55 protein-coding genes and 1 pseudogene are annotated in these 55880 nt (G+C 53.5%); 24 read left to right on the top strand and 32 right to left on the bottom strand.

Going from position 1 to position 55880, the window contains the following annotated elements:
* Positions 1–304: 304 nt before the first annotated feature.
* From FCN80_RS19625 to FCN80_RS19615, 3 genes are all read right to left on the bottom strand, one after another.
* Positions 305–1549: a GIY-YIG nuclease family protein gene (locus FCN80_RS19625; protein ID WP_136991962.1), complete on the bottom strand. Its 1245-nt coding sequence runs from the start codon at positions 1547–1549 to the stop codon at positions 305–307.
* Position 1550: 1 nt separating this feature from the next.
* Positions 1551–3584: a DEAD/DEAH box helicase gene (locus FCN80_RS19620; protein WP_136991960.1), complete on the bottom strand. Its 2034-nt coding sequence runs from the start codon at positions 3582–3584 to the stop codon at positions 1551–1553.
* Positions 3585–3659: 75 nt separating this feature from the next.
* Positions 3660–5987 carry a DNA methyltransferase gene (locus FCN80_RS19615; RefSeq protein ID WP_306767904.1) on the bottom strand — a complete coding sequence of 776 codons (2328 nt, stop codon included), beginning with the start codon at positions 5985–5987 and terminating at the stop codon, positions 3660–3662.
* 67 nt (positions 5988–6054) lie between these two features.
* On the opposite strand from FCN80_RS19615, the gene istA reads away from it, so the two are divergent.
* Together istA and istB are read left to right on the top strand one after the other, a co-directional pair.
* Positions 6055–7191: an IS21 family transposase gene (gene istA, locus FCN80_RS19610; RefSeq protein WP_136991957.1), complete on the top strand. Its 1137-nt coding sequence runs from the start codon at positions 6055–6057 to the stop codon at positions 7189–7191.
* On the top strand, positions 7191–7964 hold the full coding sequence (gene istB, locus FCN80_RS19605) for an IS21-like element helper ATPase IstB (RefSeq protein ID WP_136991956.1): 774 nt from the start codon (positions 7191–7193) through the stop codon (positions 7962–7964). Before istA ends, istB begins: the two co-directional genes overlap by 1 nt.
* Before the next feature lie 3 nt (positions 7965–7967).
* Here the strand turns inward: istB and FCN80_RS19600 are convergent, their stop codons facing one another.
* From FCN80_RS19600 to FCN80_RS19590, 3 genes are all read right to left on the bottom strand, one after another.
* The gene (locus FCN80_RS19600) at positions 7968–8246 is read right to left on the bottom strand and encodes an H-NS family histone-like protein (RefSeq protein ID WP_373880350.1); all 279 of its coding nucleotides are present in this window, start codon (positions 8244–8246) and stop codon (positions 7968–7970) included.
* Between the two features lie 214 nt (positions 8247–8460).
* Positions 8461–9672 carry a tyrosine-type recombinase/integrase gene (locus tag FCN80_RS19595; RefSeq protein ID WP_136991954.1) on the bottom strand — a complete coding sequence of 404 codons (1212 nt, stop codon included), beginning with the start codon at positions 9670–9672 and terminating at the stop codon, positions 8461–8463.
* A 234-nt stretch (positions 9673–9906) separates the two neighbouring features.
* Entirely contained in the window at positions 9907–10776 is an 870-nt protein-coding gene (locus FCN80_RS19590) for a YicC/YloC family endoribonuclease (protein ID WP_230492791.1), read from the bottom strand.
* 131 nt (positions 10777–10907) lie between these two features.
* Here FCN80_RS19590 and rph point away from each other — a divergent pair, with 131 nt between their 5' ends.
* The gene (gene rph / locus FCN80_RS19585) at positions 10908–11624 is read left to right on the top strand and encodes a ribonuclease PH (protein ID WP_136991953.1); all 717 of its coding nucleotides are present in this window, start codon (positions 10908–10910) and stop codon (positions 11622–11624) included.
* A gap of 44 nt (positions 11625–11668) precedes the next feature.
* Complete coding sequence (gene pyrE / locus FCN80_RS19580; protein WP_136991951.1) at positions 11669–12310, top strand: orotate phosphoribosyltransferase; 642 nt, start codon at positions 11669–11671, stop codon at positions 12308–12310.
* Between the two features lie 127 nt (positions 12311–12437).
* Here pyrE and slmA read toward each other — a convergent pair whose 3' ends face one another.
* The 3 genes from slmA to coaBC all read right to left on the bottom strand — a co-directional run bounded on the left by slmA (position 12438) and on the right by coaBC (position 14809).
* Entirely contained in the window at positions 12438–13034 is a 597-nt protein-coding gene (slmA, locus tag FCN80_RS19575) for a nucleoid occlusion factor SlmA (protein ID WP_136991950.1), read from the bottom strand.
* Positions 13035–13158: 124 nt separating this feature from the next.
* Positions 13159–13617 carry a dUTP diphosphatase gene (dut, locus tag FCN80_RS19570; protein ID WP_136991948.1) on the bottom strand — a complete coding sequence of 153 codons (459 nt, stop codon included), beginning with the start codon at positions 13615–13617 and terminating at the stop codon, positions 13159–13161.
* Positions 13595–14809 (bottom strand): bifunctional phosphopantothenoylcysteine decarboxylase/phosphopantothenate--cysteine ligase CoaBC, encoded by a 1215-nt coding sequence (gene coaBC / locus FCN80_RS19565; RefSeq protein WP_136991946.1) that lies wholly within the window; start codon positions 14807–14809, stop codon positions 13595–13597. The genes dut and coaBC overlap by 23 nt, the downstream gene beginning before the upstream one ends.
* 187 nt (positions 14810–14996) lie before the next feature.
* Here coaBC and radC point away from each other — a divergent pair, with 187 nt between their 5' ends.
* The 4 genes from radC (at position 14997) to mutM (ending at position 17367) form a co-directional block, all read left to right on the top strand.
* Positions 14997–15674, top strand: coding sequence for a RadC family protein (radC, locus tag FCN80_RS19560; RefSeq protein WP_136991945.1), 678 nt, complete (start codon positions 14997–14999; stop codon positions 15672–15674).
* A 242-nt stretch (positions 15675–15916) separates the two neighbouring features.
* Complete coding sequence (rpmB, locus tag FCN80_RS19555) at positions 15917–16153, top strand: 50S ribosomal protein L28 (RefSeq protein WP_136991943.1); 237 nt, start codon at positions 15917–15919, stop codon at positions 16151–16153.
* A gap of 11 nt (positions 16154–16164) precedes the next feature.
* A complete protein-coding gene (gene rpmG, locus FCN80_RS19550) occupies positions 16165–16332 on the top strand; it encodes a 50S ribosomal protein L33 (RefSeq protein ID WP_026738454.1) in 168 nt (55 codons plus the stop codon).
* A gap of 225 nt (positions 16333–16557) precedes the next feature.
* Entirely contained in the window at positions 16558–17367 is an 810-nt protein-coding gene (gene mutM, locus FCN80_RS19545) for a bifunctional DNA-formamidopyrimidine glycosylase/DNA-(apurinic or apyrimidinic site) lyase (RefSeq protein ID WP_136991941.1), read from the top strand.
* Position 17368: 1 nt separating this feature from the next.
* On the opposite strand, the gene coaD is transcribed toward mutM, so the two are convergent.
* The 7 genes from coaD to FCN80_RS19510 all read right to left on the bottom strand — a co-directional run bounded on the left by coaD (position 17369) and on the right by FCN80_RS19510 (position 24764).
* Positions 17369–17851, bottom strand: a complete 483-nt coding sequence (gene coaD / locus FCN80_RS19540; protein ID WP_136991940.1) for a pantetheine-phosphate adenylyltransferase — start codon at positions 17849–17851, stop codon at positions 17369–17371.
* Positions 17848–18627 (bottom strand): glycosyltransferase family 2 protein, encoded by a 780-nt coding sequence (locus FCN80_RS19535; protein ID WP_136991938.1) that lies wholly within the window; start codon positions 18625–18627, stop codon positions 17848–17850. The genes coaD and FCN80_RS19535 overlap by 4 nt, the downstream gene beginning before the upstream one ends.
* Complete coding sequence (gene waaA, locus FCN80_RS19530) at positions 18628–19896, bottom strand: lipid IV(A) 3-deoxy-D-manno-octulosonic acid transferase (RefSeq protein ID WP_136991936.1); 1269 nt, start codon at positions 19894–19896, stop codon at positions 18628–18630.
* Positions 19897–20024: 128 nt separating this feature from the next.
* The gene (locus FCN80_RS19525) at positions 20025–21155 is read right to left on the bottom strand and encodes a glycosyltransferase family 4 protein (protein ID WP_136991935.1); all 1131 of its coding nucleotides are present in this window, start codon (positions 21153–21155) and stop codon (positions 20025–20027) included.
* Positions 21152–22228 carry a putative lipopolysaccharide heptosyltransferase III gene (gene rfaQ, locus FCN80_RS19520; protein WP_136991933.1) on the bottom strand — a complete coding sequence of 359 codons (1077 nt, stop codon included), beginning with the start codon at positions 22226–22228 and terminating at the stop codon, positions 21152–21154. The genes FCN80_RS19525 and rfaQ overlap by 4 nt, the downstream gene beginning before the upstream one ends.
* 207 nt (positions 22229–22435) lie before the next feature.
* Entirely contained in the window at positions 22436–23440 is a 1005-nt protein-coding gene (locus FCN80_RS19515) for a glycosyltransferase (RefSeq protein WP_136991931.1), read from the bottom strand.
* Between the two features lie 226 nt (positions 23441–23666).
* On the bottom strand, positions 23667–24764 hold the full coding sequence (locus FCN80_RS19510; protein ID WP_136991930.1) for a glycosyltransferase: 1098 nt from the start codon (positions 24762–24764) through the stop codon (positions 23667–23669).
* A gap of 165 nt (positions 24765–24929) precedes the next feature.
* Here FCN80_RS19510 and FCN80_RS19505 point away from each other — a divergent pair, with 165 nt between their 5' ends.
* Together FCN80_RS19505 and FCN80_RS19500 are read left to right on the top strand one after the other, a co-directional pair.
* Positions 24930–25886, top strand: coding sequence for a polysaccharide deacetylase family protein (locus tag FCN80_RS19505; protein ID WP_136991928.1), 957 nt, complete (start codon positions 24930–24932; stop codon positions 25884–25886).
* A 10-nt stretch (positions 25887–25896) separates the two neighbouring features.
* Positions 25897–27039 carry a glycosyltransferase family 9 protein gene (locus FCN80_RS19500; RefSeq protein ID WP_136991927.1) on the top strand — a complete coding sequence of 381 codons (1143 nt, stop codon included), beginning with the start codon at positions 25897–25899 and terminating at the stop codon, positions 27037–27039.
* A gap of 12 nt (positions 27040–27051) precedes the next feature.
* Here FCN80_RS19500 and FCN80_RS19495 read toward each other — a convergent pair whose 3' ends face one another.
* The 7 genes from FCN80_RS19495 to envC form a co-directional block, all read right to left on the bottom strand.
* Entirely contained in the window at positions 27052–28236 is a 1185-nt protein-coding gene (locus FCN80_RS19495; protein WP_170975461.1) for an O-antigen ligase family protein, read from the bottom strand.
* Positions 28223–29122 (bottom strand): sugar glycosyltransferase, encoded by a 900-nt coding sequence (locus FCN80_RS19490; protein ID WP_136991924.1) that lies wholly within the window; start codon positions 29120–29122, stop codon positions 28223–28225. The genes FCN80_RS19495 and FCN80_RS19490 overlap by 14 nt, the downstream gene beginning before the upstream one ends.
* 3 nt (positions 29123–29125) lie before the next feature.
* The gene (gene rfaC, locus FCN80_RS19485; protein ID WP_136991922.1) at positions 29126–30100 is read right to left on the bottom strand and encodes a lipopolysaccharide heptosyltransferase RfaC; all 975 of its coding nucleotides are present in this window, start codon (positions 30098–30100) and stop codon (positions 29126–29128) included.
* Positions 30088–31149, bottom strand: coding sequence for an ADP-heptose--LPS heptosyltransferase RfaF (gene rfaF / locus FCN80_RS19480; RefSeq protein ID WP_136991921.1), 1062 nt, complete (start codon positions 31147–31149; stop codon positions 30088–30090). The genes rfaC and rfaF overlap by 13 nt, the downstream gene beginning before the upstream one ends.
* Before the next feature lie 28 nt (positions 31150–31177).
* On the bottom strand, positions 31178–32110 hold the full coding sequence (rfaD, locus tag FCN80_RS19475) for an ADP-glyceromanno-heptose 6-epimerase (protein ID WP_136991919.1): 933 nt from the start codon (positions 32108–32110) through the stop codon (positions 31178–31180).
* Positions 32111–32259: 149 nt separating this feature from the next.
* Entirely contained in the window at positions 32260–33183 is a 924-nt protein-coding gene (locus tag FCN80_RS19470) for a divergent polysaccharide deacetylase family protein (protein ID WP_136991917.1), read from the bottom strand.
* A gap of 1 nt (position 33184) precedes the next feature.
* A complete protein-coding gene (gene envC, locus FCN80_RS19465; RefSeq protein WP_230492790.1) occupies positions 33185–34531 on the bottom strand; it encodes a murein hydrolase activator EnvC in 1347 nt (448 codons plus the stop codon).
* Positions 34532–34678: 147 nt separating this feature from the next.
* Here envC and FCN80_RS19460 point away from each other — a divergent pair, with 147 nt between their 5' ends.
* The 5 genes from FCN80_RS19460 (at position 34679) to cysE (ending at position 37807) form a co-directional block, all read left to right on the top strand.
* Positions 34679–35110, top strand: a complete 432-nt coding sequence (locus FCN80_RS19460) for a rhodanese-like domain-containing protein (protein ID WP_136991915.1) — start codon at positions 34679–34681, stop codon at positions 35108–35110.
* Between the two features lie 23 nt (positions 35111–35133).
* Positions 35134–35385: a glutaredoxin 3 gene (gene grxC, locus FCN80_RS19455; protein ID WP_136991913.1), complete on the top strand. Its 252-nt coding sequence runs from the start codon at positions 35134–35136 to the stop codon at positions 35383–35385.
* A 65-nt stretch (positions 35386–35450) separates the two neighbouring features.
* Positions 35451–35921: a protein-export chaperone SecB gene (gene secB / locus FCN80_RS19450; protein WP_136991912.1), complete on the top strand. Its 471-nt coding sequence runs from the start codon at positions 35451–35453 to the stop codon at positions 35919–35921.
* Positions 35922–35923: 2 nt separating this feature from the next.
* Entirely contained in the window at positions 35924–36940 is a 1017-nt protein-coding gene (gpsA, locus tag FCN80_RS19445) for an NAD(P)H-dependent glycerol-3-phosphate dehydrogenase (RefSeq protein ID WP_136991910.1), read from the top strand.
* Between the two features lie 51 nt (positions 36941–36991).
* A complete protein-coding gene (gene cysE / locus FCN80_RS19440; protein WP_136991908.1) occupies positions 36992–37807 on the top strand; it encodes a serine O-acetyltransferase in 816 nt (271 codons plus the stop codon).
* 5 nt (positions 37808–37812) lie between these two features.
* Here cysE and trmL read toward each other — a convergent pair whose 3' ends face one another.
* The 3 genes from trmL to cpxR all read right to left on the bottom strand — a co-directional run bounded on the left by trmL (position 37813) and on the right by cpxR (position 40425).
* Entirely contained in the window at positions 37813–38280 is a 468-nt protein-coding gene (gene trmL, locus FCN80_RS19435; protein WP_136991907.1) for a tRNA (uridine(34)/cytosine(34)/5-carboxymethylaminomethyluridine(34)-2'-O)-methyltransferase TrmL, read from the bottom strand.
* Between the two features lie 79 nt (positions 38281–38359).
* The gene (cpxA, locus tag FCN80_RS19430; protein WP_136991905.1) at positions 38360–39730 is read right to left on the bottom strand and encodes an envelope stress sensor histidine kinase CpxA; all 1371 of its coding nucleotides are present in this window, start codon (positions 39728–39730) and stop codon (positions 38360–38362) included.
* Entirely contained in the window at positions 39727–40425 is a 699-nt protein-coding gene (gene cpxR, locus FCN80_RS19425; protein ID WP_136991904.1) for an envelope stress response regulator transcription factor CpxR, read from the bottom strand. The genes cpxA and cpxR overlap by 4 nt, the downstream gene beginning before the upstream one ends.
* A 148-nt stretch (positions 40426–40573) precedes the next feature.
* Here cpxR and cpxP point away from each other — a divergent pair, with 148 nt between their 5' ends.
* The 3 genes from cpxP (at position 40574) to FCN80_RS19405 (ending at position 43963) form a co-directional block, all read left to right on the top strand.
* Entirely contained in the window at positions 40574–41065 is a 492-nt protein-coding gene (gene cpxP, locus FCN80_RS19420) for a cell-envelope stress modulator CpxP (protein ID WP_136991902.1), read from the top strand.
* Between the two features lie 793 nt (positions 41066–41858).
* Positions 41859–42821 carry a 6-phosphofructokinase gene (gene pfkA / locus FCN80_RS19410; protein ID WP_136991900.1) on the top strand — a complete coding sequence of 321 codons (963 nt, stop codon included), beginning with the start codon at positions 41859–41861 and terminating at the stop codon, positions 42819–42821.
* A 152-nt stretch (positions 42822–42973) separates the two neighbouring features.
* Entirely contained in the window at positions 42974–43963 is a 990-nt protein-coding gene (locus FCN80_RS19405) for a sulfate ABC transporter substrate-binding protein (protein WP_136991898.1), read from the top strand.
* A 422-nt stretch (positions 43964–44385) separates the two neighbouring features.
* On the opposite strand, the gene FCN80_RS19400 is transcribed toward FCN80_RS19405, so the two are convergent.
* The gene (locus FCN80_RS19400; protein ID WP_136991896.1) at positions 44386–45594 is read right to left on the bottom strand and encodes an IS256 family transposase; all 1209 of its coding nucleotides are present in this window, start codon (positions 45592–45594) and stop codon (positions 44386–44388) included.
* Between the two features lie 440 nt (positions 45595–46034).
* Between FCN80_RS19400 and rbsD the strand changes: the two genes are divergently transcribed.
* The 6 genes from rbsD (at position 46035) to rbsR (ending at position 51866) form a co-directional block, all read left to right on the top strand.
* Positions 46035–46454 carry a D-ribose pyranase gene (gene rbsD / locus FCN80_RS19395; protein WP_136991894.1) on the top strand — a complete coding sequence of 140 codons (420 nt, stop codon included), beginning with the start codon at positions 46035–46037 and terminating at the stop codon, positions 46452–46454.
* Positions 46455–46461: 7 nt separating this feature from the next.
* Complete coding sequence (gene rbsA, locus FCN80_RS19390) at positions 46462–47973, top strand: ribose ABC transporter ATP-binding protein RbsA (RefSeq protein WP_136991893.1); 1512 nt, start codon at positions 46462–46464, stop codon at positions 47971–47973.
* The gene (gene rbsC, locus FCN80_RS19385) at positions 47973–48941 is read left to right on the top strand and encodes a ribose ABC transporter permease (protein ID WP_136991891.1); all 969 of its coding nucleotides are present in this window, start codon (positions 47973–47975) and stop codon (positions 48939–48941) included. Before rbsA ends, rbsC begins: the two co-directional genes overlap by 1 nt.
* A 24-nt stretch (positions 48942–48965) precedes the next feature.
* Positions 48966–49853 carry a ribose ABC transporter substrate-binding protein RbsB gene (gene rbsB, locus FCN80_RS19380; protein ID WP_136991890.1) on the top strand — a complete coding sequence of 296 codons (888 nt, stop codon included), beginning with the start codon at positions 48966–48968 and terminating at the stop codon, positions 49851–49853.
* Positions 49854–49928: 75 nt separating this feature from the next.
* A complete protein-coding gene (rbsK, locus tag FCN80_RS19375; RefSeq protein WP_136991888.1) occupies positions 49929–50858 on the top strand; it encodes a ribokinase in 930 nt (309 codons plus the stop codon).
* A gap of 15 nt (positions 50859–50873) precedes the next feature.
* Positions 50874–51866: a ribose operon transcriptional repressor RbsR gene (rbsR, locus tag FCN80_RS19370; protein ID WP_230492793.1), complete on the top strand. Its 993-nt coding sequence runs from the start codon at positions 50874–50876 to the stop codon at positions 51864–51866.
* Between the two features lie 199 nt (positions 51867–52065).
* Here the strand turns inward: rbsR and tpiA are convergent, their stop codons facing one another.
* The 5 genes and pseudogenes from tpiA to FCN80_RS19345 form a co-directional block, all read right to left on the bottom strand.
* Positions 52066–52833, bottom strand: a complete 768-nt coding sequence (gene tpiA / locus FCN80_RS19365) for a triose-phosphate isomerase (RefSeq protein ID WP_136991885.1) — start codon at positions 52831–52833, stop codon at positions 52066–52068.
* A 122-nt stretch (positions 52834–52955) separates the two neighbouring features.
* Positions 52956–53555 carry a DUF1454 family protein gene (locus FCN80_RS19360; RefSeq protein ID WP_136991883.1) on the bottom strand — a complete coding sequence of 200 codons (600 nt, stop codon included), beginning with the start codon at positions 53553–53555 and terminating at the stop codon, positions 52956–52958.
* Positions 53556–53602: 47 nt separating this feature from the next.
* Positions 53603–54352, bottom strand: coding sequence for a ferredoxin--NADP(+) reductase (fpr, locus tag FCN80_RS19355; protein ID WP_136991881.1), 750 nt, complete (start codon positions 54350–54352; stop codon positions 53603–53605).
* 177 nt (positions 54353–54529) lie between these two features.
* On the bottom strand, positions 54530–55540 hold the full coding sequence (glpX, locus tag FCN80_RS19350; protein ID WP_136991879.1) for a class II fructose-bisphosphatase: 1011 nt from the start codon (positions 55538–55540) through the stop codon (positions 54530–54532).
* 142 nt (positions 55541–55682) lie between these two features.
* A pseudogene (locus tag FCN80_RS19345) lies at positions 55683–55880 on the bottom strand (glycerol kinase); the annotation flags it as partial.

Raw genomic sequence — 55880 nt, 5'->3', positions numbered from 1 at the left:
TTCACACCAATGCAGCATATTCAGCGCATGACCTGATTCTACTTATCACCTCCGTTAAAAATGGGGGGATTACCCTGGAAAGATCGTTGAGTTGAATACTGCAAGTAATTGGTCCGAATACAAAGCAACATCAGGGGATTCTATCGTCGTAAAACTGACAGGTTCCATTTCTAAATAATAACCAATATAAGAAGTCCAATCTACATGATTGGACTTTGACTTATATTATTATTTTTGAGTTTTTTGGTGAGCTTACTAAACATATTATTAAATTTTCGATTAAAAATTAGAGGAGGTAAATATCTCATTTTTTAGAGATGATTCTACCTGTTGTGTTATCAATTCTATATTGAGATATTGAACCATCTACAACATACTCAATCACCGCTAAAACCGTTGATAGTGGGACATAAAACCATTCCCTCGGTGTATAAGTTTGTCCTGAAGTACTTTTTAGAGTAATATTCAAACGGCGAGTAGCAAGGAACCCATGCACAAGAGTCTCAAGTTTATGAGCATTTAAATTGAAACACTGACTTGTAGATACAATTCTCACTGGTGCTTCAAGGTAGGTCCGGTCTGTTTCTGCATTCTTGATTCGTTTTTCAACAGTGGTTTCAGTGAATCCAATCTTATAGAGGTTCTGTTTATAAGGAGTGAGGGCGGGGTCTGTGCTCTTAGTCGCAAGGACATAAATAATACCTGTAGGAATTGGTTCCTGAGAAGGTTTTAATAACTGCCCATGTAGCTGTAACTTTCTTCCTTCATTATCCCTTACAAGTCCATGAGTCAGAGACTGGTATAGCATATGCATTTCCGTGCCATTCTCAAAGATTAGGTGTGCTCTGGCATTATAGCTACTGTATTGTTCAAGTCGTTCACCAATGCTTGCAACATATCCCAACAGTCCATTCAGAATGAAAAAATCGCCAGCATTAATTTTCAGCTTATGGGTGAAACGCTCGAGGCTGAAAACCGCATTCTTAAGTCCATTTTGCACTGTTGTAAAGAGTGGAGCATAACGAGGAAAGTCAGTGCAAGGTTGTCGTTGTGCCACCTCATCTGGTTGTTCTTTCTTCTCCGCAGGAACATGTTTTAGATTGAAGAGGTCGGGAGTTTCAAAGTCTAATAAGCCATCATCATCCGCAAAAATATCATCCAGTGAGGTTACCGATTCAGCACGAATTAAGTAATCCGTAGATGAATCGGCACATTTTAATGTTTCTTGTGACTGAATATTATTACTGGATAAAAGTCCATATTCATCTACCCCTCGCAAATGCTGATATTGCTCGGGATTAGCTTTGAAACTTTGCAGTCTGCGGGCTAGTACTTTCTCATTAGTTGAAGCTGAACTATTTTCGTCAGGAAGTCGGCCATGCTGGGCATAAAAGGCAGTGATCTCAGAAAATTGAGAACCGACTATATCTGTAGGTCCCTTAGATGCTTTCAAAGGTTGAATATTTAATAACCCTAAGTCGTCACTTTCACCTAAGATATCATCAAGGGTAGATTTTGACGACAAACCTTTTGTTGAGAAACGAATCATACTATTGGTCCTGTTGTGCTAACTTTTGTTGTTTCTGTTGACGAAGGAAAGCAAGGGCTTCCGCATAGCGAACTTCAATAGGATTGCCGGAGTTCAGAGATGGAGGGCGTTGATGGTCATGAGTAAATTGTTTGATTCGCGGCCATAGAATAATGGCTTCTTCTTCAGATACTTTCGATTTAGTCACACTGATAGCCTGTTGAATGGTTTTCAACATTTCTGCATCAACTTGTTTGGATAGTATTTCATAAGCCCCTTTGAAAGGGTTGATCGAATCGATGAGATCGATATCCAGATTATCAATAGAAATGAACTTATCGCCCATTTTCAGGAACTGCTTCCCAGCCATGTTGCTGTCACTACCATCACTCAGATCACTTGCCCCTCCATTATCCGTACTTGGACCTCCGTCAATTACAGCATCTGGGGGTAAATCTTCTCCTTTAATCAATCCGCCATTAGAGCTAATCAGCATACTCTGTAACATACCCTGGCGAATTTGCTCGTGTTCTTCTTCCGTCAGATCTGGGTAGAGGCTTTGTATGACAGAAGGTAACTCAACCTGAGTGATAGTTTCAGGAGGAACAGTTTCCCCGATAGCTTCTTTGATCACCTGCTGTTTCGCCGTTAAAGCAGCAAGGATCTCGTTGCGATCCCCATTCAGAATATCAATAACTTTCTGTGATACAGGCGTAGTGCTGGTATCGTCAATCAGTAAAGTGTTATCAGGAAGGTCTTCGCCATTCCACTGAAAACGAGGTTTGAACTGAATAGTTGGAGCTAAGATTTGTTCCATTAGCAATGATGTAGTAATGGCTTTAAGCATATTATTAACAGAAACTTGGACATCTTTATCTTCAGCATCTGGTTGAGCAATTAAATTTGTAAATTGAGCATGTTTCTTCCCTTCGCAATCACGAGTTGCCCGGCCGATGATTTGGACAATTTCTGTGAGTGAGCTGCGATATCCAATAGTTAAAACATGTTCACAGAAAGGCCAGTCAAAGCCTTCTTTTGCCATGCCTAATGCGATAATAATGTCCATGTCATCTGGACTTGTAATATTACGCAAATAGTTTTGAACTTTAGGTCGTTCTAATGAGCTATCATCAACGAGGTTGGCAACCTTAAGGATACGACCATCTTTAGATTTGACATATAATATGCCGGTATTCGGATCACGAAGTTCCACATCGCCCAGTATATCGACAATAGCATCGACTTCGCTGTGTTTATCTTTCGTTGATTCACCAGAATTTACATTAGGAATGTGAATGATAGTTTTCTTATTCGGATCGAGTACTTCAGGTAATGCATCAATATAACGACCTTGGTAAAAATGATAACCAATACCGAGAGATTTTAGATATTTATATCCATTAAGCTGTTCGTAATAGGTGTAAGTCACCTTGGTGAACTTTTCCTCATCCTCAGGCAATAGAATCGGGACTGTATCACCACGAAAATAAGAACCAGTCATTGCAACGATGTGTGCCGTTGATTTAGACATTAGTTCATCAATCAGGCCACCAAGGCGGTTATCACCATCAGCAGAGACATGGTGGAATTCGTCAATCGCTACAAGGCAATCATTAAATTCACTAACTTCTACCTGATCAAAAGCAAAACGAAGTGTGGCATGAGTGCACACTAAAATGCGATCAGCACCTTCCATAAAGCGTTTGAAGGCTGAAACCTTGCTTCTATCGCTACCATCTACACACAAGTTATTCTGAGGAGCAACTTCCCAGTCACTGAAGAAACCAAAGTCAGTGAGTTTGGTTTCCTTAAAGGAACCACCTATGGATTTTTCAGGAACTGTGACGATTACTTTGCGAATCCCCTGATTTTGCAGCTTATCCAGCCCCAGGAACATCAAGGCTCGTGACTTACCTGAAGCTGGAGGGGCTTTGATCACCAGATACTGGCTTGCTCGTTCAGCAAAAGCACGAGCTTGCATTTCTCTCATACCCATAGGATTCTGGCTTGTGCTGTTTCCTGTTTGCTTATACTCAACATGCAGTAGATTTTTCATTTTATTTTTCCTGTGTGTAGAATTTAGCTCCAGCAATTTTTACTTACTCAAAGCCGTTTAAGCTAACATTTATCACTATGCGATACTTTCATAGCGAGCTAAAAGAAAGCTTAAACGATCTTCAGTATCCTTAAATGGACGGTCACGGTAAAGTCTCTCCACAGCCCTATCCAACACTTGATGTGCTCTAAGTAAGTCTTCAGGCATCTTGTTGGGATCATAAAGCTCAGCAAGTGTTTTGCCCGGATGCCCTGCACGAGTCAGAAGGATCTCTTCCGCCAGGTTCTCGATCAAAGACCTTTGTGATTCATCCACTTTAGGCCAAGGGAAGGGATTATATACAACCGATGATGAATAGCGGTAATCGCTTTTTAATCGACCAGCTACTAACCGCATCCAGTCATTATGCATCAGGGAATTTAGTATGCCGAATTCATATAAAGTGCCATTGGGAATGATGTAGTTTGCATTCGTTGAAATAACATCACTACCAAAAAAACCCATAGGAACATAGGTTCTACGTTCAGAAGATACACTCGGAATTAGTATATATTCTCCAGATGTAGGATGTCTATTTTCATCAAATAAATGTGCATTTTTGGCTTTTTTACGAGTGGATTCTTTTGAGCTTTTTAGTCTGAAATCTCGTACTGCCAATACTCTTTCATTTACGAATGGAAGAGATTCTAATTGTTGAGTGGTTATACCGTTTAGCCAGAGACACCAACGTTCTTCTCCATTAATAAATTCTGTTGCCCCCAAAACCTTTTTAAGCCATATGTTACTATTAGGCTCTTTTTTCAGTAATTCCTCCATCTCATTACGATTTAAAAGAAGTGATCCACCATCTGTAGGTTTGTTACCGAACAACAATGATGGAATACCATTGATGATTGGCTTGCTTGATGCTATTACTGCAAGGTTACTGCCTTCCACAAGGTAAGGTCCAATATTTTTAACAACCCTACTATGCCATTCCTTACCAACTTGTTGATAAATATGACGAGTGCTCTCTCTTGAAGAAAGGCCAACAATAATGACATGAACCGCCGCTTTGTCTCTGGCATTATTAGCCCATGCGAAAGTTGGATAGGCGAAATTAATATGTAATCCTAATTCAAAAATAGGAAGCCAAAGAGTAGCAACTTGTTCACCTTGACAGATAGAGTTTGTAGCCACAAGAGCTAATTCAGCCCTCGAATTTTTGATATACTTAGCACCTTTCCAGAACCAACATGCTACAAAATCAAGCGAACCTAATGATTTGAAATCGTTGAAAACAGCTTGCATCTCTTTTCGTTGCTGTTCACTTCGACCTAATGTACCTAAAAACGGTGGATTACCAATTATATAGACTTCATCATCAGTTCTTTTTGGACAGACTTTGTTCCAGTCCAATTGCAAACTGTTGTCATGCCATATATGGCCGCTTTCTTTAAGTGGTAATGCTGATGGGGCATCACCAAACAACTGTTTCCATTGATTATTTACTTGATGTTCAACTAACCATAACGATAAACGGGCTACCTCGCATGCGAAATCATCAATTTCTATGCCATAAAACTGGGACAGGTGTAATCCGCTCATAACTATAGATTGGGGTTCAACTGCAACCAGAGCAAGAAGTACTTCCATTTCGAGCTGACGCAATTCTTTATAGGCAATAATTAAAAAATTACCTGAACCACAGGCGGGATCAAAAATTTTAATTTTACCTAATCTAACCAGTAATTGTTTAAGACCTCTTACATTATTTTTTTGTTTCTCAAGCTCCGTTCGAAGGGGATCAAGGAAAAGCGGTTGAATGACCTTCATGATATTGCTGTAAGATGTATAATGTTGACCTAAGCGACTTCTCTGCTCTACATCAATTACAGCCTGGAACATACTACCGAAGATATCTGGATTAATTTCACTCCAGTCCATCGTTCCGCATTCAAGCAGTATTCTCCGACCTTTCTTGCCTAATGATGGAATAGGTTCATCGGAAGCAAACAATCCTCCATTTACATAGCGGAATGCGGAAATATGCTTAGGAAGATTGTCTCTCTTTTCATCATCCTCAGGAGTATTCAGAACCGTAAATAATTTATATAGAAACTCATCTAAATCATTTCCGCTCTCATCTGTATAACTTTTTATTGCGGTTGTGAACTGAGTTTCCTCAAAAATACCTGTATCTTCAGCAAAGAAACAGAATAGCAAACGAGTCAAGAAGACATTCAAAGCATGAATATCTTCTGGTTTTTTTAAGTCGTTATTCACACGGATGAGATCGAACAGCTTTCCCATTTTTTCAGCAGCTTTGACATCTGCTGGATTTTCACTACTGGTGATTGCTTTTTCGAGACCAACTAATGGCAAGAAGAAAGCATAATGACTATGCAACTCATCAAGGTTAATATCAAGTCGTTCCCGAGTTAACGTATCCCAGGTGAGAAAGTGCGAATAATCAGTAACAATAAAGCAGATGCGTATTCACGGCGCGCACATCATCGACATTGCCCACCACATCGGATGTTCTGAGCGCACGGTTCGACGGCATCTCACTGAAAAAACCGTTAACGTCCGACGGCGTGAACCCATGAAAAAACTTCGTCCGTTCATGGACTATGTTGATCTGCGATTGCGCGAGCATGTCTGGAACACTGAGGTCATTTATCAGGAGATAAAACAACAGGGTTATGACGGTTGCCGCTCCACGTTGCGTCAGTATGTGCATCCCAAGCGCACCCTGCGTGCGTCCAAACAGACCGTACGCTTCGAGACGCAGCCTGGTCAGCAACTCCAACACGACTGGGGTGAAATCGAGACTGTTGTCGACAACCAGCGCTGTAAAGTGAGCTTCGCCGTTAACACCCTCGGTTACTCCCGACGCTTTCATACATGGGCGACCGATAGCCAGGATGCCGAGCATACTTATGAATCACTGGTCAAAGCCTTTGCCTACTTTGGCGGCAGCGTCAAAACGGTACTGGTTGATAACCAGAAAGCAGCCGTTCTCAGGCATGACAACAGTGGCGAGGTTATCTTCAACAACGGCTTCCTCCAGTTGGCAAAACACTATGGCTTCATGCCACGAGCCTGCCGTCCTCGCCTGGCACGAACCAAAGGCAAGGTTGAGCGTATGGTGAAATACCTCAAGGAGAACTTCTTCGTTCGTTACCGGCAGTTCGACAGTCTGGCACATCTCAATCAGTTGCTGATGCAGTGGATAAATACGGAAACTGACCACCGTACGCTTCGCCAGTTCAGCCAGACACCGGCAGAACGCTTTACCCAGGAGCACTCCCATCTGCTGGCATTACCGGCGGGTGACTTTGACACCAGCTATCACGACATCCGGCAGGTTGCCTGGGATGGATATATCGAGGTTCGTGGTAATCGATATAGCGTGCCGGAAAGCTGGTGCGGGAAAGCGGTCAGTATCCGAATCTCACTGGATGATGAGCTCAGGGTGTATGGAGATGACGTCCTCATCGCCACCCACCTTCTGGCAGAAAAACCGGCGGGCTGGCAGACCGTAGCCGCGCATCATCGACCTCTGTGGCAGCAAGCCTGCCGGGTGGCACAGCGTGCGTTGAGCGATTATGAGGAGTTGCTGTGATGAGCGAACTGACAGAACTGATGGCGCGACTGAAGATGGAGCATCTGACAGATGCGGTAGACAATCTGCTCGAGCAGGCCGTAAAGGAAGAACTTAACGCACGAGAAACACTGGTTCGCGTGCTGAACCATGAATGGAATGGTCGGCGACATAAGGGGCTGGAATCCCGGCTGAAACAGGCCCGACTGCCCTGGGTGAAAACGCTGGAGCAGTTCGACTTCAGCTTCCAGCCAGGAATCGACCAGAGGGTTATCCGGGAACTGGCCGGGCTGGTGTTCATCGAACGTAATGAGAATGTCATCCTGTTAGGACCTCCGGGCGTGGGGAAAACGCATCTGGCGGTGGCGTTGGGGGTAAAGGCCGCAGATGCGGGTCATCGGGTGCTGTTCATGCCACTGGATAAACTGATGGCAACACTGGTGAAAGCCAGACAGGAAAACAGGCTGGAACGCCAGTTGCAGCAACTGAGCTACGTGCGGGTGCTTATCCTGGATGAGATCGGTTATCTGCCGATGACGCGTGATGAAGCCAATCTGTTCTTCCGACTGCTGAACCGGCGTTACGAAAAAGCGAACATCATCCTGACCTCAAACAAGAGCTTCACCGACTGGGGTGAAGTGTTCGGTGATCATGTACTGGCAACGGCGATCCTCGACAGGTTGCTGCATCACTCGACAACAGTAAACATTAAGGGAGAAAGCTACCGACTGAAAGATAAGCGGAAAGCGGGCACGTTCCCCAAAACCATAGAGGAGAAAAACACCGAAAACTGAATGCTACAAGCGGACATCAGAAATGATGAAAACCGGACAAAATAAATGTTGAAAAGCGGTCATTAGGCAGTGTTGTTGACAAGCAAGGAGCTGGGCACGGATAGCTTCCAGTTTAGCCTGTCGTTGTTCCTGCTCCTGACGAACGGAAGATTCCTCTTCACGACGATCTTCTACAACCGTGGTCAGCTTCTCCAGGATCTCTTCCAGGGTTTCCAAAGCGACTTCACGAGATTGTGCCCGAAGTGTGCGAATATTGTTCAAAACCTTGAAAGCTTCACTCATCTTGTATATCACCCCAATAGTTAGATGAAAGGCATATCTTTAGCATTCCGGTCGATTTAATATTCTTTGCTCCAAAAAATCAATTAATTTTCTATGCTAACAATATCATTTAACGATAAACAGGCTTCTATGATGTAGTTTTGATGAACAATGATTTTCATCCTCATAGGGATAACTTGAAGAACAGCCCCTCAAAGAACTGTTCTTCTAACCATTAAATGATTTGCTCAAGCAATTCAGCCATTTTCAAATGAGCATCTTTCCGCTCTTCGAAATAGTCATATCGGTCATAGATTCCTTCAACCCCTTTGAGCTTGTGGTTGAGGCATCGTTCTGCGACATGAGGCAGAATTGAAAGAGAAGCAAACAGACTACGAGCCGTTCTTCTTAAATCATGAACTGTAAAATATTCAATATTTCCCATGACATTAGGTGGCTTTTTTTCCCTTCCTGGCTCAATTCCAAACAATTTAGCAATTGCATGGTTAAGAGTATCGCTTCCCATATATGGTTTTTTGCTTGCCCGGCGATTAGGGAATACATAGGGTGAACCACAACCTCTAACTTTTAGCTCATTTAAAATGGTAAGAGCTAATGGTGGTAACGGAATCACAATACCGACTCCAGATTTACTTCTCTCTGCGGCTAATTCCCATTTCGCATCATCTAAATTAAACTCACTCCACGGTGCTTCTGTAAGCTCACTTTTACGAACAGCCAGCAGAATGAGTAATATACAAGCAAGATAATTCTCACGACTAAAGCTATTATTATGAGTTCTGAAAATCTGAAAGACACTCTCAAGTTCGTCTTGGCTCAATGCTCGTGATCTGCTTTTCTCTACACCACCAGCATCAGTGACTTTAAATGCTGAAGCTGGATTATAAAGGGTTAATCCAAGCTTGATGGCATGGTCGAATAATTGTTTCATGTAAAGCAAAGCATCATTAGAAACCGTCGGTCTACCGCTGTCAGTAATGGCTTCCAGAATAGCCCGAACATCCAATGGGGTGACTTTCCCAATAGTCAGTTGACCAATAGAAGGGGCGATATCTTTCTTATAAACCCTTTCAGGGATATTGGGATGATCCAACCGTTTAACCAATCCTTTATGCCAGTCTGTGAAGAGGTCATCAATCAAAGTGATTTTTGCCGGACGGCTTAATTTTCTCTCAACGATGGGGTCATCGCCAACGATGACTTTCCTTCGAGCATTTTCAGCTTCACGGCGAGCATCAGACAGAGAAAGGACAGAGACTTTCCCCAAGGTGATTTCTCGTCTCTTGGAGAACACGGTGTATCTCAACATCCAATATGGCTCACCTTCCTTGGGAACCTTCAGATACAAGCCGTTACCATCACCATATTTACCTGGTTGCCCTGCCTTCACAAGAGCTTGAATCGTCTTAACCGTTAGTGAACCCATGCACACATCCTTCAAAAGTGAGGTAATCCCTGCGGGATAAGGAGTTACAATCGAAGTGGGGAGTGGGATGGTTATAATCTAAGATTTTTGACTTGAAAATAGAAACTACTCCCCAATCCACCCCCCGATTGGCAGTGGTTTTGGGTGTTTTTAGACGGACTGGAATGGACTGTCGTTTTAAATTAAAAGCCCTAAAAACAGGGCTTTATGTTCTTCAATGGGGTTAAGTGGAAATTATTCGATATTTTGGATCTGTTCCCGCATCTGTTCTATCAGCACTTTCAGTTCCACGGCTGAGGCGGTAACGCCGGCGTTGATGGATTTCGAACCCAGGGTGTTCGACTCGCGATTAAATTCCTGCATCATAAAATCCAGGCGGCGGCCGACGGCTTCCTTTTTGGTCAGGATGTTATAGGTCTCTTTAATGTGGGCTTCGAGTCGGTCCAGCTCTTCGGCCACATCAATTCGCTGAGCCATCAAAACCAGTTCCTGCTCCACACGATTGTTATCCAGTTGGACTTGGGCTTCTTCCAGCCTGGTCAGCAGCCGTTCCCGCTGCCATACCATAATATCCGGCATCTGTTGGCGTACTTTCGCCACCTCGCCGCTGATAAGCGCCAACCGTTGCTCGATCATCAGCTTAAGGGCGGCGCCTTCGGTTTCGCGCACCTTGATAAAATCATCCAGGGCCTGATCCAGTCCCGCCAGCAATTCCGCGCTGATAGTATCAAGATCCTGTTCCGGCGCGGCCATGACGCCGGGCCAGCGGAGAATATCCAGCGGATTGATTTCTCCTTCGTCGCTTTGCAATTTGACCCATTGCGCGGCTTCCACCAGTTGTTTGGCCAGCGCTTCGTTGAGAACCAGCGCGTTTTGCAGATGGGGATTGGCCTCGAAACGCAAATTGCATTCGACTTTGCCGCGTGAAAGACGCTGGCGGATTCGCTCGCGGATGGCGCCTTCCAGCCCGCGAAATTGCTCCGGCATGCGGATATAGGTTTCTAGATAGCGTTGGTTGACAGAGCGCAATTCCCAGGCGGCGCTGCCCCAGTTACCCTTTACTTCCCGCCGGGAGAAAGCGGTCATACTCCGAATCATAGACATCTCGCAACCATCAAAAGATAGGGGGATTATAGCTTCCAGGCGGCGCGCATGATAGGCATAAGGCGCCGAAGACCGTATAATGCGCAGCCATATCCGCAACTCATCACAAATTTCAAGCCCGGAGAGAGCCGATGCGTCCAGCAGGCAGAGACGAAAAGCAAGTCCGTCCTATTACCATCACCCGACATTACACTAGACATGCCGAAGGTTCGGTATTGATTGAATTCGGCGACACGCGGGTACTTTGTACCGCCTCGGTGGAGGAAGGCGTACCGCGATTTCTCAAAGGCCAGGGGCAGGGCTGGATCACCGCCGAATACGGCATGCTGCCGCGTTCGACGCATACCCGCAATGCCCGGGAGGCGGCTCGCGGCAAGCAGGGTGGCCGGACGATGGAAATCCAGCGCCTGATCGCCCGTTCGTTGCGCGCGGCGGTGGATCTGGTCAAACTGGGCGAGTACACCATCACCTTGGATTGCGATGTGCTGCAGGCCGACGGGGGGACCCGTACCGCTTCCATCACTGGCGCTTGCGTGGCGTTGGCCGACGCGCTCGGCGATATGCAGCGCAAAGGCCAGATCAAAACCGATCCCTTCAAAGGTTTTGTGGCGGCCGTTTCGGTGGGCATTGTGGCCGGCCGGCCGGTGTGCGATCTGGAATATGTGGAAGACTCCGCGGCTGAAACCGACATGAACGTGGTGATGACCGAAGACGGCCGTATGATTGAGGTACAGGGTACCGCCGAAGGCGAACCTTTCAGCCGACAGGAGCTGGATACCCTGCTGGAACTGGCGGAAGGGGGGATTAAGACCCTGATACAGGCGCAAAAAGCGGCGCTGTTGGTATAATTGCCGTTGGCGGCGCGCGCCGTCCGCGGTCTTTGGGAGTGGCGATGAAAGAATATCAACGGCAGTTTATCGAATTCGCATTACATAAACAGGTACTGAAATTTGGCGAGTTTACGCTGAAATCCGGCCGTAAAAGCCCTTACTTCTTCAATGCCGGCTTATTCAACACGGGTCGCGATCTGGCTTTGCTCGGACGTTTTTACGCCGCCGCGCTAATGGATTCGGGCATGGATTTCGATCTGGTGTTCGGCCCGGCCTACAAGGGCATTCCCATTGCCGCCACTACGGTCGTGGCGTTATCCGAACACTACGAACGGGATGTGCCTTATTGCTTCAATCGCAAAGAAGTCAAGGACCATGGCGAAGGCGGCGATTTGGTGGGTAGCCCGTTACGGGGCCGGGTCGTGCTGGTGGATGATGTGATTACCGCCGGAACCGCCATTCGGGAATCCATGGCTATTATCGCCGCCCACCAGGCCACTCTGGCCGGCGTGCTGATTTCCCTTGACCGACGGGAAAGAGGCCGCGGCGAGATCTCGGCCATTCAGGAAGTGGAGCGGGATTTCCAGTGCCGGGTGCTGGCAATCATCACCCTGGACGATCTGATCGATTATCTGGAAGAAAATAACGAGATGGCCGATCATTTGGCGGCCGTCCGGGCGTATCAGCGCCAATACGGCGTCTGACGCGCGGCGTACCCTAGACCTGCGCCGCGAAATGACGGATGGCGGCGGACTTGTCCGCGGCCGCCGGACGGGTTTTGCCGGACTGGCGCTTACCGTCAGCCGACCCGAAACGCGGACTGGCCGGTGATTATCGCAATTGCGCCAGCAACAGCGGCCAGCGTGCGTCGAATTCCTGAGTGGGCAGATAGCGGAACTCGGTGCGGACAAAACGCGCCAGCAATCCTTCGCAGAAAGCCAGCAACTGGCTGGCGAGCAGCGTTTCATCGCTCTCGAAGCCCTGGCCTTCGCGTAATTTACGTTCGCGCAATACCTGCCTGATTTGGGCTTCGATGCGTTCGAAAAGCTGATTTATTCGGCCCTGCAAACGGTCTTGTTCAAACATCAGCGCGTGGCCGGTCATGATTCGCGTCAGGCCCGGGTTGCGCTCGGCGAAACCCAAAATTAACTGCAAAATCAGACGAAGCCGATTAAACGTTTCCTTTTCATCGTGCAGTATTAGATTGATACGGCTGCTCAGGCTGTCTTCGATAAATTCGATCAGGCTGTCGAACATTCGGGTTTTGCTGGGAAAATGGCGGTAAAGGGCGGCTTCGGAGACGCCGACGGCCGCCGCCAGCTTGGCCGTGGTGATACGCTGGCTGCCGTCGCTGGATTCGAGCATCTGCGCCAAAGCCTGCAAGATCTCCTCGCGGCGATTGCGCTTGGCATTTTTGGATTCAGACATACCGATGGTTCCCTGGTAAAGACAATTAAAGAAATAACATCAGGCATCGGCCCTGGCACAACGTGCTAGGGCGCTAATTGTAATGAGATGAATAATCGATGCCGGGGAGTCCGACCGCTAGCGCTCAATGGCGTCCGGAATGACCAAAGCCGCCCTCGCCGCGTTCGCTCGCCGTAAAGTCGTCAACGACGTTAAACTCCACCTGTACTACCGGGACGAAGATCATCTGTGCGATCCGTTCGCCCGGTTCGATAGCGAAAACCTGTTCTCCGCGATTCCACACCGAGACCATCAAAGGGCCTTGATAATCCGAATCGATAAGTCCCACCAAATTGCCCAGCACAATGCCGTGTTTGTGTCCCAGCCCGGAGCGGGGCAGCACCATTGCCGCCAGTTGCGGATCGGCGATATGCACGGCCAGCCCCGTGGGAATGAGCACGGTCGAACCCGGCGCCAGCACAAGCGTTTTGTCGATGCAGGCGCGCAGGTCAAGACCCGCGGAGCCCACGGTGGCATAGGCCGGTAAGGGGAACTGATCGCCGATACGCTTATCAAGAATCTTAACGTCGATTTTTTTCTTCATATTGTCTGACAATCTCGTCGATTAATTGTTGTCCCAACTGGGTCTTATCGGTTAAAGGCAGCAAAGCGTCCCCGTCTTGCCAAAACAGGCGCAACGCATTGTTGTCGCTATTGAATCCTTGCCCGGCGCCGGATACGTCATTGGCGCAAATCAAATCAAGATTTTTCTTCACGCGTTTGAGTCGGGCGTATTCTTCCATATTTTGGGTTTCGGCGGCAAATCCGACGACAAACGGCCGGTTTATGGGCAGCGCTCCCACCTCGGCGACGATATCAGGGTTTTTTACCATTTTTAAGGTGATTTCGTCACCCTGGGTTTTGATTTTTTCCGTTGCGGTTTGCGCGGCGCGATAATCCGCGACCGCGGCGCAACCGATAAAAATCTGCTGATGCGCTATGTCCTGCATGACCGCCTCGCGCATTTCCAGCGCGCTGGCGACGTCGACGCGCCAGACGCCGGCCGGCGTGGGCAGGTTCACCGGGCCCGCCACCAGCGTCACATGCGCGCCGCGATCGGCCGCCGCCCTGGCGATGGCGAATCCCATCTTCCCCGAACTGTGATTGGTGATGTAGCGTACCGGATCCAGGGTCTCTCGCGTCGGTCCGGCGGTAATCATGATATTAAGATGCTGCAAGGTGCGATCGACGGCGAAATGCCGTCGGGCCAGCTCCACCAGCGTCAGCGGATCAAGCATCCGGCCGGGACCGACGTCGCCGCAAGCCTGACTGCCGTTATCCGGGCCCCATAGCAATACTCCGCGGGCCGCCAAGGTTTGCAGGTTGGCCTGGGTGGCGGTGGCGCGGTACATCTGCTGATTCATGGCCGGCGCGGCGGCGATGGGCGCGCCGGTTGCCAGACAAAGCGTGGAGAGCAAATCATTAGCCATACCGGCCGCCAGACGGGCCAGCATATCGGCGCTGGCGGGCGCCAGCAGCACCAGGTCCGCCCATTTGCCCAGTTCGATATGTCCCATTGCGGCTTCGGCGGCGGGGTCAAGCAAATCGTCGGCGACCGGATGACTCGATACCGCCTGTAACGTCAGCGGGGTGATAAAGGCTTTCGCCGCAGGGGTCATGACGACCCTGACTTCCGCGCCGTGATCGCGCAGGCGGCGAACCAGCTCGGGGCTTTTGTAAGCGGCAATGCCGCCGGTAATGCCCAGTACGATATGTTTGCCGGAAAGTTCCGTCATCGCGTGTGTCCGATTCATAAAAGGGGAATGGGCAATATTTTATCATAACCCCGCGGACATCCCTCATTTGTCTGTGCGGGTCAGGCGAAAGCAAATTGCGAAGGCCGCCGAAGTTCTTCCCGCCAATGGTCGAGAATCCGGCCGGCGCGTGTCATGATGGCGCAGTGGGGAAGAGAAGGATAAAAAAATGGCGGATTGCAAAAAATGGCCTTTTGCTCTGGCGCCCAGGGAGAAACTCATGGCGCTGGGGCCGTCGTCGCTGACTGATACCGAGTTGCTGGCTATTTTTCTGCGCACGGGTTTACCGGGGGTCCATGTGATGAAGCTTGCCGAGGAACTGATGCGCAGGTTCGGATCGTTCGACAAGCTCATGTGCGCGGATCGGCAAACCTTGTGCGCCACCAAGGGCCTGGGCGTATCGAAATTCACCCAGTTGCAGGCCATTCGGGAGATGGCGCAGCGATATTACCGCTCGCATATGATGCGCGAAGATGCAATGACCCGGCCGGATATCGCGCAAAACTATTTGCAGGTCCTGCTGGCGCACCGTGAACGGGAGGTGTTCGTTGTGCTTTACCTGGATAATCAACATCGCTTGATTAAGCACCAGGAACTCTTTCATGGTACGGTGAACAGCGTTGAGGTGCATCCGCGGGAGATCATTCGCGCCGCGCTTAAAGTCAATGCCACGGCGCTCATTTTGGCGCATAATCACCCCTCGGGCAAAGCCGAGCCCAGTCGCGCCGATCGCGAGGTGACCGATCAGGTGTCGAGGGCGGCGGCGCTAATGGATATCCGCGTACTAGACCATCTGGTCATTGGGGCGGGGGAATGCGTATCTTTCGCTCAAAGAGGGTGGTTATAAGGCTGATTGCCGCGATCCACCGGGATCTTTCCATGCGCGGGACTTGAGCACTTGCGCGCCAAAGCGTATACTACGCCACCTTTGAGAATCTTGGGTGCGGCGTTGAGAGTCTGTCTCAGCAGATTCACTGCTTGTTGCAAGTCTCTCCTCAGTGAATAGGCTGAGACGGGCTTCAAAGCCTGACGAGGCGGCCGGCACCTGTATTACAAAGCTCGAGCTGATTTGATTTTTGGAGAATAGACATGTCCCGAGTCTGCCAAGTTACCGGCAAGCGCCCGGTGAGCGGCAACAACCGCTCCCACGCATTGAATGCGACCAAACGCCGTTTTCTGCCCAACCTGCAATCCCATCGTTTTTGGGTTGAAAGCGAAAAACGCTTTGTTACGCTGCGTGTATCTGCTAAAGGTATGCGTGTGATCGATAAGAAGGGCATCGAAACGGTTCTGTCCGATTTACGCGCCCGCGGTGAAAAGTATTAAGGAACTGAATCATGGCTAAAGGTGTTCGCGAGAAGATCAAGCTGGTTTCTTCTGCTGGTACTGGTCACTATTACACCACGACGAAGAACAAGCGTACTAAACCGGAGAAACTGGAATTGAAAAAATTCGATCCGGTGGTCCGCCAGCACGTCATCTACAAAGAAGCCAAGATTAAGTAATCCTGGTTTCCGATGAAAACCCGGCTCTGGCCGGGTTTTTTTATGGCATCGCGATGCCATGCGGGCTGGCGGCGTCTTTCCACTCGTGCCGCGTGCGAAAATTTCGCTGGCCTCACAGGGCGCTTGGCGTCACAATTCCTTTGGCGCGGGTGGTTTTCCCCTTTTGCCTGCCCGTTTCCTTCGGCGCGTCTGAGCGCCGACACGATCATTGAGTAGATTATAACCATGCCAGAATTACCCGAGGTTGAAACCAGCCGCCGGGGCATTGAGCCCTGGGTTGCCGGTCATACCATCGTCCGGGCGGTGGTGAGGAACGCGCATCTGCGCTGGCCGGTCGCCAACGAAATCATCACGCTGCGCGACCAGGCTGTTATGCGTGTCGGCCGGCGCGCCAAGTATCTGTTGCTTGAATTGAATACCGGCTGGATCATTATCCATATGGGTATGTCGGGTAGCCTGCGGGTGTTGGCGCAGCCGCTGCCGCCGGAAAAACACGACCATGTGGATTTAGTGATGAGTAACGGTTGCATTATCCGCTACACCGATCCGCGCCGTTTCGGCGCTTGGCTGTGGAGCGAAGACCTGGCCGCCAGCCGGGTATTATCGCAACTGGGACCCGAACCGTTAAGCGAGGCGTTCGACGGACACTATCTCTACCGGATGTCGCGCGGTAAACATCTCGCCGTCAAACCTTGGCTGATGGACAATAAGCTGGTGGTGGGCGTGGGAAACATCTATGCCAGTGAATCCTTGTTCGCGGCGGGTATTTTGCCGAACCGGGCGGCCGGGACTCTGGCCGGCGAGGAGGCGGAATCACTGGCCCGGACCGTTAAAGCCGTGCTTCTGCATGCCATAGAGCAAGGCGGCACCACGCTGCGGGACTTTTTGCAGTCAGACGGTAAACCAGGCTATTTTACCCAGGAACTGCGAGTTTACGGCCGGGCGGGGGAAAGCTGCCGGGTTTGTGGCACGCCGATTCAGTCGGCCCGGCTCGGGCAGCGAAATACGTTTTTCTGTCCCGTTTGCCAGCACTGAATTAGGGACGTAGCCGCTTTTTAACTTCCGCGGCAATGGGCGCCGGCAGGAAATGGTCGATGTCGCCGCCGTGCAACGCCACTTCTTTAACCAGGGTTGAGGAAATATACGACCATTCGCGATCCGGCATCAGGAAGACGCTTTCCAGTTCCGGCATCAAATGCTGGTTCATTCTCGCCAACTGCATCTCGTACTCAAAATCTGAAATCGCCCGCAAGCCGCGCACCAAGATGGTGGCCTGTTGCTGACGGGCGAAATCGGCCATCAAATCGCCGAACCCGAGAACCTCGACATTGACGAGATGGCCGGTGACGCTTTTGGCCAGCGATACGCGTTCCTCCAAACTGAATAGCGGTCTCTTGCTGGGACTGAAGGCAATGGCCAGAACAACGCTATCGAACAGTTTGGCGGCCCGGGTAACCAAATCCAGATGTCCGTTGGTAAAAGGATCGAACGTTCCGGGATAAATGGCCTTGGTCGTCATAGAACATCTCTCTTTTCGGAGCGGCGCAGCGCCCACAAGGCGGTATATTTGTTGAAAGTATACTGTGCGTTCACAACGGACAGCAACCAGCCCTGTTTACCGTCCAAAAAGCCGGCGCGCCACAGCCAGGTTTTGATGAACGCGCCCAGGGTATGGCCGATGATGGATAAAAAGCCGCAATGGCGGTGTTGCCGGTGACGCTCCAGCGCCCAAGCTTCGGCGTATTGCAGTTGCTTGCGCTGAAAGGCGATCAGATCGCGGCAGGTGAGATGCTCAAGATGGCCTTGCAGGGTCACGACACTGGCTTGCCGGCACGCCAGAGACTCGTGTACCGTGTCATCATTGTAGCGGTAAGTTTCACGGGGATAGAGCCGCACGACCTTATCCGGATACCAGCCGCTATGGCGCATATACCGGCCCAAAAACCAGTTGGAACGAATGCAGCGGTAAACCGTGTTCGGCGCCGGTTGGCGCAGTACCGCCTCAATAGATTGGCGCAGTTCAGGCGTGACTCGCTCATCGGCATCCAGCATCAGGATAAAATCTCCGCTGGCGTAAGCCTGCGCCCGCTGACGCTGCTTGCCGAAGCCCGGCCAATCAGGCGCCTCATAAACCCGCGCGCCCTGTCCCAGGGCAATTTGGCGGGTCTGGTCGGCACTGGCGTTATCCAGCACCACGATTTCATCCGCCCAATGCACTGAGGCCAGGCAATCAGGCAGTAATTCGGCCTCGTTTCGGGTAATCAGGACCACGGAAAGGCGTTTGGCCGTCGGCATTCACTGGCTCCGTTGCGGTAGATAAGGTCCCAGCAAGTGTAATAAACGTTGCAAAGCCCCCTGGTTCTGGCGCAGAACCTCGACGGCATGGCGACCGTAGTACAACCGGTAATCCTCATCGGTGAGCATGGTCGTAATCTCTTTTACCAGGGAGGGGACATCCGTGACGGTGATAAGACCGCCCGCTTCAGTCAGTTTGGCGCAAATATCGCGAAAATTGAAGGTATGCGGCCCCATCAGCACGGGTATGGCGTGAGCCGCGGCTTCCAGTGGGTTGTGCCCGCCGCGTTCCACCAGGCTACCGCCAACGAAAGCCAGATCGGCTATACCGTAAAGCAGCATCAGTTCGCCCATGGTATCGCCGATCACCACCTGCGTTTCCGCCGACGGTACGTCGCCTGAGCTACGGGTGATCAGACTAAATCCGGCTTTTTGCGCCATATCTTTGGCAATCTGGAAGCGTTCTGGATGCCGTGGCACCAGGATCAGCAACAGACCGGGGAATTCGGTAAGCAATTGCCGGTGAGCCTGCAAGAGCAGCGCTTCTTCCCCTTCATGGGTGCTGGTGGCTATCCACACGGGGCGGCGAGACGCCCATTGGCGTCGCAGCGTCAGGGCGCGGGCGGCCAGCGCGGGCGTCACCGAGATATCGAATTTCAGGCTGCCGGTGACCGCCAATTGATTGCGTTTCAGGCCCAGGGACAGAAAGCGTTCGCCGTCTTCCTCATTCTGCGCGGCAATCAGCGTGATTTTGCGCATGATGCCGCCAAAAAATTTACCAAAGCGCAGGTAACCTTTGGCGGAACGGGCGGATAGGCGGGCATTGGCCACCACCAGCGGGATTTTGCGCTGGTACAGGGCCTTTATCAGGTTGGGCCACAATTCGGTTTCCATGATGATCACCAGTTTGGGATTCACCTGATCAAGAAAACGGTTCATGGCGCCCGGCAAGTCATAGGGCAAATAGACATGCTGCACATCTTTGCCCAGCGCCGATTGCACCCGCTCGGAGCCGGTGGGCGTCATCGTGGTGACGGTAATAGGCAAAAAGGGATAACGGTGGCGCAAGGCCCTGACCAGAGGGATCGCGGCCAGTGTCTCACCCACTGATACGGAATGCAGCATGATTCCGTCCGGTTTCACTTTATTGGCGCAAAAACCATAGCGCTCTGCCCAACGTCGGCGGTAGGCCGGTGCTTTTCGGCTGCGCCATAATAACCGGATCCATACCAAGGGCTGAATTAAGTAAATGATTATGTTATAGATCATTCTAGTTAGCTATTGTAAGGCACAGCTATCAATGTGCTGAGCTAATTTAAACAAAATTATTTAAATCGTAATGTAATCGCCGCCATGCTACCAGATAAGTCGTATTTTCTCATTGATATCTTATGCTTTCACCTGCCCAGCAGCTCCTGATACAACTGGGTCAATTGTGTCGACAGGCGGCCTGGCGTGCATTCTTTCACCCGCTCGCGGGCGGCCTGGCCCATCTCCGGTTGCCGGTGGCGTAATGGGATGGCGGCGGTGAATTCGGTCAGGCGCTTGACGTCCAGCGCATCGCAGACATAGCCCTCAACACCCTGGGTGATAAATTCCGCGCCACCGCAACTGGCGCTGGTAATGATCGGCAATCCACATGCCATGGCTTCCAGAATGACGTTGGGGAAGGGATCGTATAGGGTCGGTAGGATCAAGCCATCCGCCGCATGGTAAAAAGGCAGCACTTCCGTTTGTACGCCGACAAAACGAATGCGCTCCGCGCAGCCCAGGGTTCGGGCATAGTTCTGATAGGCCGCTGCGTGCTTGTCCTGACCCACGACTATCAAGTAGCGATCAGTGGCGGCGACCGCCGCGATAGCTTGTCGTAATCCCTTGCGCTCAAAACCTGAACCGACAGTGATCAGGATGCCGGCCTGCTCGGGCAGGGACAATTGGCGGCGGGACAGCACCCGTTGTTCCTGGGTTGCGGGGTAAAAGCGGGTGGCGTCGATGGCGTTATAGATCAGGGCGAATTTATCGGCGGGCACCTGGTACCAATGAATGATGTCATTCATCACCATGGCGGAATTACAGATGATTTTTTTCAGCGCCGGCGAGTGAAACATGGCTTTTTCCGCCGCCAATACATAGCGATGGTATCCGCTTAGCGCGGTGGTCCAGCGCTGAAAAGAGGGAATGATGCGCGCCCGCTGTTCCAGCCAGGCCCGGTGGGCGCCGTCGCCGGCCCGAAAGACGTCGCAGCCGGCGATGCGTTCATGGCTTTGTACCAAATCGAATGCTTCCCGCTGCCAGCAGCGCCTCGCGGCGTCGGCGAACCCCCGCTCCCGGGAAACCCGTCCCCACCTGGGCGGATTGCAGATATGGATATGCCAGTCGGGACGCGGCTCGCCGGACCATTGCCGGGTCAGGATATTCAGTTCAAGATTGTCGTCGTCCAGCGCCTCCAGCGCCCGTGATATAAACCGTTCCGCGCCGCCGTCCGGACGGTATTTCTGCCGGACTATCGCTAGTCGGATTTTCTTCATGACAAATAGCTCCGTGCCGCCTGGTAGACATCATCTACCGGTATGGCGCTCAGATAACGCTGCCTTGTCCGGGTATCAATAGCGTCCGGAGGCGGTAGTTCGGCGTAATCGCCGGCCCAGATCACTTTGCTGTTCTTACTCCAGGGACGCCAGAATTGCAGCTTAGTCGGGCCAAAGAGGGCGATGCATGGCGTTTGGAGCGCGGCGGCCATGTGCATGGGCGCGGAATCGACTCCGATGAAAAGCTTGGCATGATCGATAAGCGCCGCCAATTGGGTTAATGTCAGTTCACCCGCCAACGATACCACCGCGGGATTAGGACATAGTGACAGGATATGGCCTATCATATCCAATTCGGCTTTGTCCGGCGCGGCGGTCAGCACGATCGGCAAATTCGTTTCCTTTAGCGCGTCGCACAACGCCGCCACCTTCTCGTCGTCCCAGCATTTGTATACCCAGCGCGAGGTGGGCTGAATAACCACGTATTCGCCGGTGACGCCTCTTGACGCCAGCAAATCCCGCCGGTAATCCTCATCGGCCGGGGCATAATACAGGGAGGCGGGCCAATCGTGAAGCGGGATATCCAATGGCTTCAAAATGCTGAGATTCTGCTCGACGGTATGCATCCGCACATGATCTTCGGTGGTGACCAGGCGATTGTGCGCCCAGCGCCAGAAAAACGACTGCCGTTTGGGATAATCGAAACCGATGCGCAGCGGCGCGCCGGACAAGCCGGTGATGATGGCGCTACGCCATTGATCGGCCAGATTCACGACCAGATCGAAATGCCGGGACCGAATGGCTCTGAGTAAAGCGGCCTCCCGCCTGATTTGGTAGAGCCCGCCGCGTTTTTTCCAGTTGCGGTCGATGGCGTGTATTTGCGTCAGCGCCGGATGGTATCGCAGGATGGCCTCGGTTTCCTTATAAAGCAGGATGTCGATTTCAGCTTGCGGATAATATTGGCGCAAGGCGTTAATGACCGGTGTGGTCAGCAGCATGTCGCCGTGGTGGCGCAATTTAATCAAAAGAATGCGTTTAACGGCAGACGGCGCCGCGGTTCGGGAATTGATCATGTTATTGTCGGCCTGGAAAGTAACGGATAATCGATATTCATAAGGCGCAATGCGTGGGTGGATCGGCAAAGTATACCCGATGGGATGCGGGTTATCGCGCGCAGCCAACAAAAGGCAACGTGAAGTATGACGAGTATACATGCTAATTAAGCGCATGATGGAGAGTAGCGAATCCCTGCCGGGCTGCCCGGTATGCCGATGCGCCGATTACAGCCGGCGCTTGCGCCAGGCGTATATTCTGCGTAGCCATAATAACAACTGATACCATTGCCGGATCCCGCGTGCATTACGCATCATACGTTTGTGGGTCCCGCTGGCGAAAATATCATTTAAAATCAATTGCCGTGCCTCAGGGTTGGGTTCACGGCGAACAGAATGGCATATGGAAAGCGCTTCACGGGTTACCTGAATGTGAAATTCAGGATACATTTTTATTTTGCCGCGATATCGTCGGTTCAACTCTTCCAGCAATTCGGCAATACGTATGTAATGTCGTTGATACTCTACATTTTTCATGCCGGTTCTTTTTTGGTTGCTGATAGATTGGTCATGCACAAAATAGCGGTAAAGCACTTGCTCGGTATACCTGACTTTGTGGGCATTGAACATCATTTCCGTGGTCCAGGGAATATCCTGATGATGCAAGCCCGGTTCAAACAACAGATTAAGCCGTTTAATTAATGACAAGCGGTAGATACCCAGCCAGACCACATGCAGATAACGCTTGGTCGCCAGTGCGCGGCGCAACCAGTCTGGTCCGTCAAGGACGCCAGTGGAAGTTAGCCGTTCGGGGGGAATGAGGGTTTTGATGGTATCCGTCCCGAGAAAATACCGCTCGGCGTTGCATTGCGCCACATCCAGGTCGTCCTTATCGGCCATGTCGATAAGCGTCCGATACAGGTCGGGGTAAAGCATATCGTCCGCATCGGGGAAAGTGACATATTTGCCGCGCGCCACGGCCAGTCCGGCATTTCGCGCCCTTGATACGCCGCCGTTGGCCTGATGGATAACGGTGATATCCCCACTGCTTTGGGCATAACGTTCGGCAATAATATCTGACCCGTCAGTGGAACCGTCATTAACAATGATGATTTCCAGGGACTGGGCGGTTTGCGCCAATAATGAACGCATAAAGTTATCGAACATCGCGCCGGCGTTATAGAGCGGGACGATAACGCTGAGTTTACACATCGGCAAATCGGCTTTTAACATTTTGTAATGGACTCGTCATACTTCAATTTGCCTCTTTGCTGGCCACGCCTGCTCCCGGTCATAGCGTGGAGGCGGACAGATGCCGCCGCGATGCAACCTGAAGTATGTAGAGTCTCTATTTTTTTGACAACACGGTTTCTTGAAAATCGATGCCGCATGAATCATGCCGGAAAACAACGTGATCCACAATGCCGACGGGGTGAGATTACACCGGCGGCATTGTCTGTCAAGATTGGGCGAGGCCGGCGTATTCGTGGCAAATAACAGCCAGGCTGTATTTATCCAAATCCTGTTCGTTGATGGCGGGCGGATGTTCATATATCGACAACAGGGTGTCCGCCAATGAGGCATCGTTCAATTCCGCCAGACCCCGGGCCAACGGACCGGTTAATATTTCCGCAGGGCCGCCGGGACAACGGGTGCTGACGACCGGGGTCTCGCAGATCAATGCCTCCACCAGCACATTGCCGAATCCTTCGCTATCGGAGCTGACAATGAGCATACGGGCGTGCTTGATATAAGGGTAAGGATTGGGACAAAAGCCTTTAAATATCACCCGCTGCTCAATCGCCAGTTCTCGCGCCAAATCCCGTAAAGCTTGAATCGCCTGTTCCCCCCCCTGGCCCATAATAACCAGCGGCGAGCGGATACCGCTGCGGGCATAACCGCGCAATAACCGATCATGGCGCTTATGCGGATGCAGTCGGCCGACGTGGATCAGATAATCCTGTCCGGCCATATCGCAGGGTTCGGACGCCAGCCGTCGAATGCCGTCAATATCAAACGGATTATGGATGACGGCTGATTTGGCCGGTACAACGGCGAATTGCGAGGTCATATCTTCCAGCACGGCGCGTGAAACGCCGATGATATTGCGATGCCGGTACACACGCCTGATCTTGCAGCGTTTGAGCCAGCGGGAAAACCCCCGCCGATGGCCGAGATAGGAGGGAGAAAACATGCCGTGCAGGCAAAACCAGACTTTATCCGGGGCGAGCGCATGACTGCGGGCCACAATCCGATCGGTTTTATGCAAATGGGAAATGACCAGATCAAAGACCGCGCCACGTTGTTCGGCTTCGCGTACCGCCGCATCGAGTTTTGCCGCCCGGCGCGACAATTCGGTCAATTTTCGCCAAGGGCGCGAACAGTCATCGGTGATGACCCGATACGCCATGCCGTCGGGCAACGTGTAATCACAGACGGCGCGCAGGGAAAACAGGGATACCTCATGGCCCTCGGCCAACAGGCCCTGCGCCAGCGTCAATACCACCTTTTCCGCGCCGCCGCCGGGCAAGCCGTCGATTATCATTAAGATATGCATGCGTTATCCCATTCATTTTCCCTTAAGTCCAGGTTGCCGATCCTACTCCATGCGCCGGATAAAATCTCGTTAACCGCGAGGGGCGTCCGCCAGCCCTGGGCGACCAGATTGCCCTTCCGACAACGGCAGCGTAACATACCGGATTCCGGCACTCAGGATTTTCATATGAAGCAACCTGCATTTATCATCACTATTGATACGGAAGGCGACAATCTTTGGCGCAATCACGAGCAAATCCTGACGCAAAATGCGCTTTTCCTGCCGCGTTTCCAGATGTTGTGCGAAAAATTCGGCTTCAAGCCGGTGTACCTGACCAATTATGAAATGGCGTGCGACCCGGCCTATGTCGATTTCGCCAAAGAGGTAATAAACCGGGGGCAGGGTGAAGTCGGCATGCACCTGCACGCCTGGAACAGTCCGCCGTTATCCGATCTGACCGGCGACGACTGGCGCCATAAGCCGTATCTGATCGATTACCCTGAAAAAGTCATCAGAGACAAAGTCGCTTTCCAGACCGGGCTTTTGGAAGACACTTTTCAAATCAAAATGCGCAGCCATCGCGCTGGTCGCTGGGCGATGAACGAATTTTACGCCAAGGTTCTGATTGAGCACGGCTACCAGGTCGACTGCTCCGTGACGCCCCGTGTCGACTGGCGCTCATCTCCAGGCGCGCCGCAAGGGCGGGGCGGCACCGATTACACCCGTTTCCCCGATCAGGCGTATTTCATCGACCCGGACAATATCGCCAACGCCGGCCGCTCTCTCCTGCTGGAGGTGCCGATGAGCATCCTGTATAAACACCCGGTCTGGCTCAACGGCGTTAAGCGGATATATGACGTTATCCGGGGCAAACGCCGTTCACCCTCGGTGCATTGGCTTCGTCCGCGGGGCGGCAATGTGGCGCAAATGCGGCAGGTTGCCGAGACCATGCTGGCCGGGGGCGCCGATTATGTGGAATTCATGCTGCATTCGTCCGAACTGATGCCCGGCGGCAGTCCGACATTCACCGATGCCGCCGCCATCGAACGTTTATACGCCGACCTGGAACAATTGTTTGTCTGGATGAAGACGCGCGCCGTGGGTATGACTTTGGCGGAATATTATCAAGGGAAAATTACTTGAGTTGTCCGAAATGAAAAAGAATAAAATCCGCCTGGTGAATTTTTTCCTGACCCTATACACCCCATTGTTCGGTCGGCTAAAGCCGGCCGAAACATTGAACGCGCAAGCGGAATTTGACAGTATCGTCGTTTTTTCCACCACCGCGCTGGGGGATTTGCTGTTCAATACGCCGGCTATCCACGCCTTGCGTCGGCGCTATCCCAAGGCGCGGCTCACGTTGGTCTCCAGCCATAAGAACCGGAGCATGGTGGCGGGCAGCCCGGATTTTGACAACATCATTTACTGGAATAGCAAAATCAATCGCGCCTACGATGTCATCAAAGCGTTGCGTCCGCTCAAACCCCAATTGAGCGTTATTCTGCATTCGCATATGCCTTACGATATTCTTATCGCGATTTTGGCGGGCAGCCACTATGTTATGCGTGATAACTACGCCATCGACTCTCCGCTGATGAATCACTGGCTCGCGGCCTATTCGGCTGGTTTCCAGGGGCACATCATCCAGCGCAAATTGCAGTTGCTGAAGGTTTTGGGTTGCGATACCGATGATATCGCCATGCGTATTCCTTGCCGTTTTCAGCGCCTGGACAAAGAGCCGGGATATGTCGATATCGGCTTTCAGATGGGGACATCGGAGAAATTACGGCAATGGCCGGTTTATCGCTTCGCCGAACTGGCGCGTGCCATACTGGCCCTTGAGGGCGATGCGCGGCGTTACCGCATCGTGCTTATCGGCAGCGATAAAGAGACCGGTCTTGCCGATGAATTGTTGCAGCGCCTTAACGATCGGCGGGACAGTGTTCGCTCTCTGGTGGGAAAAACCGATCTGCGGCAACTGGTGGCGACCATAGCCAATCTGGATTGGCTGGTCACTGGCGATACCGGCCCATTGCATGTGGCGGTCGCTCTGCAAGTCAGAACCGTCAGCCTGTTCGTCACCGCCAATCCTCATCACACCGGACCCTTGCAAGATCCTGATTTGCATACCGTCATCCACGCCAAAGCGCGCTTTGATGCCGCCAACACGGCGGATAATGAATACCCGTTATCCGTTATCCGCGCGCAAGAGGTTTTCGAGCCGATCGAAAAAGCCATGAAGCCCCCGGTCCCGTCGGCGCCGCAAAAGCCTGCCGCCCAGGGCCGGACGCTCTAATCCACGCCGGTTTTAGGCCTGTTCGGCGGGCTTGTCGGCGGGCAGGCTTAACACCACCGCCAAAGGGAACCAGAAAAGATACCAGGGGACACCGGGATTACCGATAACAAACATCCCCTGGGTGATATAAAAAAACAGCATGAACAAAAACAGGGCGGCTTCGTAATATTGCCGCTGTAGACATTGTCGCCAGGCCATAACCACGCCATACATCAATACGGCGAACAACAGCAGGAATCCCACCAGCCCTCCTTTTAGCAGGGCGGATAAATACAAGCTGTGCGTAGTGGTAATCTGCTCTTGGATGCTGCTGGTAAAATGCAATTCCTTGTCGAAGCCCCATCCGAAAAAAGGATGGATACTTACCAAATCCAATGTATGCAACCAAATACCGAAACGAATGAAACTTTGCTGATAGGCATTCTCAAAACGATTGAAGAGAATAGATTCAAAATTTGATAAGAAAATAAATGCAATCAGGAAAACCAGGAAACCAGTGAAAATAAGAATATGGTGCCTGCGGATGGCGGGTTTCAGAAACAGCAACGGCATCAGGGCGACCACAAGGGAAAGTAGTGGGCCTCGGCTTTGTGTTAATAGAATTCCAATAAGAAAAACCGGGATAGGCAGATAATACCCTTTTTTACCCGTGTCCCTGACCAGGATTAGGCATAAGAAAATGCCGATGCCGAAATATCCCGCCACATCAATGACATTGCTGGGGGCGGCGAAAAATGAGTTTTCGAGCCGATTAGTTAACAGGCTTTCTTTGTCCACGAAAAAGAAAATCAATAAAGCCAGTATCAATAAGCCCAGCATGGCGAGCGTCAGCATGCGGTGCTTTTGCCGATGAAGGCAGGCTTGCCGGTATATAAATAAAAAAGCCAGCAGATACGATGAGTGGCGTAGAGCGGACAGGACATTACCGTGATCGTGGGACCAAAGATTACTCAAACTGTAATAGACGAGAAAACAGGCAATTAACAGAAAACCGTCTTTAAATGCCTTATCGGCGATAAAACGGCGCGCCAGATTTCTGCCATTTAGCAGTAAGGCCGCTATCAAAAGAATCAATGCCAAATGAAATAAATTATTAACGTGCGTATAGCCGCAAAAAATCGCACTGAAGAAAAGAAAAGCCATAAAAAAATAAGCGCAATATCTCTCGGGAATGTCTTTTATGTCAGTGGATGTCATAATAGTTAATCCTTTCAAAGATATCATCCCCTAATGCGCTGTTTTTCGATAAATTTTTAACCACAATGCTTTTCCCCCGCAAAACGGTGCTGGCATGGCGAAAAGCGGGTTCAATCAAATCGGCAAATTTTTTGTCAAGAAAGCAAGGCAGTTTATTTTCTTCATTTTCATAAAAGCGTGGTTGATTGAAATTATTCATATCAAGCCCCGCGATATACACTTCATCAAAACCGAGAAACGCGACTATTTGCAACGCCCAATAGACGACCGTGCCAGCATCAAAAACACCGATACGGATGTCGTTGCTAAACGCGATATAAGGGTATTCCCGGCAGATTTCGATCTCTTGGCAGGCATCATAGGTGTCTTTGATTTTTTCCGGGATGACTTTACGGTGATAAATTTTATAACAGGCATCTTCGATGATGACCAAACGGCATTGTATCTTCCCAGTGGTGAAGGCATCGATGATTTTTGCCACGCCATGCATTGTGGTAAACAAGGTGATGGCGGGATTGGAAATCACCGCAAAGACGTTGTCCAGTTTTCTGTCGATAAATGTCATATCGACGATGACATAATACTGGAAACTGACTTTGCCATGTAAAGCATAAGCGCCGTTAACCCCCATGACGGGCATCTCGGGTATGCGGGAGAAATCCACTTTCTTGACTGAGGGCCCGGTCGCCGTAATCAGAACGGGGCCGGCGTGCCGCTGCCGTAAATCGGCGATTTGCGTTATCGCGATGGATTCGTTCCGGTAATCAAGTGCGTTAATCTCCCCCGTTGGCGCGCGGTTGATTTTAACATAAGGCCATAAATTTTCATTGTGCCTGTAGTCCCGCGGTCTGGTGTAGCGGTAGATTTGCTTAAAAAATGTACTCATTGGTTACTCAATATTGTTAAGCAATGCTTCAATATTAGCGGGTTTAATATCTTGCATATAGCGGCTTCCGGCCGGGGGCGTGACGAAAATTTGATTCTTGCCGTAACTGCCGATCAAGCCAGGATCGGTGGGGCCATACAGCACGATATTGGGGCGATCGAGGGCCGCGGTCAGGTGACTCAGGCCGGTGTCCACCGAGACCACCGCTTTCGCACCGGCCAGCACGCCGGCAATTTCGCTGAGCGTAAGCCTGGGAAGCACCTCCGCGTAAGGGAAATTCTCCGAAAGACGCACCGCGCGCTGGTATTCGGCTTCGGTTCCCCAAGGCAATTTAACAACCAGACCGCTGCCGGACTGTGCCGCAATCAGTTCGCGCCAATGGTTTTCCGGCCAATGTTTCTCGGGCCGGGTCGTCGCGTGCAAAAACACCAGATAAGGCCGGGTATCGTCCGAGCGGGGGGGGGCCGCCAAAAAATGGGCGGCGATGGCGTAATCCCCTGTATCCGAGGGCTGTGGATAATTCAGGCTGGCGGCGAATAAGCGGCGGATACGTTCCACCGCATGTAAATCGCGGGGAATGGCGTGGCGTTGATCGTAAAACCAACTGGCGAAAGGTTCCCGCGCGCTTTTGCAATCCAGCCCATGTTTAACGCCCCGGGCGACGCGGGTGACCAAGGCGGCGCTTTTGATTAGCCCCTGCGCGTCGATGACTGCGTCGTATTGCCGGCGGCGCAAGGCTTTTTTGAAGTCGCAGCGCTCCTGACGTGAGGCGGCGCCGAACCAGTTTTTTCGCCAGCGCCGGATGGCGACCGGGATGACGTCGCCAACGGCTGGGTGCCATGTGGGGATCTGGGCGAAGTTCTCCTCCACCGCCCAGTCGAAATGAATACCCGGCAGCGCGCGCATGGCATCGGTCAGCGCGGGGAGGGTATGCAATACATCGCCCATGGAAGAGGTTTTGACAATCAATACCCGCATCCATCCCCCTCGTCGGCGGCAAACAAAATATCCAGCTCAGCCAACGCCCGTTCGGGCTGGATGTCGATCAGGCTTTGATGATACCCCTGATCGCCTTCTCCCCGGCGGACTCGCTGATAACCGCTGATCACACGGACGACCCGCGCACGGTGCGAGAGCGGCGGTGTGAAATCGGGGCTGCTGGGTCCGTACAAGGCAACCAGTGGGCGGTCCAGCGCGGCGGCGACATGCATCAGGCCGGAGTCGTTGGTGACCATCGCGCGGCAACCGGCAATAAGCGATACCGCCTGGTCCAGGGACGTGGCGCCGGCCAGATTGCGGCAATGGTCCTGATCGGCCGGCGACAACAACGCGCGAATCTCCTCTCCCACCGGCTTGTCTTTCTGCGAGCCGAACAACACGATCCGGTATCCCTGGTCGATCAACGTCTTGGCCAGCGCCGCATAATGATAATGCGGCCAGCGTTTGGCCGGCCCGAACTCCGCCCCTGGACAAAAACCGACAAGGGGCTTTGCGTCGTCCAGCCCGAAAGCCGCGCGGGCGGCGTGGGATTCCTGCGGATCGACGCGTAGTCGCGGCCAGGGCAAAGGCGCCGGCAGATCCTCGGCCGAAAGGACCTGATCCCGTGGAAACGCCAGCGCGGCGTAACGCTGGACCATCAAGGGGAACGCCGATGTGTCCAGCGTCCGTCGATCGTTTAGCACGCCGTAGCGCATTTCGCCGCGCCAGCCGGTACGTATCGGAATACCGGCGAAAAACGGCACCAGCGCCGATTTGAATGAATTTGGCAACACCAGCGCCTGCTGGTACTGCTCCGCCTTGAGCGCCAGACCAAGCCGGCGGCGTTCTCCCAGCGCCAGCGAACCATGACCGACGGGCATGGCCAACGCTTGCCGCACTTCCGGCATACGGCCCAGTAGTGGACGGCACCAAGCGGGCGCCATCACGTCGATTTGCGCATCGGGTTGATTTTTTAGCAAGCAGCGGTACAAACTTTGCGACATCATCATGTCGCCCACCCAAGAGGGTCCGATAACCAGTATTTTCATGCCGCCGATATCTTTCCTTGCGTCGGGTTCAACGTGCGCGGTTAAGCCAGCTTAAATATTCCGCAACGCCTTCGGCCACGGTCTTGAACGGCTTATCGTATCCCGCGGCGCGCAATTGGCTTAAGTCGGCCTGGGTATAGGCCTGATAACGGCCTCTGAGTTTCTCCGGAAAATCGATATATTCGATTTGTCCTTTTTTATGGAATTTCAACACGGCGTCGGCCACGGCCTGGAAGGATTCCGCCCGTCCCGTCCCGCAATTAAAAATTCCTGAAACGCCCTGCCGCCAGAACCACACATTGACCTCGGCGACATCGCCGACATAAACGAAGTCCCGCTTGAAGCCTTCGCTGCCGGTGAACAGCTTGGGATTCTCGCCGGCGTTAATCTGGTTGTTAAGATGGAAGGCCACACTGGCCATCCCGCCTTTATGGCCTTCGCGCGGACCGTAGACATTGAAATAGCGAAAACCGCAGATTTGCGATTCCGCATGGGGCAGCAGGGTCCGCACATACTGATCGAAGAGAAACTTTGAATAGCCATAGACATTCAGTGGCTGTTCATACTGGCGCTGTTCGATAAAGTTTTCCGTCCTGCCGCCGTAGGTCGCGGCGGAAGACGCATAAAGGAAGGGAACGGATCGTTCCAAACAATAATGCAATAGCTCCTTGGAGTATTGATAATTATTATCCATCATATACTTGCCGTTCCATTCGGTGGTGGAGGAACAGGCGCCTTCATGGAACACCGCATCGATATCGCCGAAATCGTCGCCGGCGTTAATGCTGGCGATGAAATCTTCTTTGTCAATATAATCAGCGATATCCAGATCGACCAAATTGACGAACTTCGTACCATCCTTAAGATTATCCACCACCAGGATATCGTTATAGCCTACGTTATTCAGTGCCTTAACGATATTGCTGCCGATAAAACCGGCTCCACCCGTGACGATTATCATGGATCACCCTCAATGATCTTGACGGAGCCGGCACTACGCCCGCTCCTCGCATAATCTGCATCATACCATCTACTCATAAAGCTTAGTATCCGTCCGGCCAAGTTCACGGCCCTGGCCAACCCGTGAAACCGGCCCGGAGCCAGTAACCGTTATCGACGGGGCGGGGCGGAATCCAACCGATGCTTAATCTGTTGCATCCAGGGCGTCTGGTCCAAACTGGAGAATATGGCCTTGAACATCGCATCGGCATAGACCGGCGGTGGGGCATGTTTGGCAAGGCACATCGGTATGCCGCGGAAAGGCGCGTATGGACGCATGGGCCCGGTCCGGGGACCGCGCGGCATTGCCTGAGGCTCGTTAAGCAGCGCGCTGGGCGGCACCAGTTCAATATCCGGCGGCAATTGCCGTAACATTTGTTGCAGCACTTTGACGGTATTCGGATGCGGATGGCCGATGGCGATGGCCGAACCGCGACGGCGCGCCAGCGCCACCGCCCGGTTGAATTGCCGGCGGATATCGGCTTCGTTCGCGGTATCGTCGAGAAAGACATCGCGCTTGATTACCCTGACGCCGGTGCCGGCCGCCGCCTGACGCGACTGGCTATCGCCGATGGTCATACTGTCGAGAAAATAGAACGGATAATGGCTCAGGACCTGCATGACGTTTCGCATACCGGACAGACTGGAGGTCATGGCGCTGCCCATGTGGTTGTTGAGGCCGACGGCGTATGGGACATGATTGACCGCCTCGCGCACAATGCGGGCAATCTCTTCCTGGCTCATATCCGGGCGCAGCGTATCGCGTTCCAGCGGCTGCTTGCTCAACGGTTCCATGGGGAGGTGAATCAAGATCTGGCGGCCCTGGGCGTGGGCCTTACGCGCCATTTCGGTGGCGTAGGGCGCATTCGGCAGCACGGCGATGGATATGGCCGTCGGCATGGCCAGTACCTGGTTTTCCTCATGGGGACGGTAACCGAAGTCATCAATGACGATAGCCAGCTTGGCGGCGCGGGCGCCGGCGGACAGGCAGAACAAAAGCAGTAGAGACAGAAAAGCCTTAATTTTTGCTGACACGCTATTTTCCCAACCATGGTAGGGGGTTGACCGCCTGACCCCGTCGACGAATTTCGAAATATAGCGCGGAGGTGTCCTGACCGCCACTGTTGCCCACCAACGCGATAGGCTGCCCGGCTTTCACCTGATCGCCCACCTTAACCAGCGCGCTTTGGTTATAGCCGTACAGGCTCATGTCTCCTTGTCCGTGCTCGATAACCACCACCAGTCCGTAGCCTTGCAGCCAGTCGGCCATGAGTACCCGTCCGGCGGCGATTGCTCTGACTTCGGAGCCTTCGGCCGCGGCAATCACCATGCCTTTGTACCGAAGTTCGCCCTGCAACGGCTCGCCAAACTGATGCAAGGTACGGCCCCGCACCGGCCAGAGATACTGACCGGCGGGTTTACCCAGGCCGCCGGTACGGGACATCAGCTCGCGTTCGCTGGCCGACGGCTTATAAGTGCCGCCCTGACGTTTGGCCTGCTCTTGCCGTTCGCGCACCTGCTGAGCTTCGCGCGCTTCCTGTTCGGCGCGGGCTTTGGCCTCACGTTCGGCTCGGGCGATATCGGCCTGTAGCCTGCTTTCGTTCTGGCGAAGTTCGTCCAGACGTTGCTGATCTTGCCGGATGGAGGATTCCAGCGCCGAAAGGGTTTTCTTCCTGGCTTCGCGGGCGCTTTCCAGTTTCTGCTGCTCGGTCTGCTGCCGTTGCAGCAAATCCGCTTGCTGTTGCTGTTTGCGCTGTTGATCTTTCTTCTCATCCGCCAATTGCTGTCGGGTCTGCTTCAGGTCCCGGATGGATTGCTCCCGCGCCTGGTTCAGATAGCTGTAATAAGCGAGGATCCGTTCGCTGCGCTGGCTCTCCTCCCCGCCCAGTATCAACCGCAATCCGGAATGGGGACCCTGGCGGAAAGCGGCATCCAATTGCTGCGCCAGCAGTTTCTCCTGCGCGGCCTGGCGGTCTTGCAATTGTTTGATGGATTGGCTCAGGCGATCGATGTCCTGGCTCAGCGCCGCCAGCGAGCTTTTCGTATCGCGCAGCGCTCGGCTGGACTGGGCGATGGATTGCTCCTGTTCTCGGAGCTGGCCGACCAGCGCGCCGCGTTGCTGTTGCTGGAGCTGCACGCTTTTTTCTTTCTCGGCGATATCCTGCTGCACGCTTTTGAGCTGTTGCTTATCGTCGGCATGGCCGGCGAAAGGCAATAACAATACGCCAGCGTAGAACATGCTGGCGTAAAGATACGATTTTAGTGAAAGGAGCCGGCCTGGCGCGCCATTTTCCCGGATATTCACTTTTTCCAACGATTTTTTCCCCTCATTGATAATGATTATTTCACGTTGAACAGCGGCTTGCCAGTTATCCGTGTGCAATTCCTTACCCCCGAGTTTTTAGCGACCGGGCACGCATTGCGGTCAGTTTCTTGTTTCCGGATAAGCATATTGGCTGAATTTGCCGAGACGCGAGGGTATACTCGGAGTTTTTAACGCGTGGACACGACACGGGAGCTTTCATACCCCATGCAAGAAATTATGCCGTTTATCAGCGCTCATCCTATGCTTTCCCTGGCTTGGGTCGCTTTATTCATTGCCGTTATTGTTACAACCGCTAAAACGCGATTTTCCAAGGTCAGCGAAATTTCCCGCGGCGAAGCCATACGCCTGATCAATAAGGAAGAGGCCGTCGTGGTTGATTTGCGCCCCCGCGACGACTACCGTAAGGGGCATATCGCCAATGCGATAAATCTGACGGCGGCCGAGATCAAAAACGGCAGCCTTGGCGAGCTGGATAAAGCGAAGGCCAAACCGGTTATCATCGTGTGCGCAACCGGCACGACATCCCGCGAACCGGCTGAAAAGCTGTATAAAACCGGCTTTGAGCGAGTTTATGTCCTCAAAGAGGGCATATCCGGCTGGAGCGGGGAAAACTTGCCCTTGGTCAGGGGCAAGTAAAACCAAACCTGAAAGGGGGAACCATGGCCAATGTCGAAATCTATACCAAAGCAACCTGCCCTTATTGCCATCGGGCCAAGGCGTTGCTGACCCGTAAGCATGTCGTATTTCAGGAAATACCCATAGACGGAGATGCGGACAAGCGGGAGGAAATGATTAAGCGCAGCGGTAGGACCACGGTTCCGCAAATTTTCATCGACGGACAGCACATGGGTGGCTGTGATGATTTACACGCGCTTGATGCGCGCGGCGGTTTGGATCCGTTGCTTAAATAGGCCAGGAGCCGGACATCGCATCGCGCCCGGGTGCATGAAGCAAATTTAACCAAAGGGTTTTTTTAATGCCAGAACAAAACAATACCGAGATGACGTTCCAGATCCAGCGTGTCTACACCAAGGATGTCTCTTTCGAAGCGCCTAATGCGCCGAGAGTTTTTCAGCAAGAATGGCAACCGGAAATCAAGCTTGATCTCGATACCGCTTCCACCCAGTTGGCGGACGGCGTTTACGAAGTGGTGCTGCGGGTCACGGTTACCGCCACGCTCGGCGAAGAAACCGCCTTTCTCTGCGAAGTTCAGCAAGCGGGCATTTTTACCATTTCGGGTATCGACGGCACGCAAATGGCGCACTGCCTCGGCGCCTATTGCCCGAACATTCTGTTCCCCTATGCCCGTGAATGCGTCACCAGCCAGGTATCGCGCGGCACATTCCCGCAATTGAATCTGGCGCCGGTGAATTTCGACGCCCTGTTTATGAATTATCTGCAGCAGCAAGCCGAAAGCGAAGACAAACCGTCGGAGCAGGAAGCCTGATAATGCCGGGTCGTGCCGCTATCACGGTGATCGGTGCCGGTTCGTATGGCACCGCGCTGGCCATTACCGTGGCGCGCAACGGTCATGAGGTCGTGTTATGGGGGCACATCCCGGAACATGTCCATGCCCTGAGGGCCGCCCGTTGCAACCAGGCCTTTTTGCCTGATGTTCCGTTTCCGCCATCCTTGCGCACGGAAACGGATCTGGCGCTGGCTATCGCCGCCAGCCGCGACGTGTTGATTGTCGTTCCCAGTCATGTGTTCGGGGAAGTGCTGGCGCGCATCAAGCCGCACCTGCGCCCGGATTCACGGGTGGTCTGGGCCACCAAGGGACTGGAAGCGGAAACCGGAAGGCTGCTGGCCGACGTCGCCAGGGAAATTCTGGGCGAAACCCTTCCTCTGGCGGTGATTTCCGGCCCGACTTTCGCCAAGGAACTGGCGGCGGGTCTGCCCACCGCGATTGCTCTGGCCTCCACCGATGCCGATTTTTCCGCGGATTTGCAAAATGTATTGCATTGCGGCAAAAGCTTCCGGGTGTACAGCAACGCGGACTTCATCGGTGTGCAATTGGGCGGGGCGGTAAAGAACGTCATCGCCATCGGCGCCGGCATGTCGGACGGGATCGGATTCGGCGCCAACGCCCGCACCGCCTTAATCACCCGCGGCCTGGCAGAAATGTCGCGTTTAGGCGCCGCGCTGGGCGCCGACCCCGCCACCTTCATGGGTATGGCGGGCCTGGGCGATCTGGTGCTGACCTGCACAGATAACCAATCCCGCAACCGGCGGTTCGGTATGTTGCTCGGGCAAGGAGTAGATGCGCGAACGGCGCAGGATACCATCGGCCAGGTGGTGGAGGGTTATCGCAATACCAAGGAAGTGTTGGCGCTGGCGGGTCGTCACGGGGTCGAAATGCCGATCACTGAACAAATCTACCAGGTGCTCTATCTCAATAAAAATGCCCACGAAGCGGCGCTGAGCTTGCTCGGCCGAGCCCGTAAAGACGAGAAAACCGGCGAATGACGGACTCGGTCGATTTGGCCGCAGGGATCAAACCGCATAAAGGTATCAAGCATGTCCACAGAAGAATTGGAACTGGTATGGAATTATATCAAGGCTGAAGCCCGCTCCTTGGCGGACTGTGAGCCCATGCTGGCCAGTTTTTTCCACGCCACGCTGCTCAAACATGAAAACCTGGGCAGCGCCCTGAGCTATATGCTGGCCAACAAACTGGCCAATACCATCATGCCGGCCATCGCCGTTCGTGAAATTGTGGAAGAAGCCTATGGCGCTGATATGCAGATGATCCTCTCGGCCGCCCGGGACATCCATGCGGTAAGGGAGCGTGATCCGGCGGTGGACAAATATTCGACCCCGCTCCTGTACCTGAAGGGGTTTCACGCCTTGCAGGCCTACCGTATCGGCCATTGGCTCTGGGGCCAGGACCGCAAGGCGCTGGCTATCTATTTGCAAAACCAGATTTCGGTTTCCTTCGGGGTGGATATTCACCCGGCGGCCAACATTGGCTGTGGAATCATGCTCGATCATGCCACAGGCATCGTGATCGGCGAGACGGCGGTGGTGGAAAACGATGTCTCCATCCTGCAATCGGTCACCCTGGGAGGCACAGGTAAAACCACCGGCGATCGTCATCCCAAGATTCGCGAAGGCGTCATGATTGGCGCCGGCGCGAAGATCCTGGGTAATATTGAAGTTGGCCGGGGCGCCAAAATCGGCGCCGGCTCGGTGGTGCTGCAATCAGTCCCCCCCCATACCACCGCGGCGGGCGTACCCGCCCGGATCGTCGGCAGGCCGGACAGCGAAAAGCCTTCTATGGATATGGATCAGTTTTTCGGCAGTCACGGCTTCGAATACGGCGACGGTATCTGAGGCGGTCACCGGCCCGCGCCGGCATAGGCTAATTGGCGCCAGGCTTCATAGACGACCACCGAAACAGCGTTGGAGAGATTCATACTTCGACTGCCCGGTTGCATAGGAATGCGGATTTTTTGCTCGTCGGGCATGGCGTTTAGGATAAACGCGGGAAGCCCACGGGTTTCGGGACCGAACATGAGGTAATCTCCGGGCCGATATTCCACCGCGCTGTGCGCGGGTGTGCCTTTGGTGGTCAAGGCGAACAACCTGTCTGGGTTCTCCGCCGACAGGAATGCCGCATAGTCATGATGGCGTTTTATGTGGGCATATTCGTGGTAATCAAGGCCGGCGCGGCGCAGGCGCTTATTATCCCAGACAAACCCCAACGGTTCGATTAAATGCAAAGCAAAACCGGTATTGGCGCACAGGCGGATGATATTGCCGGTATTAGGCGGAATCTCCGGTTCAAATAGAACGATATTCAACATACTGCCCCCTTAACGAGGACGCAGCATAGCAAAAAAAAGCACGGTTCGCCGCAACTTGACGGGCCTGGCGCCGCGACAATTAGCGGTGTTGCAGCGGCAGCCAGATCACCAGGCGCAGGCCGCCGAGCGGACTGTTGTCCGCTTTTACCCAACCATGATGCTGTTCCACCGCTTTCTCGACAATGGCCAACCCCAGTCCCGAGCCGCCCGATTCCCGATCACGAGCTTCATCGGTGCGATAGAATGGCCGGAAAATCTGCTCACGATCTTCTTCGCTGACGCCGGGACCGTCGTCGTCCACGGTGATGGTGACGCCCTGCGCGTCGGCGGCAAAGTTCACCGCGATTTTTTGATGGGAATAGCGCAACGCGTTACGCACCACGTTTTCCAGAGCGCTATCCAGCGCGGCCGGGTTCCCGACCAGTTGCCAATTGCCGGGTTCGGCCGTGATTTCCAGCATCTTGCCCATCTGCTCCGCTTCAAACTTCGCGTCGTCCAGCACATCGCCCCACAGTTCATTGGCTTTGATAAACTCGCGGGTCAGTTCACTTTTATGCTGATTACGGGAGAGCACCAGCAGATCGTTTATCATGGAGTCCAGTCGCTGAGCTTCGGTTTCGATTCGCGTGAGTTCGTGACCTTCGCCGTGCCGACGGCGCATCAGGGCTGTCGCCAGTTGCAGGCGGGTCAGCGGCGTGCGCAATTCATGGGAGATGTCCGACAGTAATCGTTGCTGCGCCGTGACCATGCGTTCCAACGCGCTGACCATCTGATTGAAGCTGACGCCGGTGGCCAGAAATTCTTGCGGACCGGCTTCCAGCTCAGGATGCTGGCGTAGGTTGCCCCGGGCGACTTCATCGGCGGCGTACTTCAGTTTGCGGGCCGGTTTCGCCAGGCTCCAGGCCAGCCAAAGGAGTAACGGCGTACTGATGAGCATGGTGACGATAAGTAGCAGGAAAGGGCGATCGAACAACAGGTTGATGAAATCGGATTGCGAATTGCCGGCCGGCCGGATTTGGTAAAGCTGGTAATTATCCTCTCCATCGCGAACGGCGAATGGCCCAACCAATTCCACCCGGCCGTATTTCTTCTTTTGCGGCTGATCGGAGTTGTCGGATTGGCCGATAAAATTGCGGATGATCTGCATTTCGTTGCGCTGAGCGCCGATCACGCGTCCTTCGCTGGTAACCAGTATCAGGTGCTGGCCGGGCGGCGCCCATTTATCAATGGCGCGGAACAATCTGCGCCACCACATCAAATCGTTGGCCGGATCCGCGGCCAGTTCCGCTTCAACATGCTGCTGCAACATAATACCCTGACGCTGCTCGCTATCCAGTAGCGGGGTCATTTGGCGGGTATCCAGTTTCGGCACCATCAACACCAGCATCAATACCAATGCCAGCGTCAGCCAGAAAATAGCGAAGATTCTCGCGGTCAAGCTGTTTATCATGCAGCCGATACCATCAGATAGCCGCGGCCGCGCAATGTTTTAAACCAGGGATGCCCGTCCTTGCGCTCCGGCAATTTGCGCCGCAGATTGGAGATATGCATATCGATTGCCCGATCAAAGGGGGTGAGTCGTTTGCCCAGCACTTCCTGGCTGAGGTGTTCGCGGGAAACCACTTGTCCCAGGTGCTGCGCTAAAAGGTAAAGCAAGGTGAATTCCGTCCCGGTCAGTTCCAGCGGAACGCCGTCGAAGGTCGCCTCCTGACGGCCGGGATTGAGCCGTAAATGATCGACTTCCAGCGAGGGCGTGCTGTTGTCGCCGGCCTGCAATTGTTCGGTCCATTGCGAACGGCGCAGGATGGCCCGAATACGGGCGACCAGTTCGCGATCGTTGAACGGCTTGGGCAGATAATCGTCCGCGCCGAGCTCCAACCCGAGAACGCGATCCAGCTCGCTGCCGCGGGCGGTCAACATGATGACCGGCGTTTGGTGCTGCTGACGCAATTCCTTAAGGGTATCAATGCCGTTTTTTCTTGGCATCATGATATCCAGCAACAGCAAATCCACCGAGCTGTCCAGCATGGTCAGGGCTTGTTCGCCGTCATATGCCACCTGGACATTGAACCCTTCCATTTCAAGAAGTTCTTTCAACAGCGCTGTTAACTCGCGATCATCGTCAACCAAAAGGATCTTATTCATTTTATTCACCTCCAGACGCAAAATACGTCATCAATCACGCCCAATCCATGACTTTACGTAGCTTTACATGCACTGACGCTAGTTTGCAGCCTCACCAGTAGAATGATTCCATCGTTAAGCAACTGAGAAACGGGTCAAGGGGTTAGGGATGCACAAACTTAACGTTGCTTTCATCGCCGCCGCGCTGCTTTCCGCAGGCGCCCAGGCAGGCGAGAACAGCGCGGCGGGAAGTTGGCATCAAGAGGATTTCGCGGGCCGGTGCGGCGACAGCCATTACAGCATGTTTGATGGCGTGAAACTCTCCGAACAACAGCGGCAGCAGATGCGCGATTTAATGAGTCAGGCGCGCCTCGGAATCCCCCGGATCAGTATCGCTGAAATGGAGCGATTACACACACTGGTAACAGCAGAAAATTTTGACGAATCCGCCGTCAGGGCGCAAACAGAAAAAATGGCCCAGCAGAATGTCGTGCGGCAGGTTGAAATGGCCAGAATTCGTAATCAGATGTACAACCTGCTGACGCCGGAGCAGCGGCAGATATTGAATCAGAGACATCAGCAACGCCTTGCGGATTTACGGTTGCGGATGTCGGATACTACCCAAACTTCTGCCCAGAAGCCGGTATTAAGTAACGATTGAATTGAACAGAATATTCACCGTTTTCCTTGCCATAGACACCATCCCTGTCTTCCCCCACCTCTCGGTGGGGTTTTTTTTGTGTGCCGGGCATGCTCAGCAGCTCGGGGGTGAACGTCCCCTGTCCAGCCTGATGGTGGCGAAGGACTAGCGAAGCGCAAGGGCGTCGTCGCGAGGCGGGGTCTGAAGGAAGCGTGGAGTAAAACCATGACCGGAGAAAGTCCATCGTCAGCAGCATGGATGATGGAAGCCATCTGTGAACCAGTCAATCTCAGCCAGGCCCTGAAATGAGTGAAGGCCAATAAGGCCAATAAAGGTGCTGCGGGAGCCGACGCTATGAGCGTAAGCGAACTGTCGGACTACCCGAAACACCGCTGCCGTGCATGGCGGCGACCATCCCCGGCGGACGCCTTGGTACGGGTTAGAAACTCCGGAGGGATCACTCAGCCAATAACGCGGGTTTGCAATATCTGCTAGCAACTCGGAGGCTGCAAGCCATCGCCCTTGCCATTAAAGTAGGGTTAGGGAAGGGCTCGCCGGAAAAGGTTATTCCCATTGCCTGAATTTTATCCGTCCCGCGACGTCGAAAAGCCTGGGAAAGGAGAAAAATTATGCTTTATCATAAAGGGTGAAGCACGGTGATAGTCAGAAAATGCCTGACCTGAATCAATTCAGCAAACTGAATTTGATATACTATTTCACACAATAAGCCACAGGGGGGCCGTTTGTCATACGCACCCCATCAGCGACTGGCATAGTGTATTCTACGAATAATAGCTTAAGCTCAGAGGTAGTCATGATTAAGAAAATCGGTGTACTGACAAGCGGTGGTGATTCGCCAGGCATGAATGCAGCAATCCGGGGCGTGGTGCGCGCCGGACTCTCCGAGGGACTGGAAGTATATGGTATTTACGACGGTTACCTTGGACTGTTTCAGGACCGGATGAAGAAGCTGGATCGCTATAGCGTATCGGATATGATTAACCGTGGCGGGACCTTTCTGGGCTCGGCCCGTTTCCCCGAGTTTCGCGAAGAAGGGACGCGCGCCATCGCAATTGAAAATATGAAAAAACGCGACCTGGATGCGCTGGTGGTCATCGGCGGCGACGGGTCCTATATGGGCGCCAAGCGTCTGACCGAAATGGGCTTTCCCTGCATTGGCCTGCCGGGCACCATTGATAACGATGTTGCCGGTACCGACTACACCATCGGTTACTTTACCGCGCTGGAAACCGTTGTCGAAGCCATTGACCGGTTGCGCGATACCTCTTCCTCACACCAACGCATTTCCATTGTCGAAGTCATGGGCCGCTATTGCGGGGATCTGACGATGTCGGCGGCTATTGCCGGGGGATGTGAATTCATTGTTCTGCCGGAGGTGGAATTCAAGCCGGAGGATTTGGTCTACGAAATCAAAGCCGGTATCGCCAAAGGTAAAAAACACGCCATCGTCGCTATCACCGAGCATATTTGCAATATCAGCGAACTCGCCCAGTACATCGAAAAAGAAACCGGTCGTGAAACCCGCGCCACGGTGCTGGGCCATATCCAGCGCGGCGGCAGTCCTGTGGCCTATGACCGCATCCTGGCATCCCGGATGGGCGCGTTTTCCATCGAACTGCTGTTGCAAGGCTATGGCGGTCGCTGCGTCGGGGTACAAAACGACCGGCTGGTTCATCATGATATCATTGATGCCATCGAAAACATGAAACGGCCGTTCAAGTCCGATCTGCTGGAATGCGCTAAGAAACTGTATTGATCTTCCCGCCGTATACCCCCCCTGCCGGGGGGGGTGCTGATTATTGCTTTTATTTATATCAAGGTTTTTTTTATTCTTTAATTCTTGAACGGAATTCTGCCACTCTCTAACCATTCATTTGCATGACGAACACTGACTTTGGGAGAGCGGCGATGTCGACGTGGCGGGCGGGATTATTTTTATTGTTGCTATCGGGTAGCGCACTGGCAAAAGACATACAATTATTGAATGTTTCATATGATCCGACGCGGGAGTTATACCAGCAGTACAATGCGGCATTCAGCAAGTACTGGCAGGCCAAGACCGGCGATAAGGTGGCGATCCGGCAGTCCCATGGCGGCTCGGGCAAGCAGGCCACGTCGGTTATCAATGGTATTGATGCGGATGTGGTGACCCTGGCGCTGGCTTATGATGTGGATGCCATCGCCGAGCGCGGCCGCATAGACAAAAACTGGATTACCCGCTTGCCGGACAATTCCGCCCCCTACACATCGACCATCGTTTTTCTGGTACGCAAGGGCAATCCAAAGCACATTAAAGACTGGCCGGATTTGATTAAGCCGGGCATTTCCGTTATTACTCCCAATCCGAAAACATCCGGCGGGGCGCGTTGGAACTATCTGGCCGCCTGGGGATATGCCCTGCATCATAACGATAACAATCAGGCCAAGGCGCAGGCTTTCGTCAAGGCGCTTTACCATAATGTCGCCGTGCTGGACTCCGGAGCTCGCGATGCCACCAATACGTTTGTTGAGCGCGGCATTGGCGATGTGCTGATTGCCTGGGAAAATGAAGCGTTGCTGGCTGTCAACAAGGTCGGCAAAGGTCAATTCGACATCGTGGTCCCCAGCGAATCCATCCTGGCCGAACCCACGGTCTCGGTGGTGGACAAGGTGGTCGACAGGAGAGGAACCCGCGACGTGGCCACGGCCTACCTGAAATATCTCTATTCACCGGTGGGGCAGCGCATTGCCGCCGAGAACTATTATCGCCCCCGGGATCCCGAAGTGGCCAAACAATTCGCCGCCACTTTCCCGAAGTTGAAGCTCTTTACCCTCCATGATGTCTTCGGCGACTGGCAGGAGGCGCAGAAAGTGCATTTTTCCAATGGCGGTACCTTCGATCAGATCAATCAACGTTGAGTTGGGGTTTTACGCCGGAACCGCCGAACTTCTTGTTACCCCTGTTTCGGTCCGGCGACCAGCGTATCCAGTACAATAATTTTATTGCTGTTCTGGTTTTCCCAGATCGGTAATGGTGGCGTCATCACGCTGAGTATAGCGTTGCTTAAAACCGCCAGCCGTTCGTTTTTACCTGTTGCTTTACCACGAGCGTCATCCTGGCCCCGATAATCATGTCCCTAAGAGGAGCGTTCTGTGGACAGTAAAAATTGAATCTGTGCCCCAGAGTAAATCACGGCTGACGTTGTCTACTATGACTGGTACGATATCAATCTTCTTCTAGGTCCCGTAATCGTACATTTTATGACAGAAGTTCGAAGGTAACCTGATACGGCTGCGTACCCGAAGGGAGCCTGTACGCCATTCTGTGTAAATTCCTTTTCTCAGTAGTGACCGTCCAGGCGGTCACCGAACTCGATAATAAAGCGGCTCATTGCCATACGCCAGTCCCGCAGTGGCATCGTCCATTTCTGTGAGGCTGCCTGGATTGCCAGCCACACCACCTTCTTCACTGCGTCGTCCGTCGGGAATACCTTGCGTTTTTTGATCGCATGCCGGATCACGCTGTTCAGCGACTCGATGGCGTTGGTTGTGTAAATGACTTTGCGGATGTCTGCCGGGTAAGCGAAGAACGTTGCCAGGTTAGCCCAGTTTGCCTGCCAGTTCCGGCTTATCTGTGGATAGCGGCTGTCCCAGGCGCTGGCGAACGCTTCCAACGCCTGCAAGCCTGCTTCTTCTGTGGGGGCTTGGTAGATGGCTTTCAGGTCGCGGGTGACGGCTTTGTAGTCCTTCCAGGAGACGAACCGCAGGCTGTTGCGCACCCTATGCACGATACACAGCTGGATACGTGCCTGCGGATACACCGCGCTAATGGCGTCAGGGAAGCCTTTCAGCCCGTCAACGCAGGCGATGAGGATATCGTTCAGGCCACGGTTTTTCAGCTCCGTCAGCACATTCAGCCAGAACTTTGCACCTTCATTTTCGGCCAGCCACATCCCCAGGAGCTCTTTCTGGCCTTCGATATTGATACCCAACGCCAGGAACACGGATTTGTTGATGACGCGGCTGTCCTGCCGGACTTTCAGCACAATACAGTCAAGATAAACAATGGGATATACCGCATCCAGTGGACGATTTTGCCATTCGGTGATCTGCTCCATCACCGCATCGGTGACTTTTGATACCAGCGCCGGCGAGACATCAGCGTCATACAGTTCTTTAAACGCGGCAGCGATCTCACGGGTGGTCATGCCTTTGGCGTATAACGACAGGATCTGGTTGTCCATCCCGGTGATCCGGGTCTGATTTTTATTGACCGGTTGCGGTTCGAAGGAGCCGTCCCGATCGCGGGGTGTACGCAGCTCCAGAGGGCCATCGCCCGTGGTTAGTGTCTTTACCGAGTAGCCGTTGCGAGCATTCGAGCCGGCTTTGGGCTGATTTTTGTCGTAGCCGAGGTGGTGGGTCATTTCGGCGTTGAGAGCGGCCTCGACACTGATTTTTTTCAGTAAGCGATCGAACTGGTTGAGATCCTCAGGGGTTTTAAGATTTTTGGCCAATTCGTTAGCCAGGGCCTGCAACTGTTTTTCGTCCATAAATTAACTTGTTTTTGATGTTGGATAGAACATATCAAAATCAGGCAATTACACAAATTTATGTACAGGCCCGGGCGGTTCATTGAGGCCGAATATTTCAATATCATTCTGGAAACGTCAAGTTCACAACGGTCGCGCCGTTCCTGTCTCCTAACGGCATGAACAGCACCCACCTGGAAACGTTCTAATTGCGTTACCAGGCGAGCACCTGGAAGTATACGGATTGGATCCACTGCCATCACACTGCGGTGAAGCCCACGGTATTTTTTAGCCTGCCACATCGGACCACATGCCGTAACCATTCAGCCAAAAGCGCCCGTTTAATGGGAGCGAAACGTTTCGATGGCGATCACATTTTTACCCTAAGCCGCTTGTGGAAAAGGCGAAGGTTATTTAATTTGCTGTCATCGAAACGTTTCGATATTCCCGACAGGTCGCTTATGAAAAAGGGTACTTTGCTCAACGCAGAAATCTCCGCGCTTATCTCCCGTATGGGACACACCGATGAATTGGCAATCGCTGACGCCGGCCTGCCCATTCCGGAAACCACTCAGCGGATAGATCTGGCGCTGACGCACGGAACGCCGTCCTTCCAGCAGGTTGTCGAGGCGGTCACCAGTGAAATGCAGGTGGAAAAAGCCATACTGGCCGAGGAAGTGGTGCGGATGAATCCGCAACTGCACACGGCGCTGCTGGCGCATTTGTCGCAGCTTGAGCGGCGGCAGGGCAACAGTATCCCCGTTGAATATGTCAGTCATGAGGACTTCAAGGCCCGAACCGCGCACGGCCGCGCAATTATCCGCAGTGGGGAATGCACGCCCTACGCCAATGTTATCCTGTGTTCCGGCGTTACCTTTTGAGGCGGTTATGCAACCCTTATTGCAGCTAACGGGGATTGATAAATCCTTTCCGGGCGTCAAGGCGCTCTCCGGGGCGGCGCTGACGGTTTATCCAGGCCGCGTCATGGCGTTGGTCGGGGAAAACGGCGCCGGCAAATCCACGTTGATGAAGGTATTGACCGGTATTTACAGTAAAGATGCCGGCACCCTGACCTATGGGGGTGAAGATGTGGCCTTCAGCGGGCCGAAATCCTCTCAGGAAGCCGGAATCGGTATTATTCACCAGGAATTGAATCTGATTCCCCAGTTAACCATTGCGGAAAATATTTTTCTCGGCCGCGAGTTTCTCAATCGTGTCGGCGGTATCGACTGGAAACGGATGTATCGCGAGGCGGATCGATTGCTGGCGCGGCTGAATGTGCGTTATAGCAGCCACCGCCTGGTGGGTGAGCTCTCCATCGGCGATCAGCAAATGGTGGAAATCGCCAAGGTCATGAGCTACAAATCGCGGGTCATCATTATGGATGAACCCACCGATGCGCTGACCGATACCGAAACCGCCTCGCTGTTTAGCGTGATCCGGGAGCTTAGGCAGCAGGGGTGCGGCATTGTGTATATCTCGCATCGCCTCAAAGAAATTTTCGAGATTTGCGACGATGTGACGGTATTGCGCGACGGCCAGTTTATCGCCGAGCGCCGGGTGGACGAACTGGAAGAAGGCGCCCTGATTGAGATGATGGTCGGACGTCGTCTGGAGGAACAATACCCACGCCTCGTGCAGAGTCCGGGCGAAGAACGCTTGTCGGTCAGTCACCTTTCCGGCCCCGGCGTGGAGGACGTCAGTTTTACCCTGCGGCGCGGCGAAATCCTCGGGGTGGCCGGCCTGATGGGCGCCGGGCGCACCGAATTAATGAAAACCCTATACGGCGCTGCGCGGCGTACCGCCGGTACCGTTTTACTGGACGGACATCCGGTCGTGGCCAAAACGCCGGAAGACGGACTGGCGAACGGTATCGTGTATATCTCTGAGGATCGTAAACGCGATGGGCTGGTGCTGGGCATGTCGGTTAAAGAGAACATGACGCTTACCGCCCTGCGCTATTTCAGCCGCCGGGATGGCGGATTGAAACACAGCGAAGAACAACAGGCGGTGGATGAATTTATCCGGCTGTTCAATATCAAAACGCCGTCCAGGGATCAGGTTATCAGTCTGTTATCCGGTGGAAATCAGCAGAAAGTCGCCATTGCCCGCGGTCTGATGACCCGCCCCAAGGTCCTGATTCTTGATGAGCCTACGCGTGGGGTCGATGTGGGGGCAAAGAAAGAGATTTATTTATTAATCAATAAGTTCAAGCAAGAAGGGCTCAGTATCATATTGGTTTCCTCGGAAATGCCCGAGGTGCTGGGCATGAGCGATCGCATCATGGTGATGCACGAGGGTCGCTTGAGCGGCATATTCCCCATGGAACAGGCCACTCAGGAGGTGCTGATGGCCGCGGCCGTCGGTAAGCAATATCATCCCCAGCCGGAGAATCAGTGATGACTACCCCAATTATTCCCGTGAAACGCGGTTTTAGCAAAAGCTGGTTGTTGGAGCAGAAATCGCTGATAGCACTGCTGGTGCTTATCGCGGTGGTCTCCTCAATGAGCGCCAATTTCTTCAGTTTGAACAACCTGTTCAATATTCTACAGCAGACCTCGGTTAACGCCATTATGGCGGTGGGTATGACGATGGTCATCCTGACCTCCGGTATCGATTTATCCGTTGGCTCCCTACTGGCGCTGACTGGCGCGGTGGCCGCTTCGGTAGTTGGCATGGAGGTCAACGTACTGGCGGCAGTGGGGGCGTCATTGCTGTTGGGGGCGGCCATCGGCGGCGTGACGGGTATCATCGTGGCCAAGGGAAAAGTGCAGGCATTTATTGCCACACTGGTCATGATGCTGCTGCTGCGCGGGATCACCATGGTGTATACCGACGGCAGCCCGATCAATACCGGTTTCAGCCATGCCGCCGATGCGTTCGGCTGGTTTGGTATCGGCCGGCCGCTCGGGGTGCCCACGCCGGTGTGGATTATGGCGGTAGTGTTTATCGCCGCGTGGTACATGCTGCACCACACCCGGCTAGGGCGTTACATCTACGCGCTGGGCGGCAATGAAGCGGCGACAAGGTTATCCGGCATTAATGTCGATAGGGTCAAGATCGTCGTCTACGCATTATGCGGGCTGTTGTCGGCCTTGGCCGGCATCATTGAGGTGGCCCGTCTGTCTTCGGCGCAACCCACCGCCGGCACCGGCTATGAGCTGGACGCCATCGCCGCCGTCGTTTTGGGGGGCACCAGCCTGGCCGGTGGTAAAGGGCGCATCATGGGTACCCTTATCGGCGCGCTAATCCTGGGATTTTTGAATAATGGACTGAATTTGTTAAGTGTTTCTTCGTATTACCAGATGATCGTGAAGGCTGTCGTGATTTTATTGGCAGTATTGGTCGATAACAAAAGCAGTAAATAACCCTCACACTGCAGGAATCAAAAGATGAAAATGAAAAAACTGGCAATTTTAATGTCCGCGGTGGCGCTGAGCGCTACGATGAGCGCCAATGCTTTGGCGAAAGACACTATCGCATTGGTGGTATCCACGCTTAACAACCCCTTCTTCGTTTCCATGAAAGACGGCGCGCAAAAAGAAGCGGATAAACTGGGCTATCAATTGATCGTCCTTGATTCCCAGAACAATCCCGCCAAAGAATTGGCCAATGTTCAGGATCTGACCGTTCGCGGGGTGAAATTTCTCATGATCAACCCCACCGATTCCGATGCCGTCGGCAATGCGGTTATCCTGGCCAACCAGGCCAAGATCCCGGTTATCACCCTGGACCGTAAAGCCAATAAAGGCCGGATCATCAGCCATATCGCATCGGATAACCGGGTGGGCGGTAAAATGGCCGGCGACTTTATCGGCCAAAAACTGGGCAACGGCGCTAAAGTCATCGAACTGGAGGGCATCGCGGGCACTTCCGTGGCTCGCGAACGCGGCGAAGGTTTCAAAGAAGCGGCCCAGCATTACAAGTTTACTATGCTGGCCAGCCAGCCTGCGGATTTCGACCGTACCAAGGGACTGAATGTGATGCAGAATTTATTGACCGCGCATCCGTCGGTACAAGCGGTGTTCGCGCAGAACGATGAAATGGCCCTTGGCGCGATGCGTGCGTTGCAAACCGCCAACAAGACCGGTGTACTGGTCGTTGGCTTTGACGGTACGGCTGACGGCATCAAGGCGGTACAAAGCGGTAAAATGGCCGCTACCGTGGCGCAGCAGCCCGACAAAATCGGTGAGATCGGCGTGGATACCGCCGACAAAGTGCTGAAGGGCGAAAAAGTCGATCCGGTTATTCCGGTCGCGCTGAAGCTGGTAACTCAGTAATCCGGACTGTTATAAGGCAGGTTTTTACCGCCGCCATAGCGGGCGGCGGTGACGTACTCTATCAGGATAAACTCGATGGCAACGAACAAGCTGGTGGTGCTGGGCAGTATCAACGCCGATCACATCCTTAAACTGGAACACTTTCCCCGACCCGGTGAGACAGTCATCGGCGATCATTACACCATCGCTTTCGGCGGCAAGGGCGCTAACCAGGCGGTAGCCGCAGGGCGTAGCGGCGCGGATATCGCTTTTATCGCTTGTGTCGGTGAAGACGATATCGGCCAGCGTATTCGCCGGCAGCTCGAGACGGACAACATCAACATCGCTTCTGTTGAGGCCGTTCCCGCCACCGCCACCGGGGTGGCGCTGATTTTCGTCAACCATGAGGGTGAGAATGTCATTGCCATCGATCCCGGTGCCAATGCCGCTTTGTCAACCGATTATCTGGCACGCTATCAGCAATTGATTATTGGCGGCTCGGCATTACTGATGCAATTGGAATCGCCACTGGATACCGTGATTACCGCCGCCAAACTGGCGAAGAGACACCATACCCAGGTTATTCTGAATCCGGCGCCGGCGCGTGAATTACCTGATGAATTGCTGGCATTATTAGATATTATTACACCGAATGAAACCGAGGCCGAGCGTTTGACGGGCGTGCCCATCCATGATGAGGCGTCAGCCGGGCGGGCCGCTCATGTTTTTCATGAAAAGGGCATACCGACGGTGATCATCACCTGGGGCAGCAAAGGCGTTTGGTTAAGTCAGCGCGGGCGCGGCAAACTGGTGCCCGGTTTTCGTGTTGACGCGGTGGATACCATCGCCGCCGGCGATACCTTCAATGGCGCGCTGGTGACCGCGTTGCTGGAAGGGCAATCCATGGATGACGCGGTCATGTTTGCCCATGCCGCGGCGGCGATCGCGGTAACCCGGAGCGGCGCGCAGCCCTCGATCCCCTGGCGTGATGAGATCAATGCCTTTATGCAGGACCAGAAGGGTTAACGCAGTTTGGCCACCATGAAAGATGTCGCCCGCCTGGCGGGCGTGTCAACATCCACCGTATCCCATGTGATTAATGACAACCGGTTTGTCAGCGATTCGGTGCGCGGCAAGGTTCTGGCGGCGGTGGAGCAGTTAAATTACGCGCCTTCCGCCCTGGCCCGTAGTTTAAAAATAAACCAAACTCGCACCATCGGGATGCTGATCACATCAAGTAATAATCCTTTTTATGCGGAAGTGGTGCACGGCGTAGAGCGTAGCTGTTATGAACGAGGGTATAGCCTGATCCTTTGCAATACCGAGGAAGACGCCGATAGAATGAGTCGTAGCCTGGAGACATTGCTGCAAAAACGTGTCGACGGCCTGCTCATCATGTGTACCGAAAATAACCGCCCGTCGCGGCTCGCGTTGCATCGCTATCCGTCATTACCTATCGTCATGATGGATTGGACGCCGTTTGAGGATGCCCTGGATATCATCCAGGACAACTCGCTGCTGGGCGGCGATCTCGCCACCCGTTATCTGATCTCTCGGGGTTACCGAAAAATCGCCTGTATCGCCGGTCCGCAGGACAAGACCACCGCCCGTCATCGGCTGGAAGGGTATCGGTTGGCCATGGCGCGCGCCGGTCTTACCGTTCCCGCCGGTTATGAAGTTTATAGTGAGTATGAATTTGCCGGCGGCGTGGCGGCAACAAAACGGTTGCTGGCGCTACCTGATCCGCCCCATGCGGTGTTCGCCGGTAATGACGCGGTGGCGGTGGGCGTTTATCAGGCATTGTTTCAGGCCGGTTTGTCGGTACCGAAAGACGTGGCGGTGGTGGGGTATGACGATATCGAATTGGCAAAATACCTGACGCCGCCGCTGACCACCATCAATCAACCTAAAGATTCACTGGGCGAGCTGGCCATTGATACCTTGCTTTACCGATTGAAACATCCGGCGACGGCGCCGCAAGTGCTGGTGCTGACCCCGGAGCTGGTTGAACGGGACTCCGTCGGCAGATTATAAGACAGGCGAGAGCCTCTGTCGGTGGGTTCCCATGGACCATCGGCAAGTTCTCCCGCCATCCGGAGCGGACAGCGGGCGTGGTCGGTCATCGACTCGTCATACCGCGGGTCGCTTTATCGGTTCACATGAATTCCCGACAAAGGCGTTTCCCCTGCCGCCGCAATGCGACTTGAACTCCGCGGAGGACTGGCGGCGCAGTTCAAGCGGCTTTGGCTTCAGCCGCGGCTTTAACGATAACGGCAAAGGCATCGGCTTTCAGAGAGGCTCCGCCGACCAGTGCGCCGTCGATATCCGGTTGTGTGAACAATTCGGCCGCATTACCGGCATTGACCGAACCGCCGTATTGAATGATCACTTGTTCGGCCACGGCGGCGTCTTGTTTGGCGATATGGCCGCGAATAAATTTATGCACCGCCTGAGCCTGGGCCGGCGTGGCGGATTTACCGGTACCGATGGCCCAAATGGGTTCGTAGGCGATGACCGCGTTCTCAAAAGCCGCGGCGCCCAGCGTATTCAGAACCGCATCCAGTTGGCGGGCGCAAACCGCCTCGGTCTGTCCGGCCTCGTTTTCAGCCTCGCTTTCGCCAATGCACAATACCGGGATCAGTCCCGCTTCTTTCAGAACCGCGAATTTTTTCGCGATAAATTCATCGCTTTCCTTATGATAAGTACGCCGTTCGGAATGGCCGATAATGATGTATTTCGCGCCGATGTCCTTGAGCATGGCGGCGGAAGTCTCGCCGGTAAATGCGCCGGAAAGGTTCACATCCACGTTCTGCGCGCCAAGAGCCAGGCGGCTGCCGGCCAGCAGGTGCTTGGCTTGGTCAAGATACATCGCCGGCGGCGCGATGGCCACATCGCAGCCCACTACGCCGGTAAGCTCGCGGCGCAGCGCGGTGACCAAATCGTTAACCAAATGCTTGCTGCCATTCAGTTTCCAGTTACCCATCACTAACGGATGTCGCATTTTATAATCTCCAATAGGGAACGCGAATCGAAAATGGATTGCCCTAGGGCAATATTGTCTATCCTACAGTATAAAGATCAAATACCGCGGCGGCTTTGCTTTTTGTCATCAACACGGTGAGTTCAGGGTTTGACCAGGGTCAGCTTAACCGGCTCGACGGCGAAAGTCAGGCCCTTATCGCCGTTATCCGCCACGACATAGCGCAACGCGCCCAACGATTGCTGATAAAATCGCATTCCATGGCCTTTGGTCAGCAGGGCATTAACCTTGTCGATGCTCTGATCCACCGTCAGCGAGGGTTCGAATTCACGCATCAATGCCGCCATATAGGAAACCGCAGTGGCACGGGCCGCTTTTTCGCCGCTGCCATCCACCGGCAAATAGGTCAACTGCAGGGTTTTGATTTTGCCGGTACCTTTTTCCAGCGCGGTGGAAGCGTACAGGCTGGCATTAATCTTGCTGGCCGCGCGGGTCAGATTACTCGGGTCGTTCCGGCTGTCTATGGAACGAAATTCGCCGATGGGCAAGGTTGGATTGTGGCTGTTGTATTTTTCGCGGAATTTAACGATGGTCATATCAAACGTGGGCGCGCCGACCAACAGATAAGGCGCCAACGGAACAGCGTTGTCCGGCGTATCGGCGGCCCGGGCGCCGGGTCCCGCCAGAGCCGCCAGCACCAGGACGGAAATGGCGGCGCGGCGTATCGGCCGGTTGTTGATCATCCTCTCTCCCGTTAATCCGCGTTCAACGCGGCCCGAGGCCATTTTAACTACCAGTAGTGCTCGCTGGTCATATGACCCGGTTTGCGGCGTAAGTGCTTACGCATGCCGCGCTGCTCTTCCAGTAGTTGCTGGGTATCCCGCACCATTTGCGGATTGCCGCATAACATCACATGGCTGTTTTCCGCGCAAAGCCCACACCCCACCGAACGCTCCAGCGCGCCGTCGGCAATCAGCGCCGGCACGCGGCCGGTCAGTGAGCCGGATACCGTCTCGCGACTGACCACCGTCTGAATGTGCAACTTTCCCTCATAGCGCTGCCGCAGGGACAACATCAGCGGCAGATAGCTAAGATCATCGGCGTAACGGACCGCATGCACCAACACGATATCCTTAAAGCGCTCAAGCCCTTCGCCGTATTGCAATATGGACAGGTAAGGGCCAAGCGCCGTCCCGGTGGCCAGCATCCATAGCGTTTCGCAATGGGGAATTTCATCAAGAACGAAAAAGCCGGCGGCTTCCTTGGTCACCAACAAACGATCGTCACCCGGTTGCATGGCGTGTAATGGGGGGCTGAGTTTGCCGCCGGGCACCGTAACCAGGTAGAATTCGAGATATGGGCTGTTGGGCGCATTGACATAGGAATAAGCGCGCTGAACCCGCTCGCCATCGATTTCCAGCCCCAGTTTGGCGAATTGCCCGGCGGTAAAGGGATCGACCGGCGCCTGGACGATCAGGCTGAACAGACTGTCCGTCCAGTGTTTGACTTCAATGATTTTTCCGTTGACCCATTCAGCCATGGCGTTCTTTTCCCCCAGGTCTTCCAGATGAATAAATTGACCGGCAAATCGTTCTCCACGCTGTTAGCGAATTAAGATAACGGCGGATGCGCCATTATCGATGAAAATCACTGCGGCATCCAGCGCGGATAACGGTCTTTGTTACCAAAAGGTTGCAACGACCGCGTGTTAAGATCCTTAAAGAATAAACGGGTGCAGCGCCGGATCCTTGCGATCAAGGTAATGCGTTGAGGAAATGCGGCGGATGGTGCGGCTATTGCCGCGGATCAGCAGCGTTTCGGTGGTCGCCAGATTATTCTTGCGGCTGATGCCGTTCAACAGATCGCCTTTGGTGATACCGGTGGCGGAAAACACCACGTTATCGTTACGAGCCATGTCATTAAGACGCAATACACTGTTGGCGGCAATGCCCATGGCCGCGCAACGGGCCAGCTCGTCGGCGCCGATACGCAGGTTGTCTTCGCTTTCGCCTTTGACCTGGTGGCGGGGCAGCAGCCGGCCGTGCATATCGCCGTTCATCGCGCGGATGGCCGCGGCGGAGATCACCCCTTCGGGGGCGCCGCCGATACCATACATCACATCGACTTCGCTGTCCGGCATACAGGTAAGCAGGGAGGCCGCCACATCGCCGTCGGGGATGGCGAACACTCTGACGCCCATGCGTTGCAATGTGGCGATGATCTGCTCATGGCGGGGTTTGGCCAGAATAATCACTGTTAATTGCCCAAGGGGTTTGTTCAGCCGGCCGGCGATATTGTCGAGATTATCCTCCAGCGGCAAAGCGAGATCGATGGCCCCTCTGGCGCCGGGACCCACCACCAGTTTTTCCATATACATATCGGGCGCATGCAAAAAGGCGTCTTTTTCCCCTACCGCCAGTACCGTCAGGGCATTGGCCTGGCCCATGGCCGTCATGCGGGTGCCTTCGATGGGATCGACGGCGATATCCACCGCATCGCCTCGACCGGTGCCCACCGCTTCGCCGATATACAGCATGGGCGCCTCGTCTATTTCTCCTTCGCCGATAACTATCCTGCCTTCAATATCGACCTGATTGAGCATAATGCGCATGGCTTGCACCGCGGCGTCATCGGCCGCGTTTTTATCTCCGCGGCCGAGCCAGTGATAGCCCGCCAGCGCGGCGGCTTCGGTTACCCGGGAAAACTCGATGGCTAATTCACGTTTCATGATCTGACCCTGTGGCTCGATTTCTGATGCTTTCGATATGGCCACAGAGTGTATCACAACATGCAAACGAGACGGACGCGTCACGCCGCCGTCTTTAGCGTATTCAAGACGGCGGCGCTCCTGGCGGCGGGATTGGGACGACTTATTCTTCGTGGTCCTCCCAGGCGCGGGCGCGGGCCACCGCCTTTTGCCAGCCATGGTAATACACATCTCGCTCGGCTTGTTCGATGGCGGGCTGGAATTCCCGTTCAATCACGGATTTACTCCTGACTTCCTCCAAATCATCCCAGAAACCCACCGCCAGCCCGGCCAGGAAAGCCGCTCCCAGCGCGGTGACTTC

Origin of the sequence: Martelella alba (assembly GCF_005217455.1) — a bacterium.
Lineage (GTDB): Bacteria > Pseudomonadota > Gammaproteobacteria > Enterobacterales > Enterobacteriaceae > Acerihabitans.
Note: the sequence above shows the minus strand (reverse complement) of the source record. Positions and strands in the feature narration are given on the sequence as shown.

Excerpts from the sequence above, each read along its gene's own strand:
- FCN80_RS19625 (WP_136991962.1), bottom strand. The coding sequence starts at position 1,549 with ATGATTCGTTTCTCAACAAAAGGTTTGTCGTCAAAATCTACCCTTGAT.
- FCN80_RS19620 (WP_136991960.1), bottom strand. The coding sequence starts at position 3,584 with ATGAAAAATCTACTGCATGTTGAGTATAAGCAAACAGGAAACAGCACA.
- istA (WP_136991957.1), top strand. The coding sequence starts at position 6,055 with ATGCGTATTCACGGCGCGCACATCATCGACATTGCCCACCACATCGGA.
- istB (WP_136991956.1), top strand. The coding sequence starts at position 7,191 with ATGAGCGAACTGACAGAACTGATGGCGCGACTGAAGATGGAGCATCTG.
- FCN80_RS19600 (WP_373880350.1), bottom strand. The coding sequence starts at position 8,246 with ATGAGTGAAGCTTTCAAGGTTTTGAACAATATTCGCACACTTCGGGCA.
- FCN80_RS19595 (WP_136991954.1), bottom strand. The coding sequence starts at position 9,672 with ATGGGTTCACTAACGGTTAAGACGATTCAAGCTCTTGTGAAGGCAGGG.
- FCN80_RS19590 (WP_230492791.1), bottom strand. The coding sequence starts at position 10,776 with ATGTCTATGATTCGGAGTATGACCGCTTTCTCCCGGCGGGAAGTAAAG.
- rph (WP_136991953.1), top strand. The coding sequence starts at position 10,908 with ATGCGTCCAGCAGGCAGAGACGAAAAGCAAGTCCGTCCTATTACCATC.
- pyrE (WP_136991951.1), top strand. The coding sequence starts at position 11,669 with ATGAAAGAATATCAACGGCAGTTTATCGAATTCGCATTACATAAACAG.
- slmA (WP_136991950.1), bottom strand. The coding sequence starts at position 13,034 with ATGTCTGAATCCAAAAATGCCAAGCGCAATCGCCGCGAGGAGATCTTG.
- dut (WP_136991948.1), bottom strand. The coding sequence starts at position 13,617 with ATGAAGAAAAAAATCGACGTTAAGATTCTTGATAAGCGTATCGGCGAT.
- coaBC (WP_136991946.1), bottom strand. The coding sequence starts at position 14,809 with ATGACGGAACTTTCCGGCAAACATATCGTACTGGGCATTACCGGCGGC.
- radC (WP_136991945.1), top strand. The coding sequence starts at position 14,997 with ATGGCGGATTGCAAAAAATGGCCTTTTGCTCTGGCGCCCAGGGAGAAA.
- rpmB (WP_136991943.1), top strand. The coding sequence starts at position 15,917 with ATGTCCCGAGTCTGCCAAGTTACCGGCAAGCGCCCGGTGAGCGGCAAC.
- rpmG (WP_026738454.1), top strand. The coding sequence starts at position 16,165 with ATGGCTAAAGGTGTTCGCGAGAAGATCAAGCTGGTTTCTTCTGCTGGT.
- mutM (WP_136991941.1), top strand. The coding sequence starts at position 16,558 with ATGCCAGAATTACCCGAGGTTGAAACCAGCCGCCGGGGCATTGAGCCC.
- coaD (WP_136991940.1), bottom strand. The coding sequence starts at position 17,851 with ATGACGACCAAGGCCATTTATCCCGGAACGTTCGATCCTTTTACCAAC.
- FCN80_RS19535 (WP_136991938.1), bottom strand. The coding sequence starts at position 18,627 with ATGCCGACGGCCAAACGCCTTTCCGTGGTCCTGATTACCCGAAACGAG.
- waaA (WP_136991936.1), bottom strand. The coding sequence starts at position 19,896 with ATGATCTATAACATAATCATTTACTTAATTCAGCCCTTGGTATGGATC.
- FCN80_RS19525 (WP_136991935.1), bottom strand. The coding sequence starts at position 21,155 with ATGAAGAAAATCCGACTAGCGATAGTCCGGCAGAAATACCGTCCGGAC.
- rfaQ (WP_136991933.1), bottom strand. The coding sequence starts at position 22,228 with ATGATCAATTCCCGAACCGCGGCGCCGTCTGCCGTTAAACGCATTCTT.
- FCN80_RS19515 (WP_136991931.1), bottom strand. The coding sequence starts at position 23,440 with ATGTTAAAAGCCGATTTGCCGATGTGTAAACTCAGCGTTATCGTCCCG.
- FCN80_RS19510 (WP_136991930.1), bottom strand. The coding sequence starts at position 24,764 with ATGCATATCTTAATGATAATCGACGGCTTGCCCGGCGGCGGCGCGGAA.
- FCN80_RS19505 (WP_136991928.1), top strand. The coding sequence starts at position 24,930 with ATGAAGCAACCTGCATTTATCATCACTATTGATACGGAAGGCGACAAT.
- FCN80_RS19500 (WP_136991927.1), top strand. The coding sequence starts at position 25,897 with ATGAAAAAGAATAAAATCCGCCTGGTGAATTTTTTCCTGACCCTATAC.
- FCN80_RS19495 (WP_170975461.1), bottom strand. The coding sequence starts at position 28,236 with ATGACATCCACTGACATAAAAGACATTCCCGAGAGATATTGCGCTTAT.
- FCN80_RS19490 (WP_136991924.1), bottom strand. The coding sequence starts at position 29,122 with ATGAGTACATTTTTTAAGCAAATCTACCGCTACACCAGACCGCGGGAC.
- rfaC (WP_136991922.1), bottom strand. The coding sequence starts at position 30,100 with ATGCGGGTATTGATTGTCAAAACCTCTTCCATGGGCGATGTATTGCAT.
- rfaF (WP_136991921.1), bottom strand. The coding sequence starts at position 31,149 with ATGAAAATACTGGTTATCGGACCCTCTTGGGTGGGCGACATGATGATG.
- rfaD (WP_136991919.1), bottom strand. The coding sequence starts at position 32,110 with ATGATAATCGTCACGGGTGGAGCCGGTTTTATCGGCAGCAATATCGTT.
- FCN80_RS19460 (WP_136991915.1), top strand. The coding sequence starts at position 34,679 with ATGCAAGAAATTATGCCGTTTATCAGCGCTCATCCTATGCTTTCCCTG.
- grxC (WP_136991913.1), top strand. The coding sequence starts at position 35,134 with ATGGCCAATGTCGAAATCTATACCAAAGCAACCTGCCCTTATTGCCAT.
- secB (WP_136991912.1), top strand. The coding sequence starts at position 35,451 with ATGCCAGAACAAAACAATACCGAGATGACGTTCCAGATCCAGCGTGTC.
- gpsA (WP_136991910.1), top strand. The coding sequence starts at position 35,924 with ATGCCGGGTCGTGCCGCTATCACGGTGATCGGTGCCGGTTCGTATGGC.
- cysE (WP_136991908.1), top strand. The coding sequence starts at position 36,992 with ATGTCCACAGAAGAATTGGAACTGGTATGGAATTATATCAAGGCTGAA.
- trmL (WP_136991907.1), bottom strand. The coding sequence starts at position 38,280 with ATGTTGAATATCGTTCTATTTGAACCGGAGATTCCGCCTAATACCGGC.
- cpxA (WP_136991905.1), bottom strand. The coding sequence starts at position 39,730 with ATGATAAACAGCTTGACCGCGAGAATCTTCGCTATTTTCTGGCTGACG.
- cpxR (WP_136991904.1), bottom strand. The coding sequence starts at position 40,425 with ATGAATAAGATCCTTTTGGTTGACGATGATCGCGAGTTAACAGCGCTG.
- cpxP (WP_136991902.1), top strand. The coding sequence starts at position 40,574 with ATGCACAAACTTAACGTTGCTTTCATCGCCGCCGCGCTGCTTTCCGCA.
- pfkA (WP_136991900.1), top strand. The coding sequence starts at position 41,859 with ATGATTAAGAAAATCGGTGTACTGACAAGCGGTGGTGATTCGCCAGGC.
- FCN80_RS19405 (WP_136991898.1), top strand. The coding sequence starts at position 42,974 with ATGTCGACGTGGCGGGCGGGATTATTTTTATTGTTGCTATCGGGTAGC.
- FCN80_RS19400 (WP_136991896.1), bottom strand. The coding sequence starts at position 45,594 with ATGGACGAAAAACAGTTGCAGGCCCTGGCTAACGAATTGGCCAAAAAT.
- rbsD (WP_136991894.1), top strand. The coding sequence starts at position 46,035 with ATGAAAAAGGGTACTTTGCTCAACGCAGAAATCTCCGCGCTTATCTCC.
- rbsA (WP_136991893.1), top strand. The coding sequence starts at position 46,462 with ATGCAACCCTTATTGCAGCTAACGGGGATTGATAAATCCTTTCCGGGC.
- rbsC (WP_136991891.1), top strand. The coding sequence starts at position 47,973 with ATGACTACCCCAATTATTCCCGTGAAACGCGGTTTTAGCAAAAGCTGG.
- rbsB (WP_136991890.1), top strand. The coding sequence starts at position 48,966 with ATGAAAATGAAAAAACTGGCAATTTTAATGTCCGCGGTGGCGCTGAGC.
- rbsK (WP_136991888.1), top strand. The coding sequence starts at position 49,929 with ATGGCAACGAACAAGCTGGTGGTGCTGGGCAGTATCAACGCCGATCAC.
- rbsR (WP_230492793.1), top strand. The coding sequence starts at position 50,874 with ATGAAAGATGTCGCCCGCCTGGCGGGCGTGTCAACATCCACCGTATCC.
- tpiA (WP_136991885.1), bottom strand. The coding sequence starts at position 52,833 with ATGCGACATCCGTTAGTGATGGGTAACTGGAAACTGAATGGCAGCAAG.
- FCN80_RS19360 (WP_136991883.1), bottom strand. The coding sequence starts at position 53,555 with ATGATCAACAACCGGCCGATACGCCGCGCCGCCATTTCCGTCCTGGTG.
- fpr (WP_136991881.1), bottom strand. The coding sequence starts at position 54,352 with ATGGCTGAATGGGTCAACGGAAAAATCATTGAAGTCAAACACTGGACG.
- glpX (WP_136991879.1), bottom strand. The coding sequence starts at position 55,540 with ATGAAACGTGAATTAGCCATCGAGTTTTCCCGGGTAACCGAAGCCGCC.